48 protein-coding genes (2 of these 48 running past the window's edge) are annotated in these 57,671 nt (G+C 58.5%); 16 read left to right on the forward strand and 32 right to left on the reverse strand.

The features are described from left to right. The 19 genes from IEW17_RS00700 to IEW17_RS00790 form a co-directional block, all read right to left on the reverse strand. Nucleotides 1–764 carry the beginning of a DUF8818 domain-containing protein gene (locus tag IEW17_RS00700; RefSeq protein WP_188560081.1) on the reverse strand. It extends 3,124 nt beyond the left edge of the window, so only the first 764 of its 3,888 coding nucleotides appear in the window; it begins with the start codon at nucleotides 762–764; its stop codon lies off the left edge, out of view. 75 nt (nucleotides 765–839) lie between these two features. Continuing rightward, entirely contained in the window at nucleotides 840–4,739 is a 3,900-nt protein-coding gene (locus IEW17_RS00705) for a sensor histidine kinase (RefSeq protein WP_229748701.1), read from the reverse strand. A gap of 224 nt (nucleotides 4,740–4,963) precedes the next feature. After that, nucleotides 4,964–5,362, reverse strand: coding sequence for a DUF983 domain-containing protein (locus tag IEW17_RS00710; protein WP_229748703.1), 399 nt, complete (start codon nucleotides 5,360–5,362; stop codon nucleotides 4,964–4,966). Further along, the gene (locus tag IEW17_RS00715; RefSeq protein ID WP_188560082.1) at nucleotides 5,362–5,622 is read right to left on the reverse strand and encodes a CAMCR motif-containing small membrane protein; all 261 of its coding nucleotides are present in this window, start codon (nucleotides 5,620–5,622) and stop codon (nucleotides 5,362–5,364) included. Before IEW17_RS00715 ends, IEW17_RS00710 begins: the two co-directional genes overlap by 1 nt. Nucleotides 5,623–5,662: 40 nt before the next feature. Beyond that, nucleotides 5,663–6,238, reverse strand: coding sequence for a DUF420 domain-containing protein (locus tag IEW17_RS00720; RefSeq protein WP_188560083.1), 576 nt, complete (start codon nucleotides 6,236–6,238; stop codon nucleotides 5,663–5,665). After that, nucleotides 6,222–6,896 (reverse strand): SCO family protein, encoded by a 675-nt coding sequence (locus tag IEW17_RS00725; RefSeq protein ID WP_188560084.1) that lies wholly within the window; start codon nucleotides 6,894–6,896, stop codon nucleotides 6,222–6,224. The genes IEW17_RS00720 and IEW17_RS00725 overlap by 17 nt, the downstream gene beginning before the upstream one ends. Nucleotides 6,897–6,899: 3 nt before the next feature. Then, nucleotides 6,900–7,244: a cytochrome C oxidase subunit IV family protein gene (locus IEW17_RS00730; protein WP_188560085.1), complete on the reverse strand. Its 345-nt coding sequence runs from the start codon at nucleotides 7,242–7,244 to the stop codon at nucleotides 6,900–6,902. A 117-nt stretch (nucleotides 7,245–7,361) separates the two neighbouring features. After that, nucleotides 7,362–8,135 (reverse strand): cytochrome c oxidase subunit 3, encoded by a 774-nt coding sequence (locus IEW17_RS00735; protein ID WP_188560086.1) that lies wholly within the window; start codon nucleotides 8,133–8,135, stop codon nucleotides 7,362–7,364. 21 nt (nucleotides 8,136–8,156) lie between these two features. Beyond that, nucleotides 8,157–8,744: a cytochrome c oxidase subunit 3 gene (locus IEW17_RS00740; protein WP_188560087.1), complete on the reverse strand. Its 588-nt coding sequence runs from the start codon at nucleotides 8,742–8,744 to the stop codon at nucleotides 8,157–8,159. A gap of 106 nt (nucleotides 8,745–8,850) precedes the next feature. Continuing rightward, a complete protein-coding gene (gene cyoE / locus IEW17_RS00745) occupies nucleotides 8,851–9,702 on the reverse strand; it encodes a heme o synthase (RefSeq protein WP_188560088.1) in 852 nt (283 codons plus the stop codon). A 66-nt stretch (nucleotides 9,703–9,768) separates the two neighbouring features. Further along, on the reverse strand, nucleotides 9,769–10,908 hold the full coding sequence (locus IEW17_RS00750; protein WP_188560089.1) for a COX15/CtaA family protein: 1,140 nt from the start codon (nucleotides 10,906–10,908) through the stop codon (nucleotides 9,769–9,771). 138 nt (nucleotides 10,909–11,046) lie between these two features. Further along, a complete protein-coding gene (locus IEW17_RS00755) occupies nucleotides 11,047–12,924 on the reverse strand; it encodes a cytochrome c oxidase subunit I (RefSeq protein ID WP_188560090.1) in 1,878 nt (625 codons plus the stop codon). Between the two features lie 31 nt (nucleotides 12,925–12,955). Next, on the reverse strand, nucleotides 12,956–14,029 hold the full coding sequence (locus IEW17_RS00760; RefSeq protein ID WP_188560091.1) for a cytochrome c oxidase subunit II: 1,074 nt from the start codon (nucleotides 14,027–14,029) through the stop codon (nucleotides 12,956–12,958). A gap of 98 nt (nucleotides 14,030–14,127) precedes the next feature. Then, a complete protein-coding gene (locus tag IEW17_RS00765; RefSeq protein WP_229748705.1) occupies nucleotides 14,128–15,438 on the reverse strand; it encodes a quinol:cytochrome C oxidoreductase in 1,311 nt (436 codons plus the stop codon). Nucleotides 15,439–15,444: 6 nt separating this feature from the next. Beyond that, a complete protein-coding gene (locus tag IEW17_RS00770; protein ID WP_188560092.1) occupies nucleotides 15,445–16,188 on the reverse strand; it encodes a c-type cytochrome in 744 nt (247 codons plus the stop codon). Beyond that, nucleotides 16,188–16,715: a DUF3341 domain-containing protein gene (locus tag IEW17_RS00775; RefSeq protein WP_188560093.1), complete on the reverse strand. Its 528-nt coding sequence runs from the start codon at nucleotides 16,713–16,715 to the stop codon at nucleotides 16,188–16,190. The genes IEW17_RS00770 and IEW17_RS00775 overlap by 1 nt, the downstream gene beginning before the upstream one ends. After that, nucleotides 16,708–18,165, reverse strand: a complete 1,458-nt coding sequence (gene nrfD / locus IEW17_RS00780) for an NrfD/PsrC family molybdoenzyme membrane anchor subunit (RefSeq protein WP_229748707.1) — start codon at nucleotides 18,163–18,165, stop codon at nucleotides 16,708–16,710. Before nrfD ends, IEW17_RS00775 begins: the two co-directional genes overlap by 8 nt. 11 nt (nucleotides 18,166–18,176) lie before the next feature. Continuing rightward, nucleotides 18,177–21,203, reverse strand: coding sequence for a TAT-variant-translocated molybdopterin oxidoreductase (locus IEW17_RS00785; RefSeq protein WP_188560094.1), 3,027 nt, complete (start codon nucleotides 21,201–21,203; stop codon nucleotides 18,177–18,179). Between the two features lie 98 nt (nucleotides 21,204–21,301). Then, nucleotides 21,302–22,639: a c-type cytochrome gene (locus tag IEW17_RS00790; protein ID WP_188560095.1), complete on the reverse strand. Its 1,338-nt coding sequence runs from the start codon at nucleotides 22,637–22,639 to the stop codon at nucleotides 21,302–21,304. A gap of 479 nt (nucleotides 22,640–23,118) precedes the next feature. On the opposite strand from IEW17_RS00790, the gene rpsF reads away from it, so the two are divergent. From rpsF to priA, 6 genes are all read left to right on the forward strand, one after another. Continuing rightward, the gene (rpsF, locus tag IEW17_RS00795) at nucleotides 23,119–23,496 is read left to right on the forward strand and encodes a 30S ribosomal protein S6 (RefSeq protein ID WP_188560096.1); all 378 of its coding nucleotides are present in this window, start codon (nucleotides 23,119–23,121) and stop codon (nucleotides 23,494–23,496) included. Between the two features lie 55 nt (nucleotides 23,497–23,551). Further along, nucleotides 23,552–23,785, forward strand: a complete 234-nt coding sequence (rpsR, locus tag IEW17_RS00800; protein ID WP_188560159.1) for a 30S ribosomal protein S18 — start codon at nucleotides 23,552–23,554, stop codon at nucleotides 23,783–23,785. 88 nt (nucleotides 23,786–23,873) lie between these two features. Continuing rightward, a complete protein-coding gene (gene rplI, locus IEW17_RS00805; protein ID WP_188560097.1) occupies nucleotides 23,874–24,317 on the forward strand; it encodes a 50S ribosomal protein L9 in 444 nt (147 codons plus the stop codon). A 201-nt stretch (nucleotides 24,318–24,518) separates the two neighbouring features. Continuing rightward, nucleotides 24,519–27,503 (forward strand): GSCFA domain-containing protein, encoded by a 2,985-nt coding sequence (locus tag IEW17_RS21195; protein WP_188560098.1) that lies wholly within the window; start codon nucleotides 24,519–24,521, stop codon nucleotides 27,501–27,503. Nucleotides 27,504–27,608: 105 nt separating this feature from the next. After that, nucleotides 27,609–29,705, forward strand: a complete 2,097-nt coding sequence (locus IEW17_RS00815) for a thioredoxin domain-containing protein (RefSeq protein ID WP_188560099.1) — start codon at nucleotides 27,609–27,611, stop codon at nucleotides 29,703–29,705. A gap of 166 nt (nucleotides 29,706–29,871) precedes the next feature. Beyond that, entirely contained in the window at nucleotides 29,872–32,415 is a 2,544-nt protein-coding gene (priA, locus tag IEW17_RS00820; protein ID WP_188560100.1) for a replication restart helicase PriA, read from the forward strand. A 75-nt stretch (nucleotides 32,416–32,490) separates the two neighbouring features. Here the strand turns inward: priA and IEW17_RS00825 are convergent, their stop codons facing one another. Further along, the gene (locus IEW17_RS00825) at nucleotides 32,491–33,078 is read right to left on the reverse strand and encodes a hypothetical protein (protein ID WP_188560101.1); all 588 of its coding nucleotides are present in this window, start codon (nucleotides 33,076–33,078) and stop codon (nucleotides 32,491–32,493) included. 315 nt (nucleotides 33,079–33,393) lie between these two features. Between IEW17_RS00825 and IEW17_RS00830 the strand changes: the two genes are divergently transcribed. The 3 genes from IEW17_RS00830 (at nucleotide 33,394) to IEW17_RS00840 (ending at nucleotide 35,907) form a co-directional block, all read left to right on the forward strand. Further along, on the forward strand, nucleotides 33,394–34,200 hold the full coding sequence (locus IEW17_RS00830; protein WP_188560102.1) for a class I SAM-dependent methyltransferase: 807 nt from the start codon (nucleotides 33,394–33,396) through the stop codon (nucleotides 34,198–34,200). Between the two features lie 40 nt (nucleotides 34,201–34,240). Then, nucleotides 34,241–35,482 (forward strand): S-adenosylmethionine:tRNA ribosyltransferase-isomerase, encoded by a 1,242-nt coding sequence (locus IEW17_RS00835; protein ID WP_188560103.1) that lies wholly within the window; start codon nucleotides 34,241–34,243, stop codon nucleotides 35,480–35,482. A 116-nt stretch (nucleotides 35,483–35,598) separates the two neighbouring features. Further along, nucleotides 35,599–35,907, forward strand: coding sequence for a hypothetical protein (locus IEW17_RS00840; protein ID WP_188560104.1), 309 nt, complete (start codon nucleotides 35,599–35,601; stop codon nucleotides 35,905–35,907). Nucleotides 35,908–35,992: 85 nt separating this feature from the next. Here IEW17_RS00840 and IEW17_RS00845 read toward each other — a convergent pair whose 3' ends face one another. Next, the gene (locus tag IEW17_RS00845) at nucleotides 35,993–36,229 is read right to left on the reverse strand and encodes a hypothetical protein (protein WP_188560105.1); all 237 of its coding nucleotides are present in this window, start codon (nucleotides 36,227–36,229) and stop codon (nucleotides 35,993–35,995) included. Between the two features lie 144 nt (nucleotides 36,230–36,373). Here IEW17_RS00845 and IEW17_RS00850 point away from each other — a divergent pair, with 144 nt between their 5' ends. Next, the gene (locus IEW17_RS00850; RefSeq protein ID WP_188560106.1) at nucleotides 36,374–36,838 is read left to right on the forward strand and encodes a hypothetical protein; all 465 of its coding nucleotides are present in this window, start codon (nucleotides 36,374–36,376) and stop codon (nucleotides 36,836–36,838) included. Nucleotides 36,839–36,983: 145 nt separating this feature from the next. After that, nucleotides 36,984–37,895: a prohibitin family protein gene (locus IEW17_RS00855; protein WP_188560107.1), complete on the forward strand. Its 912-nt coding sequence runs from the start codon at nucleotides 36,984–36,986 to the stop codon at nucleotides 37,893–37,895. A gap of 103 nt (nucleotides 37,896–37,998) precedes the next feature. Here the strand turns inward: IEW17_RS00855 and IEW17_RS00860 are convergent, their stop codons facing one another. Further along, nucleotides 37,999–39,378 carry a RagB/SusD family nutrient uptake outer membrane protein gene (locus IEW17_RS00860; RefSeq protein WP_188560108.1) on the reverse strand — a complete coding sequence of 460 codons (1,380 nt, stop codon included), beginning with the start codon at nucleotides 39,376–39,378 and terminating at the stop codon, nucleotides 37,999–38,001. Between the two features lie 50 nt (nucleotides 39,379–39,428). Beyond that, nucleotides 39,429–42,506: a SusC/RagA family TonB-linked outer membrane protein gene (locus tag IEW17_RS00865; RefSeq protein WP_229748709.1), complete on the reverse strand. Its 3,078-nt coding sequence runs from the start codon at nucleotides 42,504–42,506 to the stop codon at nucleotides 39,429–39,431. A gap of 306 nt (nucleotides 42,507–42,812) precedes the next feature. Here IEW17_RS00865 and IEW17_RS00870 point away from each other — a divergent pair, with 306 nt between their 5' ends. Then, nucleotides 42,813–43,979: a ribonuclease D gene (locus IEW17_RS00870; protein ID WP_188560110.1), complete on the forward strand. Its 1,167-nt coding sequence runs from the start codon at nucleotides 42,813–42,815 to the stop codon at nucleotides 43,977–43,979. Between the two features lie 133 nt (nucleotides 43,980–44,112). Here IEW17_RS00870 and aceA read toward each other — a convergent pair whose 3' ends face one another. Continuing rightward, the gene (gene aceA, locus IEW17_RS00875; protein WP_188560111.1) at nucleotides 44,113–45,396 is read right to left on the reverse strand and encodes an isocitrate lyase; all 1,284 of its coding nucleotides are present in this window, start codon (nucleotides 45,394–45,396) and stop codon (nucleotides 44,113–44,115) included. A 72-nt stretch (nucleotides 45,397–45,468) separates the two neighbouring features. Next, nucleotides 45,469–47,094 (reverse strand): malate synthase A, encoded by a 1,626-nt coding sequence (gene aceB, locus IEW17_RS00880; RefSeq protein ID WP_188560112.1) that lies wholly within the window; start codon nucleotides 47,092–47,094, stop codon nucleotides 45,469–45,471. A 286-nt stretch (nucleotides 47,095–47,380) separates the two neighbouring features. Here aceB and IEW17_RS00885 point away from each other — a divergent pair, with 286 nt between their 5' ends. Both IEW17_RS00885 and mltG read left to right on the forward strand, forming a co-directional pair. After that, nucleotides 47,381–48,886 (forward strand): helix-turn-helix domain-containing protein, encoded by a 1,506-nt coding sequence (locus tag IEW17_RS00885; RefSeq protein WP_188560113.1) that lies wholly within the window; start codon nucleotides 47,381–47,383, stop codon nucleotides 48,884–48,886. Between the two features lie 23 nt (nucleotides 48,887–48,909). After that, nucleotides 48,910–49,923 carry an endolytic transglycosylase MltG gene (gene mltG / locus IEW17_RS00890; protein WP_188560114.1) on the forward strand — a complete coding sequence of 338 codons (1,014 nt, stop codon included), beginning with the start codon at nucleotides 48,910–48,912 and terminating at the stop codon, nucleotides 49,921–49,923. Nucleotides 49,924–50,062: 139 nt separating this feature from the next. Here the strand turns inward: mltG and IEW17_RS00895 are convergent, their stop codons facing one another. Then, nucleotides 50,063–51,577, reverse strand: a complete 1,515-nt coding sequence (locus IEW17_RS00895; RefSeq protein ID WP_188560115.1) for a Rossmann-fold NAD(P)-binding domain-containing protein — start codon at nucleotides 51,575–51,577, stop codon at nucleotides 50,063–50,065. Between the two features lie 84 nt (nucleotides 51,578–51,661). Here IEW17_RS00895 and dtd point away from each other — a divergent pair, with 84 nt between their 5' ends. After that, nucleotides 51,662–52,108, forward strand: a complete 447-nt coding sequence (gene dtd / locus IEW17_RS00900) for a D-aminoacyl-tRNA deacylase (protein WP_188560116.1) — start codon at nucleotides 51,662–51,664, stop codon at nucleotides 52,106–52,108. A 34-nt stretch (nucleotides 52,109–52,142) separates the two neighbouring features. Then, entirely contained in the window at nucleotides 52,143–52,469 is a 327-nt protein-coding gene (locus tag IEW17_RS00905) for a nucleotide pyrophosphohydrolase (RefSeq protein ID WP_188560117.1), read from the forward strand. Between the two features lie 122 nt (nucleotides 52,470–52,591). Here IEW17_RS00905 and IEW17_RS00910 read toward each other — a convergent pair whose 3' ends face one another. The 6 genes from IEW17_RS00910 to IEW17_RS00935 all read right to left on the reverse strand — a co-directional run. Beyond that, a complete protein-coding gene (locus IEW17_RS00910) occupies nucleotides 52,592–53,317 on the reverse strand; it encodes a 2-phosphosulfolactate phosphatase (RefSeq protein ID WP_188560118.1) in 726 nt (241 codons plus the stop codon). An 88-nt stretch (nucleotides 53,318–53,405) separates the two neighbouring features. After that, on the reverse strand, nucleotides 53,406–54,509 hold the full coding sequence (gene gcvT, locus IEW17_RS00915; RefSeq protein WP_188560119.1) for a glycine cleavage system aminomethyltransferase GcvT: 1,104 nt from the start codon (nucleotides 54,507–54,509) through the stop codon (nucleotides 53,406–53,408). A gap of 155 nt (nucleotides 54,510–54,664) precedes the next feature. After that, the gene (locus IEW17_RS00920; protein ID WP_188560120.1) at nucleotides 54,665–55,729 is read right to left on the reverse strand and encodes a branched-chain amino acid aminotransferase; all 1,065 of its coding nucleotides are present in this window, start codon (nucleotides 55,727–55,729) and stop codon (nucleotides 54,665–54,667) included. Nucleotides 55,730–55,953: 224 nt separating this feature from the next. Beyond that, a complete protein-coding gene (locus IEW17_RS00925; RefSeq protein WP_188560121.1) occupies nucleotides 55,954–56,502 on the reverse strand; it encodes a cob(I)yrinic acid a,c-diamide adenosyltransferase in 549 nt (182 codons plus the stop codon). Nucleotides 56,503–56,562: 60 nt separating this feature from the next. Next, nucleotides 56,563–57,282 (reverse strand): ABC transporter ATP-binding protein, encoded by a 720-nt coding sequence (locus tag IEW17_RS00930; RefSeq protein ID WP_188560122.1) that lies wholly within the window; start codon nucleotides 57,280–57,282, stop codon nucleotides 56,563–56,565. A gap of 13 nt (nucleotides 57,283–57,295) precedes the next feature. Continuing rightward, a protein-coding gene (locus tag IEW17_RS00935) for a tetratricopeptide repeat protein (protein ID WP_188560123.1) crosses the window boundary here: on the reverse strand, nucleotides 57,296–57,671 show its 3' portion. It continues 2,408 nt past the right edge of the window; 376 of the gene's 2,784 nt are visible here — the last part of the coding sequence; its start codon lies off the right edge, out of view — the gene reads right to left on this strand; the stop codon is at nucleotides 57,296–57,298.

The following is a 57,671-nucleotide window of genomic DNA, read 5'->3' on the forward strand; positions in this document are numbered from 1 at the left end:
TAGCGCAGGAAATAATCGGGCTTGTTGCGTAGCACCACGTCGCCGGCCGTCAGGTTCCAGTTAGGGTTGGTGAGGGTGATGTAGATTCGGTCGAACTGCTGCAGCTGCTGGGTATTGCCCTCGGGCTGAAACGGTACGTTCTGGTCGGAAATGGCCGCCGTCAGGTTGATATTCTCGGTGAGTTGGCCTTCCAGCTGCAGGTTAAGGGCCGAGTTCACAAATACGTTCTGAGTGTTGCCAAAACTTAGGCCCCGCGACAGATTGCCCGTCTTGCTGATGCCCGGCGTGCTCAGAATCTGCTCCTTCACCGAAAAATCCTCGAACCGCACCACCGGTTGCCGGAAACCCAGACTGTCCATTAGCCCGATGGGCCGGCGGTAGCGGGGCGCGGCCAGCCGCAACGGCAGCACCCGGTAGCACACCTGTATTGAATCAGCCCGGGGCAGCCCGCTGCTGTCGCGCGGGGCCGCCCGCACCCAGTGAAAACGGTCGGTGCGCCCATCATAGTCCACGCCGCGCCCCTGCACCAGCACCGAAGACGGCACCACCGTCAGCGTGTCGGTAATCGCAAAATCGGTGGTGTCGCGACCCGGCGCGAGGCGCACCCAGCGGCAGCGCCGGGTGCTGGGCGGCGGACCCTCACTGGTTTTAGCGGGCCCTACCGGGTACGACCGCGCCTGCGCCCACGCCACCTGATTTGCAAACAATAGCACCGCTACGAGCAGGCCCACTAGGGGGAAGCACAGGCGTAAGCGGCGAATCATGCGGTAAAGGTCGGGTTTGGCGGGTAACGACAGCGGCGGGTGGTTTCGTGCCGGAACGCAGGTATTTGACCGGCTTTATCCCGCCAGCGGCAGCTCGATAAAGAAGTCCGTCCCCTGCCCTACTTCGGTTTCAAACCAGATTTTGCCACCGGCACTCTCAATGCCGCGCTTGGCTACGGCCAGCCCAATGCCCGAGCCGCTGGTCTTGGTGGTGAAGTTGGGCACGAAAATCTTCTCCCGCACTTCCTCAGCAATGCCCGCCCCGTTGTCGCGGATAGTCACCCGAACGCTGCCAGTGCCCAGCGCTTCCAGCGATACGTCGATGTGGGGCGCGCGGCCTTCGGGCACGGCCTGCCGGGCGTTTATCAGCAGGTTGTTGAAGGTGCGGACCAGCAGGTTTTCGTCGGCGTACACCAGGTAGAGGCCGGTTTCGGCGTCGGGCGGCAGGTGCAGGGCTAGGGCGCCGTCGTCGATATCGGGCTGGTGCAGAGCCGCGCAGCGGCGCAGCACGGCGGCTACGTCCAGCCGCTCGGGCCGCATGGCGGGCAGGTTGGTGAAGGTGCTAAAACTGGTGGCGATGTCGCTCAGCACGTCGATTTGGGTGATGAGCGTCTGGCTGATGCGGCTGATGAGCTCCTCGGCATTGGGGCGACGCTCGGCAATAGCTTTTTGCAGAAACTGCAGGCTCAGCTTCATCGGCGTGAGCGGATTCTTGATTTCGTGGGCCACCTGCCGGGCCATTTCGCGCCAGGCCGCTTCTTTTTCCTGCGCGGCCAGCTCGCGCTTGCTGGCCTCCAGCTTGGTGAGCATGGCGTTGTACTCGCGCACCAGCAGGCCGATTTCGTCGTCGGAGCTGCGGTAGTCCAGCAGCTCATTCTCGCCCGTCAGGGTGGTCTGGGTCAGCTTTTCGGTGATGAGCTTAAGCGGAGCCGTGAGCTGCCGCGCCGCCACAAACGCCAGCCCCAGAAACAGCAGAAACATCAGCGTGAAGATGTTCAGAATGGTCGTAAACAGCTCCGTAAGCTTGGTATTCAGCTCTTTTTCCGAATCGAAGAACGGAATGCCGACATAGCCCAGAATCGGCCCGGTGGGCATGGCAATGTCGTCGGTCAGGGCCTCGTCGTTCGGACGTTGCTTTGGTATTACAGCTCCAGCCATAGGCTTCAGCTTGCTCCCGCTGCCGTAGCCCAGCGCATGGCCCGCCAGGTCGGCCACCACCACTTCGCCCGCACCTGCCCGCACGGGTAGGTAGAGAGCATTGAACGACAACGAGCCCGCCCGCTCCGTGAGCAGCGCCAGGGGCCGGTTGCGCTCGCGCAGGCTCACCATTGCTTGCGGGTTGAGCAGCGGCCCCAGCAAGCCGGCATCAAAAATGAGGGGCTGGCTGCTAGCCAGCAGCTCGCCGTGGGCGTCGTAGAGATTGAGGTCGGTTTCGGTGAGCGCGGCCACGTTTTTGGCCAAGGCCGCCAGCGTGGACCGTGCCGTGGTGTCGGACAGCAGGTGGCGCTGCCGGCGCAGGCTTTCCAGGGCCAACTGCCCGCGGCGCTCATAGGTCCGGGCCAGGTCGCGCTGATACGAGTCAATCAGCTGGCTGGCCGTAGCCACGCTCACCACCAGCAGCGGCACCACAATGCCCACGTTCAGCAGCAGTTGAATTCGGGTGCTGAAGTTGAGCCGGGGCACCGCCCGGCCGCGGGCCAGCAGCACCAGCCCACTCAGCAGCAGCCAGAGAAACGACGACAGCAAGAACTGGAAGGAGAAATTGGCCAGCCAGTCGCTCAGCGAATACGTGGCCGTGGTCACCACTACCGTCCGGTCGAGGGAGCCGCGCACGGCAAAGTGGTGGTAGCCCTGACGCGGCAGGCCGGTGGTGTAGAGGCGGGGCTCGGCCAGTAAGGCAGTGGGCAAGCGGTTGGCGTAGTCGAAATCGCCCTCGCTGTACACCAGATGGCCGTGGTTGTAGCCCGCGTAGCTCAGCTCGGTAGCCAGACCCGGCTCGAAGAACTTCTGGTCGACCAGCAATTCAGGCAGTACACTATAAGAAGTCAGCTTTTTCAGGGTCAGCTCCACGCGCACCGCACCCAGGGACAGGCCCACCCCGTTCACCCGGTTGCCGGGCACGGTGATGTGTGCCACGTAGCGCCGCGAGCCAAACGGATTATCTGACTGCACCAAAAATACCCCGGCTTGGTCGGTGGGCGTGGCAATGCGCGACGTGGTGGCGCGGGCGGCCCGCAGGTTGGGGGTACCCGGTGTGGTGCCCACGGCATCGCCAGCCGCGTCATACAGCGTAATGTTGCTCTCGTATTTGTCGAAGTAGTGGCTCAGGTACTGCCGGGCAATGCGCTCGCGCACCACTTCGGGCCGCCCAAAGGCCGCCGACAGCGCCCGCCGCACGAAGGGGTCCCCGGCAATCTTCCGCATCTGCTCGCTCAGCAGGATTTCTCCTTGAAAATCATTATCGATGAGCAGATTACCGGCCAGGCGCTGCTTATCAACCAGCAGCTGCTTTTCGAAATGCGCGTAGAGGGCCAGGGCACCCGTGGCCGAGGTTAGGGCCAGCAGCAGCACAATCAGGACCGAAGACTGGTAGGTACTGGCAATTGGCGCAGTCCGCAGGTTCACGGCGCGCACCAGCGAGGTAAACAGGAGCAGCACCGCCAGCAGGAGCACCCACGGCTGCCCAAACGCCAGCCCCACGCCCAGCACCGGCACCGCCACCAGCGCGGGGCCCAGCAGCAGCGCCCGCCGGGGCACGTGCTGCAGCAGCGCGCCCGCCACCTGCGTGAGCCCAAAAAAACCCACCAGCCACGCGGCCGTGTGCAGCAGTACCGCCAGCGCCAGCAATATCCAAGGGCCGGTTACCTGCAGGTTGCGGGTAACATCCAGGCTCAGCTGCGAGCTGCCGAACGCCGTGGTGTAGTAAGCAAACAGCAGCGCCAGCCAGCCACTAAACGCCAGCCCCACGCCTACCGCCGCCAGGGTTTGCCCTGCCGGCGTGCGCGGGGCGGGCAATCGGGCCAGCACGTGGGTGCGACGCCACAGAGCTGCTGCTCCGGCGGCCATCAGCAATAGCAGCAGCGCATCCAGCAATAAATCGCCCAAGGAGGGGGCCCACCACGCAGCCGCGTACACACGGGGGTCGAATAACGGCAGCTCGATAAACGAATACGGCAGGCCCAAATACAGTAGCCCGCCCCGCAATGCGGCCAGCGGCAGCACCAGCGCCGCCACGGCCGCCCAGGCCCGCCCCGCCTGCCACCAGCGCCAAGCCAGCAGCAGCCACCCCAGGGCATAGACCAAGCTGCCCAGCGCCAGCAGCGCCAAGGGCACGTACTGCCCCGTGAGCGGATTAGGCTGCAGCCGCTCGACAGAAAACAGGTAATGTCCATCGGATGCCTCGAACCGGGCCCGGTTGCTGGCGGCACTATCGGCCACCACTTTCAGCTCCATGCCCCGAAACAGCGCCTGCTCGCCCCCTTCCCGCAAATAGCGGTTACTGATGCCGTAGCGCCGCTCCAGGGGTAGATACGTGAGGATGAGATAGGGGCCAACCGTGCGGCGCAGCAGCAAAAAATGCCCCACTGGCGTTTCTATCAGTCGTTCGGCAACGGTGCTGACGGCTTCGGCTTCTGGCCGCAAGGTGGCGTCGGACCAGTAGCGCAGCACGCCATTTTCGAGCACGCAGGTAGGATAGGTGGTCTGGGCCAGCAGCTTCTCAAAGCTGTAGCCACCGCGAGGCAGTTGGGCCGCTACGGAATCGGCCTCGCGACGGGCCGTGGTTTCGGCATCACGCACCAGCTGCTGCAGGCGCATTACGTCGGTGCGCTGCACTACGCCCGGTGCCTGCGCGTAGCGGCTGGCCAAGTAGCCCCCAGCAAAACACAACGTCGCCGCTAATAGCAGCAGCCAAGGCAAGCGCCGCCACGCGGGCGTTTGAATAACGGAGGAACTCGGGTGCTGAATCGGGTGCAAAAAGAAAGGTATCAGGTCGATGAGTCAGCGGAGCTAGACAATACGGCCAAAGTAAGCAGGTAATACGCTCAGTGGCGGTTTTCTACGAAAGCGCCCATGCTAACCGGTAAGTCGAAACCGTCCTGTCGAGCGCAGCCTTTGGAATTCGGCGCACTCGCAAAATCCACGCCTAATAAAAAATGCTGCCCGAGAGCAGCATTTTCAACGTCAGCAAAAACTCGATTCTAGCGGGTTAAAAAACGCGGGTCGAAACGGGCGCCGCCGAATCCGTACAGCATCACGGCCCGGGAGTACCGGAATAAAAGCGGCGTCACAGCCAGCACCGCTACCGCTACTGTAGTGACATATACCCACACCGGCGGGTCATGCGCGAAGAAATAGAGCAGAAACCCAATCATCAGCAAAATTCCCGTCGAAAAGCCCGAGCTGATGTACATAGCCCCGTAGTAAAAGCCCGGCTCGGGCTCGTACGTTTGGCGGCACACTGGGCATTCATCCGGCATTTCCATGAAGCTGAAGCTCAACGCCGGGTGCTTGAACAGCTTACCAGTGTGGCAACGCGGACAGCGCAAATCCAGCAATGCCAGTACTGTGGAAGGAATAGCCGTCGCAGGCTGCTCCATTAAGCCTTAACCTTGGCAGTCTTAGGGTGCGTCCGGCGGTACCAGAAGTAGCCCACCGCACCCATCAGGATGTACGGCACGGTCATCATGTACACAATACCTTTGTTAAGGCCGGCCACATCGTAGTCGTCGCGCTCCTGTCGGGCGGCTTCTATCTGCGACTTACACATTACACATTGCGCACGGGCCGCCAGCGGGGCCAGGCTCAATAACACGCCCAAAAGCAGGGCAAACGAGGCAGCAAAAATGGTCTTTTTCATAACTAAATCAACACGAGGATTGCGGCAAAGTTTCTTGGTATCAGGTATAATACGGCGAAATCATGAAATAAACGATGACACCCGTGACCGACACATACAGCCAGACCGGGAAGGTCCAGCGGGCAATGGCCTTGTGCTTGGTGTATTGCCCGGTCAAAGCGAAATACAGCGTGAACAGCACCAAACCAACGGTGACAACTGCCAGGCTGATATGACTCAGCAGCAAAAGAAAGTATACTGTCCGAACTGTTCCCACGCCGCCGAAATGCGTGCTCTCAACCTGCGAGTGGTAGGCTACATAAGACAATAGAAACAAACCACCCAGCGCGAAAGCAGTGCCCATAGAAGCGCGGTGAGCCAGCACGTTTTTCTGCCGAATAAAGTAGAACCCAACCAAGAGCGCAACCGCTGTCAGCGAGTTCAGCACCGCATTCACCGCGGGCAACGAATGCAGGTACGCATCAGCCCCCGAAATTTTGAAGACCCCTTTATAGTAGAATATCACGGCGACCAGCAGCGGTACCACGGCCCCCAACGTGCCCAGGATGATTTTGAAGCGCGTGTAGTCGCCGGGGGCCATCACCGGCGGGTGCAGTTGGTTAGTGGGGGTGTTCATAATCGTAAAGCTGTACGGTAACTTCCGTAAGTAAGCGGTCTATTTCGCGGCCGTCGGTCCCATCGTAGATGCCCCGTATCCGGCGTTGATTGTCGACTAATAACAGCCGGCCAGCGGGGATGTTGGCCGTATACACGGTCCCAGGCAGTCGCTTAGGGTCGGCAGTGAGGCGAAATTCCTGACGCGCCAGTGAATCAAGCCCGGCACTCGGACCAGTCAGAAAAAACCACTTGCCAGCGATGGTGCCATATTGTTCGGCAAGGCGGGTCAGGGCCGGGGCAGTTTCGGGAGCCGCCGCCAGTACAAAGGTTACCAGCCGCACCCGGGGCTCGTGCCGGAATTTCTCCTGCACCCGCAGTAGCTGACGCGCAACGCGGGCACTAGTCACATCGGGGGTGTAAAACTGGGCAATGTATAGCCCTTTGCCAAGCTCGGCGCTGCTAACGGTGCGGCCCGTGGAGGCCGGTAGTTGAAATGCCGCGATTTGGTGAAAAACAGTATCGCGCTGCCACTTCCCGCCAACCTGCGTGGAATCCACGCGGTCGGGCAGGTAAGTTGGCAGCGCGTAACGGTTGGAACCGAAGCGGAACAGGAATAAAAAAGCCAGTACCGGCACTAATAGCAACAGCCCCAGCAAAATAGTTTGACGGGGCCGCATCCGCTATTTAAACATGTTTTGCATGACTTCGCCGACGAACGAGCCTTCGGTAATCAGGGCTACCAGCAACCATACCAACAGCGACACAGGCACCAAAATAGTCCAAATCAACCCCTTCGTTTCGTGCTTAAGGTGCATGAACTCTGCAACGATGAAGAAAGCCTTCATAATTGTCAGCACAATAAAGATGCTGTTGCGCAGGGTGCTCGGGTGCATCAGGAACACGAAGACGAACTCCACGGCCGTAATGCCCACGAGTACCCCAAAAATTTTCCAAATCCAGCCCGTGTTCGGCTTGGCAATCTCGCCAGGGGCGAGTGTGGGTTCAGTGGTTGCGTTAGCAGACATAATATTTAGTTGTCATTCTGAGCGGAGCGGAGACCCTTATCACGCTCGCGCTGTCCAGAGTTGGTAAGGCAGAGGAGCAAAGCCGTGATAAGATGCTTCGCGCCTCAGCATGACGGATTAAACGAGGTAGAAGAAGGTGAATACGAATACCCACACCAAATCTACAAAGTGCCAGTACAGACCGATTTTTTCAATCATCTCGTAGTGGCCACGCTTCTCAAAAGTGCCGTTGGTGGTGGCAATGAAGCACCAAACCAGCAAGCACACGCCCGAGAGTACGTGGGTGCCGTGGAAACCCGTGATGAAGAAGAACAAGTCTGCAAACAACACCGGACCGTACTGATTCATAGCTAAGTTGGCACCGTGGAACACGGTTCCGTCGGCCATCAGCGTGCCCTCGGTGTGGCCGTGAATGAAGTGGCTCCATTCCCATGCCTGGCTAGCCAAAAACGTAGCGCCGAATAAGATGGTCCAAAGCAGCCATTTCTGCACGTCTTTCTTATCCATGCGGTGGCCGGCTTCTACGGCCAGTACCATTGTCACGGAGCTCAAAATCAGAATCATGGTCATCAAAGCCACGAAACCCAAGGGTACGTTGGCTTCGCCCATGCCGGGGAATGCGTTGAACACGTGGTCCGGAATGGGCCACCAACGGGTGCTGAACACAAAGTCTTCAGCCTCACCCGTAAACACCTCGTGCTTGTGGCGAATCATGCCATAAGTGGTCAGGAATGCGGCAAAGGTGAATGCATCAGACAGCAGGAAGAACCACATCATCAGCTTGCCGTAGCTCGCTTTGAACGGTTCGTTGCCGCCGTCCCAGTTGCCAGTGCGCGGAACGTCGAGGGTATTGGAAGCAGCGGGGGGCTGCAAAGTGGTCGGTTGGGCCATAGCGGACAGCGTAATGTCGTTTTAGTGGTTCAAAAGTAAGAACAAATACAGGTACAGCCAAAGCCCACCCAGGAAGTGCCAGTACAAAGTGGCGTTGCCGATGGAGAGCATGGCGCGCGAATGCACCTGATACTTAAGGACCCGGCGCAACACAACGGCCAGGAAAACAAGACCCGTAACGAGGTGAAAAGCGTGAACTCCCATCAACACGTAGACGAATGAACCCGACGGATTGGCATCAGCCCCGCCAAAGTACGTGTTGCCGGCCACCAAGTCGCCGAAGCTGAAGTACTGACCAACCAGAAAGAAGAGGCCTAGCACCAAGGCGATAATCAGGCCGGTTTTTGCCCGCACAATCTCGTCTTTACGAGCCGATAAAAATGCCCATTGCATGCTGGCGCTACTCAGGGCAATGATGATGGAATTGATGAGCAACGAAGCTGGCAGGTCAAACTCGCGCCAGTTGCCCTCATCGCGCCGCACAATATAGCCACTCGTGAATGCGGCAAACATCATGACAATGCTGAAAATAAGCAGAACCAGCAGCACCCGCTTGGGGTGCCAGCCCAACCCAATTTCCTTTTCAGACAAGGTTTCAGAAGGATTCATAGAGATGTTATTAATTAATAATAGCCAGCTGTTTGCAGCTGATTGCATTTTGGAAACCAGCCCGAGTCATCACTAACCGAGCTAATGTGCTAACAACAATCAAGGGCTACATTTTGTCCAACACCAACGCAATTTGTACGATGGGTAAGTACAGAAACGAGGCAAACATGATTCGCAGCGCAGATTTTCGCGACTGTGTGCGCATGAGCTGCACGGTGAGCAAGAGGAATAGTACGCCCGCTATCACGGCTACCAGGGCCGAAATCCGACCTGAGATATTGAATTCCAATGGGAGTAGGCTCAATGGAATGAGTAACAGCGTGTAAGTCATTATCTGGAATGCCGTGCGGGTGTCGCGGTTGCCCGGCGAAGGCAGCATTTTGAAGCCGGCTCGCTTGTAGTCCTCGTCGGCCACCCAGGCAATGGCCCAAAAGTGCGGAAACTGCCACATGAACTGAATTCCGAAGAGCACCCACGCCTCCACGCCGATGTATCCCGTAGCCGCTACCCAGCCAATGAGCGGCGGCAACCCGCCCGGAATAGCTCCCACCGCCACGCAAATGGGCGAAATGGTTTTGAGCGGTGTATAAATAAACCCGTAGAGGATGAGCGAGAGCAACGACAAGCCCGCCGTGAGCGGATTGAAGCAGTACCAAAGCAAACTGAGACCAGCCACGCCCAGCAACACGCAAAACACCCACGCTTCGGCGGGCGAAAGTATGCCCAGCGGCAATGGCCGCTTAGCAGTGCGTGTCATTAGCTTGTCGAGTTCCCGCTCGTAAACCTGGTTGATAATATTGGCCGAGCCAGTTACGAGCAGGCCACCCAGCATCACGAGTAGCGCCCTGGTCCAGCTGAACCCATGCGTGCCCAACAGGTAGCCAATCGCGCTGGAAAACGCCACGGTGAGCGAAAGCCGGAATTTGAGCAGCTGAAAATAGGCGCGGGCCTTAACCATCAATCCTTGGAATAATTTTGTCGTTTGGCTCATCATCATAAGCCAAAGCCAAACGGGGCCGCAAAGTTACGCAACAACCGACCGGGCGGCATCTGTAGAAACAATTGTTTCCCGGGTTTTTCGAGCCCGGGCCACCGCCAGCACCGCTAGGAACTGCGCCCCGAATAACACGGTAGCCAACATGAGATGTACCGGTTGCACCGAAGCGGGCAGCGCGAAAGAGGCCAGTACAACGCCCGCCAGAATCTCCAGCACAATAATACCAAGTATGGCCACCACCAACTGGCGTAAGCCAGCGTATCCCAACTGCCATAGCTCGTAGCCCACATAGCAGTTCAAGAGCAGTACCAGGGCCGAAACAGTCCGGTGCACACTGAATGTACTTCCGAGCTGGGCAACCCACGTTTCGCGCCCCATGTAACCAGCCGCCGCGGATACCACATCGACCCGCTCCCGGACCTCCGTACCTAGCATAATCTGCCAGAACGTGAGGAGTAGCGCAGCCCAAAGCCACACATACAGCCCTAACCCTGGCTGACTGGTTATCACTGCGACGGTTCCTGATACGTCAGCGGCAACTTGGCTTCGCCGGGCCCTTCCCCATCGCGCCCGGTCTACCGCGTACAGCAGTAGGGCCACAATCACCAGCGCCAGCGCCATGTGAATAGTTACCATCACGGGTAGCAAATTGGTTGACACGACCAATGAGCCCAAATAGCCCTGTACTCCGGTGAGCAGGAACGAAGCCAATGCCAGCCAAAAAACAGCACGGTCACGCGACCAGTACGGCAGAGCAAAGACTACCGTCAGAAACACAAAAATACCAATCAGCGCCCCCAGCAAGCGGTTCACGTATTCAATCCAGGTTTTGACCGCGTTGAAATCAGTTTCGATGTACTGAGTTGGGTGCGCAAAAATGCTACCTGCTACCTGTGCGAAGCCCATCCGCTCGAGTGTGCGCGCCAGTTTTTGGTTTTTAGCCACTCGTTGCGCCGTATAAATCTCCTTATAATTGACTGGCAGCTGGCTCGCTTCCGTGGGCGGAATCCAACGACCAAAGCATTTTGGCCAATCTGGGCAGCCCATGCCGCTACCCGTGCTACGCACTACGCCGCCCACCAGAATGAGTAAATACACCGATACTACCGTCAGAATGCCTACTAAACGGAAACGGCGTATGACGGGGCTAATTTGAAAATTCTCCATGATAAAAATATTTCCTGCGCTATCGGTACCCGATTACGCCGGGTAAATCAATAAGATTTTAGTTTATTGAGCTAAACCCATGACACAAAAACGGGCCGCCGATTGGGCGGCCCGCTTCGGGACTTAGTTAGCGGTCAGCTAATCGACTAGTTCTTGCTCGTAGGGCAGGTTAGACGATTTCGTCTGCGAATACGGCACGTTCTGCGGAATAAAGTCCGACTCTGACCCAGGTTTGCTGTAGTCATAGGGCCAGCGATAGACGGCGGGTATTTCGCCGGGCCAGTTGCCGTGACCAAGCTCAACAGGCGTAGTCCACTCCAGCGTAGTCGAATTCCAGGGATTCTGGGTGGCGCGACGGCCACGGAAAATGCTGTAGAAGAAGTTGAAGAGGAAGATGAACTGACCCAGGAAAGCAATGATGGCTGCAATCGAGATGAACTTGTTCATATCGGCGAATTGCGAGAAGGCATCAAAACCAGTCCAGGCGTAGTAGCGGCGGGGGAAACCAGCAATGCCCACATAGTGCATTGGCAGGAACACGAGGTACACACCGGCAAACGTCAACCAAAAGTGGATGTAGCCCAGCTTCTCGTCCATCATGCGGCCAAACATCTTAGGAAACCAATGGTAAACCCCGGCATACAAGCCGAAGAAAGCAGCGCTACCCATTACCAAGTGAAAGTGAGCTACCACAAAGTAAGTGTTGTGCATCTGAATGTCCAGCGTAGCGTTGCCGAGGATAATACCCGTCAAGCCACCCGAAATAAACAACGACACAAAACCAATGGCGAACAACATGGCGGCGGTGAAGCGGATGTTACCGCGCCACAGGGTTGCCAGCCAGTTAAACACTTTCACGCCCGAAGGCACGGCGATAATGAGTGTCAAGAACATGAAGACCGAGCCGAGGAAGGGGTTCATGCCCGTTACGAACATGTGGTGAGCCCACACAACGAACGACAACATCGAAATACCAATCAGCGAGCCAATCATTGCGCGGTAGCCGAAGATGGGCTTACGAGCATTCGTGGCCAGCACTTCCGACACCATGCCCATGGCCGGCATAATTACGATGTATACCTCAGGGTGCCCCAGGAACCAGAACAAGTGCTGGAACAATACTGGCGAACCGCCTTGATTGCTTAGCGCCTGGCCGGCAATGTAGATGTCTGAGAGAAAGAACGAGGTACCGAACGAACGGTCAAACACCAGCAGCAATGCCGCTGAGAACAATACCGGGAACGACAGAATACCGAGGATAGCCGTTAGGAAGAAAGCCCAGATGGTGAGCGGCAACTTGCTCATGCTCATGCCACGGGTACGCAGGTTGATGACCGTAGTCACGTAATTCACACCGCCCAATAGCTGCGATACGATAAAGAACACCATGCTCACCAGCCACAGCGTCATACCAGCACCGGAACCAGGAATGGCTTGGGGCAGGGCACTCAGCGGCGGGTAGATTGTCCAGCCCGCTGCAGCAGGACCAGTCTCAATGAACAGCGACGAGAACATGATAACGCTCGACAGGAAAAAGAACCAGTACGAGAGCATGTTCATAAAGCCCGAGGCCATATCGCGGGCACCTACTTGCAACGGAATCAGGAAGTTCGAGAACGTACCGCTCAAGCCAGCCGTTAGCACAAAGAATACCATGATGGTACCGTGCATCGTAACTAGTGCCAGGTAGAATTCCGGGTTCAGCTTACCAGCCTGAATCCAGCCTCCGAGAACCGGCTTCAGCCACTCCATGGTGCCTTCGGGCCAGCCCAGCTGCAAGCGGAATAAGCTCGAGAGCGTACCACCAACAATAGCCCATAAGATGCCAGTAATCAGAAACTGCTTGCCAATCTGCTTGTGGTCTTGGCTAAATACGTATTTCCACAGCCAGTGCTGGTCATGGTGCTCGTGCTCATCGTGAAGCGAATGTTCACCATGTTCGATAACCGGCACCGGAGCGGAACCAATACCGCCCTGCGTTTGCACGCCCGGTGAAAGATTTGGTTTGGGTGTCATGTCTGACATAGCGGAATACCGTTATTAGTTATTAATAGGAGGCGGCCAAAGGCACGGGAGCTGCTTCTATTTCCTTGGTTGCTGCAGCTACTGGGATAACCATCGTTTTGGCTTTCTGTTTGAGGGCAGCCATAACTTCTGGGTTCTTTTGCGAGAAAGACTGCTGCGCGGCATACCAGTTCTGATAATCATCAGGCTCGTCTACAATCACGGTGGCTTTCATGGCGAAGTGGCTACCGCCGCACACCTGGTTACAGGCTAGCTCGTAATTGAACTTGGGGTTTCCCAGCTTGGCACGCATCTCGTCGGTGGTCACCGTTGGGGTAAACCAGAAACGGGTTGGCATGCCGGGCACGGCGTACATCTGCACGCGGAAATGCGGCATGTATACGGCGTGCAGTACGTCACGCGAGCGAATCTTAATCAGTACTGGTACACCTTTGGGAACGTGAACCTCACTGGTCGTAAAATCGTCAAGCGCAGATTTATCGCTGAGGTCAAAACCCCATTCGTTTACGGCGTCAATCATGCGGTAATTCACCACGCCCAGCTTCATGTCGCGACCAGGATAGCGCACCAACCAGTTAAATTGCTTGCCCATTACTTCAACTACCACCGAATCCTTTGGAGCAGGCCCCGTAATACGAGTCCAAGCTTTCCAACCAGCAAAAATCAACGCCGCCATCACGATGGCAGGGATAATCGTCCAGATTACTTCAATTTTGTTGTTGTGCGCAAAAAAGTAAGCGCGACGGCCTTCCTTATACTGGTATTTGTAGGAATAAACAAACAGTAAGGTTTGGGTAATGGCGAAGGCCACTCCAATCACCGCCATTGTAATCCAGAACATGCGCTCCATCTGGTGCCCGTGCACCGAAGCAACAGGCGGATTCATCTTGCTGAAGTTCTCAACAAAAGAATAAGCGAACCATGAGCCACCTCCTACCAAGAAGACCAGCATCAGAATAGCATTCACGCTATTGCTCATGCCAATATCCCGGGTGAAAGTGCCCGAAAAAATAGAAGTAAAAATCTGCAAGCGAAACAGCAGGCCGAATACGACCAACAGCAACACTAACACCAGCGAAATGGTCAGAACAGTCATTGAGTTTAGTAGTAGGTACTAAGTAATATGTATCAAAAAGCAGATGCTAACCCGCGCAGGAATTTGCTATCTACTTCTTGATACTGAAATCTAAAGCACTAGGTAGTGTGGTGTATGCTCTCGTCCAGGAACGGATGGTTGACCGGAACGAGTGAGGCCGAAGCTAGGCGGCGCGTGAACAGAATCAGAAAAGCACCAAGGAAAATAGCAGCTACACCAATCTCAATAAGAAACCCATTTTCGCCCTTCAAAGTGCCCGGCATAAGCATTAAATAGAAGTCTGACCAGTGACCGATGAGAATGGCAATGGCGACGATTTTCATAACAATCATCTGACGCTTGGCATCCCGCGTCATCAGCCCGAGGAAGGGGAATACAAAGTTGATGGCAATGTTGAAATAGAACATACCGGTGTAGCGACCGTCGAAGCCACCAAGGCGTTGATTGAAGTAAACCGCTTCTTCAGGTAAGTTAGCATACCAAATCAGCATAAACTGCGAGAACCACACGTAGGTCCAGAAAATGCTGAAGCCAAACATCAGCTTGCCCAAGTCGTGCAGGTGGCTGGATGTTAAAGCGCGGAGATAACCAGCTTGTTTAAGGAAAATAGCAGTAAGCGCAATTGCAGCAATACCGGACACCCACCACGAGGCGAAAACGTACCAGCCAAACAAGGTACTGAACCAATGCGGGTCAACCGACATCACCCAATCCCAAGCCGACATCGACGAAGTCACGGCGTACAACACCAGGAACAGGGCCGATGCCGTGATGCTCTTGTGGAACCAGTAAGTGCCACCGAGCAAGTCTTCCTTCAGCGACAGCTGACGCAGCTTCCAGCTGAAAGCACCCCAGATAACGAGGTAGCTCACCATCCGGATGACGTAGAACGGCAGGTTCAGGAAACCACTTTTACCCGCAATGATGGCGTCGTAATTGGCATTGCCTTTCTCCATGATGCCCTCGTGGGTCCAGTGAAAAATGTCATGGCGACCAACAAGGAAAACAATGAGCATAATCACACCCCCGGGGATAACCCAGGCGCTGAGTGCTTCCGCAATCCGCTTTACCATCACCGACCAGCCAGCGTAAGCCACATAGTTGATGGCCATGAACACGGTCCCAACCGTCGAAACACCCAGGAAAAACAGATTACTGTGCCAGAGGCTTATAATCAGGCGCTTCAGCCAAATGGGGCCGCCTTCATGTGCAGCACCATTGGCGGCAGCGGCGGTGTGGCCAGCAGCTTCAGTGTGCTCAGCCGCACCCCAGCCCAATACTGAGGCCAAAATACCGAGTACCATTATCACCACACCGGTGATGATGATGGCCAAAAAAGTTTTACGGGCGCCATCCGTAACGACGAGGTGTTCAGCCGTGGCGCTTTCTTGATGCGTCAGAGTTGCCATAGTGCGTTAGTTAGAGGTACCGTTAGTTTTAGTATTGCCTTCACCCGGCGTTTCGGAGCCGGTGCCAGCCTGAGCTTGCCCTACGGGAGCCTGGTTGGTAGCATCTGTCATTTCAGTTGAGTCGTTGGCGGTGCTGGTGGGGCCTTTGGCTATCAGCTTGCTTAGTGCATCGGGGCCTTCGCCACGCTGCAGCACGCGGACGTACATGGCGATTTTCCAACGTTCCTCCGGGTTCACAATCGAGCCGTGGGGCATCATGCGGTTGCGGCCCCATTGGATGACATGATAGATGTGCCCATCATTCATGGTTTTGTAAGCACCAGCGGTATAATTGGGCACGCCTTTGTATTTTTCAGCTACTGCGCCGTTACCGGCTCCTTCTTCCCCATGACAATGGGAACAGATGCGGGTATATAGAACCTTACCTTCCTCAAGATTGGCTTTAGTGTAAGGATATGGGTTGCGCAACGTACGCTCAGCAATGCCTACACTATCTTTTGGAATGTGGTCGTAATAATCCATCTTACCGCGGGGCACCGTGCCATTAGCTGGCGTACGCTGGTTGATACCGAAAGAGTTGACCGTATTGAAATGGGTCTGGCTCAAAGGGTCGTACGGAATAGACTCGTACATCTCCGGCGCGTATTCAACGCCCGGGTCGTTTCCATCGTGGGTGCAGGCCGTGGTGGCGAGCCCCAGAGATAGCAGCAGCGCCGAAATGCGCAGGCTCAGGTTCAGCGGATGCATCATTAGTTTTGGGTCATCTCTTTTTGGTTGACTTCTGACGCACCGTTCTCGCGCAGCAGTTGTGTCAGCCGGGGAAGTTGCGAACTGGTTTCATCCAATTCGATGGCCATTACAAACTTGTCGTCAGTGGCACGTACATCCATCACTGGCACTTTGAACCGTGGATACAGCCCTGAGATAATGAAAAACGTAATGGCCATGCCATGACAGGTAAAAAACACCGTCAATTCGAAGGAAACCGGGACAAAGGCAGGCAGTGAGATGTGCGGTTTACCACCGATAATCATCGGCCAGTCGAAACCCAACATGTAAATCTGAAGCCACAACGAGAAAGCTAATCCTGTCATCCCGAAAAAGAACGCAGCGATAGGTAGGCGCGAGCGCTCGATACCCAAGGCATCATCGATGCCGTGTACCGGATATGGCGAAAATACATCGTGAATTTTCACGCCGGCAGCGCGCACGTTCTCAACGGCGTGCAGCAGCACATCCTCGTCTTCGAAGATGCCAAGAGCGAATTGCTTAGTCATGCTTGTTATAATTTACGGGAGCCGAAGCCGGTACTCCGTGAATGACAGGTTGAGCAGCGGGAGTGGCGTGTGCTTTGTCAGGATTATAGGTCGGGCCACTGTCAACGGTATACTTCAGGATGGCCTTTACCTCAGCCATGTTAATCACGGGGAAGAACTTGGCGAAGAGAAGGAACAGCGTGAAGAAAAGGCCCAGCGTACCCACATACAACCCGATATCGATGATAGAGGGCGAGAACATGGCCCAGCTCGATGGCAGGTAGTCGCGGTGCAGCGAAGTCACGATGATTACGAAGCGCTCGAACCACATACCGATGTTCACGATGATGGAAAGAACGAACGTGAGCGGAATGCTGTAACGCACCCGACGGAACCACACCAGCTGCGGCGTGATTACGTTGCAGGTCATCATGGCCGCGTAAGCCCACCAGTAAGGACCGGTAGCGCGGTTGATGAAAGCGTATTGTTCAAACTCAACCTGCGAGTACCAGGCTATGAAGAATTCCGTGATGTAAGCCACACCCACGATGGAGCCAGTTACCATCATGATTTTATTCATCAACGCGATGTGCTCCAACGTAATGTAGTCTTCAAGGCGGAAAACCACGCGGGTAATCAGCATCAGGGTGAGCACCATGGCGAAACCCGAGAAGATAGCACCAGCCACAAAGTAGGGCGGGAAGATGGTGGTGTGCCAGCCTGGTACAATTGACGTAGCAAAGTCCATCGACACAATCGTGTGTACCGAGAGTACCAGCGGGGTCGAGACACCGGCCAGAATCAGCGATACCGTTTCGTAGCGCGACCACGCTTTGGCCGAACCTTTCCAGCCGAAGCTCAGCATCGAGTAGCTGAACTTGGCAATGGTGCCTTTGGCACGGTCCCGAATCGAAGCGAAGTCGGGAATCAGGCCGATGTACCAGAATACCAGCGATACGGTGAAGTAAGTCGAGATGGCAAATACGTCCCAGAGCAGCGGCGAATTGAAGTTAGCCCACAGCGAACCAAGCGTATTCTGGAATGGAAAAACGTAGAATGCCAACCACGGACGGCCCATGTGCAATACCGGGAACATGGCGGCGCAGATTACGGCGAAGATGGTCATGGCCTCGGCGGCCCGGTTGATGGATGAGCGCCACTTCTGACGGAACAACAGCAACACGGCCGAAATCAGCGTACCGGCGTGGCCGATGCCTACCCACCACACGAAGTTGGTGATGTCCCAAGCCCAGTTCACGGTTTTGTTCAGGCCCCATTCCCCGATACCGTACCATACGGTGCGGTAAACCGAGTAAAAGAAGATTCCCAAGAAAAACAGAGCCACGCTCAAAGCCGCCATCCAACGTAAGTTGGGCTTGGCTTCGACCTGATAGCAGATGTCTTGCGTTACGTCGTGTAACGTCTTGCCGCCAGTTACGAGCGGCTCGCGTACGGATGATACGTGCTGCATAATCTTATATATTAAGCGTTTTCTTTAGCAAAAAACTCCGACTCCGCGTTCCGAATCTTGGTCAAATAAGTTACGTTCGGCTGTACGTTAATAGAATCCAAGGAATGGAAGGCGCGCTCACCGTCTTCGCGGCGCAACAACTGGCTGATGCGGCTCTTAGGGTCGCGCATGTCGCCGAAGACGATGGCATCGGTGGGGCACGACTGAGCACAGGCCGTCACAATCTCGCCGTCCTGAGGGCGACGCTTCTGCTTTTTAGCTTCGAGCTTGCCCAGCTGAATGCGCTGAATGCAGAACGTGCACTTCTCCATTACACCGCGTGCCCGTACGGTCACATCCGGGTTTAGCACCATCCGACCGAGGTCGGTGAACATGTGGCCGTTCACGGTTTCAAATTTCTCGTTCGAGTAGTACGAGAACCAGTTGAAGCGACGCACTTTGTACGGACAGTTGTTGGCGCAGTAGCGGGTGCCAATGCAACGGTTGTAGGTCATCTGGTTGATGCCTTCCGAGCTGTGCGTGGTAGCCAGTACGGGGCACACCGTTTCGCAGGGTGCGTGGTTGCACTGCTGGCACATCATCGGCTGGAAAATCACCTGCGGGTTGTCCGATGGGTCTTCCATAGCGGCGTAGGTAGCCACTTTACCTTTGGTTTCGAACTCGTCCTTGTGGTGGTCCGAGCTGTAGTAGCGGTCAATGCGCATCCAGTGCATCTCGCGGCGGTTGATTACCTGCTGCTTGCCCACTACGGCAATGTTGTTCTCAGTCTGGCACCCAATCACGCACGAGCCGCAGCCAATGCACGAGTTTAGGTCCACGGCCATGCCCCAGTGGTGGTTATTGTACTGGTAGTCCTGCCATAACGAAACCTTGCTAGGCTTCTCCATGCCATCGGGGGTAGACACCAGCTCGTACTCAGTTACCTCTTTGGGGTTCTTCTTGTACTGAGCCAGCGTGTTTTCCTGCACCACCGGCTTGCGGTCCATGATGGTGTGGTGCGTCTGGGTCTGGGCGATGGGCGACGTAGCCTCCGTCTTGGCCAGCGTCACCACGTTCATATACATGATGCCATTGGCACCAGTCATTGCTAACGGAGCAGCATTCTCTCCTACCTTGTCGCCGGCTTTACCAGCCAGCGTGCGGCCGTAGCCGAGGGCAATGCTCACCGAGCCATTGGCCTGGCCGGGTTGAATCAGCACGGGCAGCTCGACGCTGCGGCCATTGGCGCTCACTTTAATTACATCACCCTGCTCCCACTTGTTCTCAATAGCCATCTTACGCGGCACAGCGAGATAGTTGCCCCAGGTAGCTTTCGAAATCGGGTCGGGCAATTCCTGCAGGAACGGATTATTAGCTTCGGTACCAGCGGCACTGAGGCCAACTTTTTCATACAGGGCCAACTCAATACCGTTCGGCTTGGCAGCACCGCTGATTTGGCTAGCGGCGGCTGCGAGACTCATTGCGGCAGTCATCATGGCCGGTGCGGCGGGCAGGGCAGTACCCGTTGCTACTCCGTCGTGCACAACCTTGTCCCAGGCGGCATCAGTCGGTGTTACACCGCGCCAGTTAGCTCGTAGGTAGCGGTAGTAAGTTGTGTTGTTGCCAGCCCATTGCAGCAGGCTTTCCTGCGCCTGACGGGTGGCAAACAGCGGCGTGATGACCGGCTGCGAAAGGCTGAGGAAACCGCTCTTCGGCTCAAAGTCATTCCACGATTCCAGCCAGTGGCTGTCGGGAGCAGCGTACTGGCAGAGCGTACCGGTTTCGTCCAAACGGTCGTTGAGCGAAATGGTTAGAGCCACTTTGGCGATGCCCGACTTTACTTTCTCAGCCAACGGGTGATTATACACCGGGTTGGCATTGTAGAAGATAACCGCGCCTACGCTGCCGTTATTCATGTCATTCACCAGCGCGGCCATGCGAGCATCGTCGCCTTGGCGCACGTTGCTCGAAGCAGTTCCAACTGTTGTTCCGGCATTGCCGAGGGATTGGTTGATAGCCGTTACCAGCGTCTGCACAGCGGGGTCATTCGAACCCGAAACCACGAGGCCAGTGCTACCACTAGCTTTCAGCTCGGCGGCGGCCACGGCCAACTGCTTGCTGTAGGTGGCGCTGCCGGCTGCAGCCCCGCCGCCTACAATAGCATTGTACAAGCCCAGCGCAACAGCGCCAATTTCCGACGGTTTCACCGGCACGCGCACATCGGCGTTGGAGCCGGTGAGCGACATATTGGGTTCAAACTGAAAGTGGCGCGACATGGTGCGCTTAGCGCTGCTCACCTTGCGATTCACAACGTACTGCTTGGCGTACTCAACCGGGGAAATCCAGGTACCGAGGAAATCGGCCCCAATGCTGACGATAACGTTAGCCTTGCCGAAGTCGTAACCGGGCACCACGCCACCGTTGGCTTGCAGCAGGCCACTGGCCGACTGCGCGTCATACATAACGTGGGTGGTGTTGGGGTAACGACCAGCGAATTCGGCGATGGCCTTCTTCGTGCTGGGGCTGATGATGGTGGGCGAAACGATGGCAATCCGACCAGTGGTTGCAGCCAGTTTGGTCCGGATTTCCTGGTCCACTTGCTTCACCTCAGCTTTCTGGCCTTTGATGGCGAAGTGCTGCAGGCGGCCACCATCGTACAGACTGAGAACCGCCGCCTGGGCGCGAGCCGAAAGGCCACCGCGCGTGATGGGTGACTCAGGGTTGCCTTCCAGCTTAATCGGCCGCCCGTCGCGGGCCTTCACCAGCACCGCGTTATAGTCGGAGCCGTTGAAATAGGTGGAAGCGTAAAAGTTAGAAATAGCCGGGTCAATCTCCTCGGGCTTATTCAGATAAGGAATAGATTTTTTAACCGGGGTTTCGCACGATGCCAAAGCGGCAGCGGCGACGCCAAAGCCCATTAGTTTGAGGAAGTCACGACGGGGAGCCGAAGTAGCATCGCTGCTCTCATGGCTTTCCTTGACCGGCATGAACTCGGCAAAAGCCGATTGCATGAACTCCGGGGCGTTTTCCAGTTCCTCAATTCCTTTCCAGTACTTCATTTGGGAGGGTAATCAGTAATCAGTATTGGGTAGTCAGTAATCAATAGCGAGTAGTTCAGTTACTGACTACCCAGTACTGTCTACTAAAAATCAAATTATTAGTAGTGGCACTTCGAGCACTCGGTGCCGCCATTCGACGATACGGTGAAGGGTGCGCCGGCATTCTTGGTGTCGTGCAGCTTCACGAGGTTGTCGTAGTACTTGTTGTCTTTGGCGTTGATGGGCATCTCGCGGTGGCAATTGATGCACCAGCCCATAGTGAGGGCCGAATACTGGTACACCACTTCCATATTCTGGATGGGACCATGGCAGGTCTGGCACTGTAGGCCAGCTACTTGCGTGTGCTGCGAGTGGTTGAAGTAAGCCAAATCGGGCAGGTTGTGGATACGCACCCATTGAATGGGTTGCTTGCGCTCGATGGCCCGGTAGATTTTCTTGATTTCAGGCGACTCCGTTTTAATCTGCCCGTGGCAGTTCATGCAGATGTTAGCCGAAGGAATGTTGGCTGACTTGCTTTTGTAAACCGAAGTATGGCAGTAGGCGCAATTAATCTGGTGTGTGCCAGCGTGCAGTTTGTGCGAGAAGGCAATTGGCTGAGTAGGCTGGTAGCCTTGCGTCAGGCCCACAGCCATTACACTTTGCACACCCTCATAAAGTAATACCAAGGCAAATACCGTCCCTACAATACCGCGCAGCATGGGCGAGCGGTAGAACTTGCTCCAATCGAAGCGCTGCTCCAGAATTTCAACGTCGCGGCCATCAAGGTCTTTGCGACCACGCAACACGTCCTTCATCAGGTTACCAATGATGACAAGCGTTACTACCAGCACAATCAGCACTACTACGAGAACGATGAGCAGAACATCAACATACTTACCACCACCGGCCTCAGTACCAGCGCCAGCAGAGTCTTTGCCGTCGACAGCGGCTACGTTGGCAACCGTAGGGCCAGCGGCTACCTTACCTTCTTCAGCCGTGACATAGGCGAAAATCGAGGTAATCTCTTTGTCCGAGAGGGCGAAAGAGGGCATTTGCTGCTTGTTATACTTGTTGTAGATAGCTACGGCGTAGTCATCGCCGCTGGCCACTACCTTGGTGGAATTCTTAATCCACGGGATGAGCCAGGCGATGGTGCGGCGTTTGGTTATACCAGACAAAGCCGGGCCTACAATCTGCTCATTAATGGCATGGCATTGCGTACAGTTGCCCTTAAAAAGGGCATCACCAGCGGCGATGGCGGCGGCATCACCACCGCCAGCAGCGGGCGCGGTGATGGTGGCGGGTGTAGCGGCGGCAGTAGCACCGGGCACTACACCTTCTTTTTTCACGTCGGCGGCACTTGCAGGTGCCTGAGCTGAGGCCTGTTGGGCACCGGCAAACGTGAGGAAGAACGCCAATAACAAATGAGGTATCGAACGGAGATGGATGCTATTCATAAGAAAATAGACGGTAAAACAAAACGCTAGGGCATTTCAAGGCCACAAATGTAAGTCAGGAATCGTAGGCGTCAAAAAGTAGAATACAATTTCTAGGCATGTCTGACTGCCCTTCTCACCACGCTTTACTGCATTGCGGCCTTGCCCAACCTTGCCATAAGACGCATGTACTCAACTACAGGTGTTGGTGTTACCCACCGACTAAAACCAAGCAAGCTGCATCCATCCGGCACGTATGATTAACCTCAAAGTACAGGTTTTTGTTGAGCCAAGCCGGCATAAACTCAGGGTTGACGGCCGCTGTGGTGAAGACATTTACTGCGCTCCGCACAAGCCGCATCTACGACTTGAACCACGAGCTGGCTTCTTTTCGACTATGTATCAAGGAAGAGCAAATCATACCTTGGCAATGTGCCGGAAAGTCAGTACCTTTGCGCCCCAATCAAATTTTTTCACCCCCAAAATTCACCACCATCGTAATGGAAGTAAGAAATTACGAGACGGTCTTCATCGTAACTCCCGTATTGAACGAGAGCCAAGTGCAAGAAACGGTCGAGAAGTTCACCCAGGTGCTTAAGGAAAATAGCGCCGCCATTGTATCCACCGAAGTCTGGGGCCTGCGCAAGCTGGCTTACCCGATTCAAAAGAAAACTACCGGCTACTATTTCTGCCTGTCGTTTACTGGCGAAGGCAACATCGTGGACGTGCTCGAACTGGCGTTCCGCCGCGACGAGCGCATCATCCGGTTCTTGACTACCGTGCTCGATAAGCACGCGGTTGAGTACAACAACCGTCGCCGCAACGGCGAAATGAACCAGCAGAAGGCTGCCAAGGAAACCGAAGCTGTAGCCCAATAACTCCGCAACGAACATGGCAACTCCCTCCTACAACCGGAACAATGACCGGTCGGCAATGAACAAGCCGCAGGACACCCGCAAGAAATACTGCCGCTTCAAGAAGAATGGCATTAAGTACGTGGACTACAAAGACCCGAACTTCCTGCTGAAGTTTGTGAACGAGCAGGGCCGCGTGCTGCCCCGGCGTCTCACCGGCACCAGCCTGAAGTTTCAGCGCAAAGTGACTCAGGCCATTGCTAAGGCCCGTCACCTGTCGCTGATGCCATACGTAGCCGACGCCCTGAAATAAATTATGAGTTATAAGTTATGAATTATGAATTGCTTACGGCGATTCGAGCTCATAACTAATAATTCAAAACTCATAATTCAAACAAGACATGGAAATCATCCTCAAAGACGACGTTAAGGGCCTCGGTTACAAGAACGATATCGTGACCGTGAAATCGGGCTACGGTCGCAACTTCTTGCTGCCGCAGGGCTTGGCCATGCTGGCCGACAAGACGAACAAGAAAATTACGGCTGAGAACGTGCGCCAGGCGGCCCACAAAGCCGACAAAGTGAAAGGCGACGCCCAAGCCATTGCCGACTCAGTTGGCGACATGGTACTGGATATCCCAGCCAAGATTGGTGAAAGCGGCAAGATTTTCGGCCGTGTTACCACGCTGCAACTGGCTGAGGCACTGAAGGCTAAAGGTGTGGACATTGACCGCAAGCGGTTGTCGTTCGACCAAGAGCCTGCTTCTGCCGGCGACTTCACTGCTACCGCTAACCTGCACAAGGAAGTGAAGCACACGGTGAAATTCCGCGTGGTAGCTGAGTAGTCTCGATTTCGATACTAATGAAAAAGCCCTGCCTTCTGGTGGGGCTTTTTTTATTCCTTCGCACGCGCCAGTGCCGGGTTAGGGGCTATTTTTGTTTTTGCGTAGTCAACCAGCGGGTAGTGGGCCATCAGGCCAGCCCCCATGGCAGTGCCAAGTCCTATTGGCTCTGCTACTGACTACCGCTTACTGACTACTTCGTTGATGTTTAGAACTGAACTAACTATTGCCCCGGCCACGAGCCAGCTACCGCGCACGGCGCGGGTACTCACCATGGGCTCCTGCTTCGCCGACAGTATGGGCGTGCGCCTCAATTCCTACAAGGTAGATGCGCTGGTGAATCCATTCGGCACGGTATTTCAGCCGCTGGCACTGGGCCGGCTGCTGCGCGCTGCAGCCGGTGAGGATGTAGACTGGCAGCAGCACTTGGTGCAAGCCCGCGGGCGCTGGCAGAGCTACGACCTGCACGGCAGCATCGGGGCCGACTCGCCGGTGGACCTGCTGCAGATTATTCAGGCGCTGGTGCAGCGCACGGGCGAGTTTCTGCGCGGGGCCGATGCCATTGCCCTGACGCTGGGTACGGCCTGGGCCTACCGCCTGCGCGAAACCGGCGAGCTGGTGAATAATTGCCACAAGCAGTCGGCCGACTTATTCGTGCGGGAACTGCTCACTCCCGATGATATCATCAACGGTTTGGCTGAAACGCACGCTTATTTGCGGCGCATCAACCCCGAACTGCGCTTCATCTTGACCGTGAGCCCGGTGCGTCATCTCAAAGACACGCTGCCGCTGAATACGGTGAGCAAGTCGGTGCTGCGAATAGCAACGCATATCCTGAGCGACCTGCTGCCCGGCGTGGAATATTTCCCAGCCTATGAGCTATTGACAGATGATTTGCGTGATTACCGATTCTATGCCGACGACATGCTGCATCCATCGGCGGTTGCTGAGGACTACATCTGGGACAAATTTGCCCGCACGTATTTTGACGCGGATTTTGGGCGGTTCCGCAAGGAATGGACGGCTGTGCGGCAGTCGCTGGGGCACCGCCCGCTGCACTCCGGCGCGCCGGAGCACCGTGAGTTTCTGGAGAGCACCCGCGAAAAGCTGGAGCAACTGAGCTTGCGGAAGGTGGACGTAGCGACTGAGCTACAGCAGGTGCGCGCTCAGCTGGCGGCGCTGCCGGTGCCCCAGCAGCCCGAACCCGCGCTGGAAATCGAGGATGACGAGGAACGGATTGACATTGGCGAGGGCGCTGCGGCTAAAGCAACAGAACTAACCGCGCCGAGAATTGCCGAAGCCAGGCCATCGGAAAACCGGCCTCCCCGGTTGTCGCCGGAAGAATTCCGGGCGCAGCGGGCAGCCCGGCCAGACCGCCCCGAGCGGGGCCGGCGCGATGGCCGGGGCAAAGGCCAGGTGCCTCAGCCCAGCGAGAACGAGCAGTTTCAAACGACGGCTTTTGAAACAGAAAGCCCGCTTACTTTGTCAACTTCGCCGGTAGAAACGCCACAAGCCGCCGCAATGCTGGCCACCGGGGTGGCTGAAGAAGCGGCTACCCTGCCGGGCCAAGAGGCAGGTACCAAAAAGAAGCGCCGCTCACGCGGCGGGGCAAAACGTACGGCCCGGAAGAATGCGCTGCTTTTAGCAGCTGAAATGGGTACAGATGCTGCTCAGGATGATGATTCCGTAACGAATTCGGATATTCCGGCGGACTTTACTGCTGCCGCCTCAGTGGGGCAAAACACGCGTCGAGAAGACCAAAAGACCAGTGTTATCACTAAATCGCAGCCAGTGAAGCGGGGCGGTCGGCGCGAAGATTCGGGCCGGGTACCACGCGTGGGATTGTTCGCAGCACCAGCACCAGCACCGGCAGATTTTGCGACTACTGAAACGCCGATTACGGATGCCGAATCACCGGTTTTGATTCCGTCGATGATTCCGACAGAATTACCGCAGGAAGGGGAAAATGCTTTGGCTACCCAGCCTGATGCAATAACTGGCCCTTCGCGCAACAGCCGCAACCGCAACAAACGGAAAGCCGCGAACGCACTAGCGAATTCGGTTCAAGAGACGGTTGCTCGGGCGGCGTCGGACACTGGCCTTGTGTCGGCGTTACCGATTGTTGATGCGGAGCAACTATCGAGTGCTGCCGAGCCCATGGCACGCCCAGAAAACCGCCGCGACAACCGCCGCCAGCCGCAGCGGCCAATAGCTGCGCTGCCCGAGACGGCACCTGGCACTACTGCCATTGCAGCCATTGGAGCTGTTTTAGCTCCGGAAGTGCCGAACCCGCCAACGGCTGCGAAGCGCTCGAGCCGCAAAAGCCGCGCTGTGAGCGGAGGACGCGCCGAAAAGCCCGCTTTTGATACTCCGGTCATTCCCGTGCAGGACGCCTCTATTGCACGCCTGCAGGTGGCGGCAGGCCGCATGACCGGTTCATCGGCCACTTTGGTGGAGCCAGTGGCAATGCCAAAACCGGTTTCCGTCAAGGCAGCTATTGCTAAGCCTATCGCTTCCAAAGCAAAATTGGCCAAAGCGCCCGTAGTGCCAAACATGCCAGTTGTAGCAGCATCAGTTGTAGCAGCACCAGTTGTAGCAGCACCAGTTGCAGCAGCACCAGTTGTAGCAGCACCAGTTGCAGCAGCACCAGTTGCAGCAGCACCAGTTGCAGCAGCACCAGTTGCAGCAGCACCAGTTGTAGCAGCACCAGTTGCAGCAGCACCAGTTGTAGCAGCACCAGTTGTAGCAGCACCAGTTGCAGCAGCACCAGTTGTAGCAGCACCAGTTGCAGCAGCACCAGTTGCAGCAGCACCTAAAGCCAAAGCGCCCGCAACCAAAGTTAAAGCTCCGGTTTCAGCCAAACCAACTAAGCCAGCACCAAAGGCTACGGTAGCTGCTGCCCAGATAATTAAACCAGTAGCTGCAGTAAAACCGGCAGCAAAGAAGCCAGCAATAGCTACCAAGAGCTCCAAAACAGCGGCTGCTAAGCCTGTAGCACCAGAAGCAGCTAAACCATCAACAAAGGGTAAGCCAGCAGCGAAGGCAGTTCCTAAACCGACAACTGTCAAGCCAGCTGCCGTGAAACCTGCTCCTGCCAAATCCGTGGAGAGCAAACCAGCACCGACTACAAAAGCAACAGCCAAGCCAGCCGCCGTAAAGCCCAAAACGCCGAAGAAGCCCACCAAGTAACTTCTCACAAACGACCTTAAAATCGGCAACTTACGTTAATTCCTTCCCAAACCCGGCTTTTTTCGCCGGGTTTGGTGTTTCAGTACCTCCCCTATTTTTCTCGTTATGGCCCACCCTGCTTCTCACACCAACCGCCTCGCCCAGGAAACCAGCCCTTACCTGCAACAGCACGCCCACAATCCGGTGGACTGGTACCCGTGGGGACCCGAAGCCCTTGGCCGAGCGCAGGCCGAGCAAAAGCCCATTCTAGTGAGCATTGGCTACGCGGCCTGCCACTGGTGCCACGTGATGGAGCGCGAGTCGTTTGAGAATGAAGCGGTGGCGGCAGTGATGAACACACATTTTGTGTGCATCAAAGTCGACCGCGAGGAGCGGCCCGATGTGGACCAGATTTACATGGATGCCGTGCACGCCATGGGCCTACAGGGCGGCTGGCCGCTGAATGTGTTTCTAACCGCCGATGCAAAGCCTTTTTATGGCGGTACTTATTTCCCGCAGGGCAAGTGGACCCAACTGCTAACCAATATCGGCCAAGCCTACGCGGGCGAGCACCGCACTGAGCTGGAGCAATCGGCCGAGCGATTCATGGAAGTTATTGGCACCAGCGAACTGGCCAAATACGGCGCTCAAAACCATAATGCCACTCAGGAGGCCGACTACGCGGCATTGGAAGCCATTGGCGGAGCCCCCGACACAGGCTTGGCAGGAGTTTCCGAAGAAGAGTTCAAGTTGCTGGTTTACAATCTGAGCACCAGTTTTGACCGCGAACGCGGCGGAACGAATCGCGCCCCGAAGTTTCCGATGCCCAGCATTTGGCGGTTTTTGCTGCGCGCCCACGCCGTTAGTGGTAGCCGGGCAGTGCTGGACCAAGCCGTGCTGACCTTGCGCGAAATGGCTTGGGGCGGGATTTACGACCAGGCCCACGGCGGTTTCGCCCGCTATTCGGTGGATGGCGAGTGGCTGGCTCCGCATTTCGAAAAGATGCTGTATGACAACGGACAGCTGGTGAGTCTCTACAGCGAGGCTTTTCAACTAACTGGCGAAGAGCTGTTTCGGGAAACGGTGTATGATACCATCGAATTTATTCGGCTGGAGCTGACCAATGACGAAGGCGGCTTCTATTCGTCGTTGGATGCCGACAGCGAAGGCGAGGAGGGCAAATTTTACGTGTTCACAAAAGAAGAATTACGCGCGATTCTTGGTGATGAGGAACCGCTTTTTTCCGACTATTACAACTGCACGGCGGCCGGCAACTGGGAGCACGGCCGCAACATTCTGCACCGCCGCGAAACCGACGAAACCTTTTCCGCTACCCACCAGATTGCGCCCGGTGTGCTGCCCAAGCTGGTAGCGGGCTGGAAGCAGAAAATTATGGCCGTGCGCGCCACCCGCGTCCGCCCCGGCCTCGATGACAAAGTCCTCACCGGCTGGAATGCCCTCATGCTGCAAGGCCTGACCGATGCTTACCGTGCCTTCGCCGAGCCCGAATTTCTGGCCATGGCCGAGCACAACGCCCGCTTCATCGAAACCAACCTGCGCGATGGCCCGCGGCTGTACCGCACCTGCAAGGATGGCCGCGCCAGCATCAACGGTTTCCTGGAAGACTACGCCCTGGTCATTCAGGCCTACATCAGCCTCTACGAAGTCACCTTCACCGAAAAGTGGTTGCACGAGGCTGAAATACTGACCGAATACGTCATCAGCAATTTCTTCGACCCCAGCGAAACGCAGTTTTTCTATACCGACAGCAGCGCTGAGCCGCTCATCGTTCGCAAGAAAGAGCTATTCGATAACGTTATTCCCAGCTCCAACTCGGTGATGGCGCACAACCTGCGCCGCCTGGGCCGGCACCTCGAAAACGCCCATTACACCGACTTGGCCACCGCCATGCTGGCCCAAGTGCGCCACCTGGTGGTGAAGGAGCCGCAGCACCTCACCAACTGGGCTTCGCTGTACGCGGCGCTACTCCGGCCGGGGGCTGAGGTAGCCATTCTCGGGCCGGAAGCCGATGTTTTCCGTGAAAAACTTAACCGGCAATTCTTGTTTGATACGGTGCTGGCTGGGGCTGAAAAAGCGTCGAAGCTGCCGCTGCTAAAGCTGCTGAAGGCCGATGCGCAAGGCCGTACCGCCGTGCACGTGTGCCGCAACCAGGCCTGCCTGGCCCCGGTGTACGGCGTGGGCGAGGCGCTGGCGGCGCTGTAGAAACGCAATATTCTGCGTCTCTACATGGAACGGTAACGTAAAAACGGCGCGGTTTGGCGCGGCCCCAATCGTTCAATGACAAGCCGCAAAATATTGCGTCTCTACCCGCATTTTGCGCGCTACCGTCCTGCTATCTTTACTATTCGCCCCTACCCTATCCGCTGTTTTGAGTCTGACACTTGATTTTATTTCCCCCGCTGCCACTCCGGCGGCCGACCGGGTGACGCTATTTGCCGACGTTATTCTGCCTCTGCCGCTGCCTCGGCTCTACACGTACCGGGTACCGTATGAGCTGAATGACAACGTGGTAATCGGCGGCCGCGTCATTGTGCAGTTTGGGGCCAAAAAGACGCTCAGCTGCATTGTGGCGGCCGTGCACGAGCAGGCCCCGAAGGAATACCAGGCCAAGTACATCCTCGAATTCATCGACGATGCGCCCGTGGTGACCCAGCCGCAGCTCAAGCTGTTTCGCTGGATGGCCGACTACTACATGTGCACCATCGGCGAGGTGATAAACGCGGCCCTGCCTTCCGCGCTCAAGCTCAGCTCGGAGTCGCGCATTCAGCTGCACCCCGGCTTCTCGCGGGAGGAAAACGAGTACCCGCTCTCCACGCAGGAAGAGTTGATTGTGGATGCGCTGGGCACTACGGAAGATGGCAAGGCCCTCACGTTTACCGAAGTGGGCGACCTGCTAGGCATCACCTCTTTCCATAAGGTGATAAAGTCGCTGATGCACAAGGACATTATTTTCCTGTTTGAGCATACGGCCGATAAGTACGCGCCCAAAGTGGTGAAGAAGGTGCGGCTAGCGCACCATTTCATCTCGGAAGCATCGCTGGAGCAGCTATTTGAGCAGCTCGCCAGCAAGCCCAAGCAGCTCGATGTGCTGATGAAGTATATGCAGCGCGTACCGGTTTATCAGAACGAGTACGCCAACCAGCACGGCATTGAGAAGGCGGCGCTGGCCAGCAGCCCGCACCTCTCGGCCTCGGCTGTCAATACACTCATCAAAAATGGCGTACTGGAGCAATTTGACGTGATTGTGTCGCGCTTTCCGCTGGAGAATGAGCCTACCGCGCAGCTGCACTTCTCGCTTACCGAGGCCCAGACTACGGCGCGGGACGAAATAATGGCGCACTTCGGGGAGAAGGAAATCGTGCTGCTGCACGGCGTGACCGGCGCGGGCAAAACCGAGATTTACATCGACCTGATTCGCAAGGCCCTGGAAAGCGGCGGACAGGTGCTGTACCTGCTGCCCGAAATTGCCCTCACGGCCCAGATTGTGACGCGCCTCATCCGCGTGTTCGGCTCGCGGCTGGGTGTGTATCACTCCAAATTCTCGGATAACGAGCGGGTGGAAGTATGGAACGGCGTGCTTTCGGGCCGGTTTCAGGTGGTGGTGGGCGTGCGCTCGGCGGTGTTTCTGCCGTTCGATAACCTCTCGCTCATCATAGTGGACGAGGAGCATGAGTCGAGCTACAAACAATACGAGCCTGCTCCGCGCTACAACGCCCGCGAAGTAGCCCTGATGATGGCTAACTTTCAGGGGGCCAAAACCCTGCTCGGCTCGGCTACGCCAGCCGTGGAAACCTATTACCAGGCCAAGCAGGGCCGGTACGGACTGGTTTCGCTCAGCAAGCGTTTTGGTGAGGCTGGCATGCCCGACATCGAGCTGGTGGACACCCGCAAGGCCCGCGACCAGAAAACCATGCACAACCACTTCACCGCCGACCTGCTGGGCGAAGTGGAGCGCACCCTGGGCCGGCAAGAGCAGGTCATTCTGTTCCAGAACCGGCGCGGCTATGCGCCCGTGGTGGCCTGCCAGGACTGCGGCTGGATACCCAAGTGCACCAACTGCGCCGTGAGCCTGAGTTACCACAAGCACAGCCACGAGCTGCGCTGCCACTACTGCGGCTACCACGATTCGATGGTGACCAAGTGCCCCGCCTGCGGCTCCCGAGCCGTAAAAACCCAGGGCTTTGGCACCGAAAAGATTGAGGACGACCTTAAAATCATGCTGCCCCAGGCCAATATCCAGCGCATGGATTTGGACACGACCCGCGCCAAAAACAGCTACCAGCAAATCATCGGCGACTTCGAGAAGCAGACCACTAACGTACTGGTAGGCACCCAGATGGTGACCAAAGGCCTGGACTTTGCCAACGTGAGCCTCGTGGGCATCATCAACGCCGACAGCATCATTCACTACCCCGATTTTCGGGCCCACGAGCGGGCTTATCAGATGTTTGTGCAGGTGAGCGGCCGGGCCGGGCGCAAGGGCAAAAAGGGCAAGGTCATTATCCAGACCGCCGACCCTACGCAGGTGATTTTCGACAAGGTCATTCGCAACGATTACGTGGAGTTTTACAACTACGAAATCATGCAGCGACAAGAACACGGCTACCCGCCCTTCATGCGCGTCATCAAAATGACGGTGAAGCATATGGAGCAGGGTCTGGGCGAGGAAGCCGCTATCCGCCTCACCCAAGAGCTGGTGGACCGACTGGGCCGGGCGGCGGTGCTGGGGCCGGAAGCGCCCTACATCTTCCGTATCCGCAATTTCTACCTGCAGGAAATAACCATCAAGCTCGACCGCGCCCACACCGTGCTTAAGCACGCCAAACAGCTGATTTACGATGCCATGGACGTGGTGAAGGACCAGAAGGAGTTCAAGCAGGCCCGCTTGGTGGCCGACGTGGACCCGATGTAAGTCGAGACACTCAAACACAAAAAACGCCCGCTCATTGATTGAGCGGGCGTTTTTTGTGTGAGTTGAGGGAGTACCCTACATCTGGTCGAGCAGCCACAGGACGATGAAAATCAAGCCGATGATGGCGATGATACCGCCAATCAGGCCGTTTATCAGACCAACCAGCAAGCCGACCAGCAGCAGGATAATGCCGATGCGCAGGTTGCCACTGATGGCCGCCGTTTTGGAGGTCGAAGCCGTGTTATCGTGCTGACGGACCGAACCGGATTTCTGCACCATCTTTTCCATTTTATGAGTCACTTTGCCCAGCGCCATGCGCTGCACCAAGTTCAGCTTGGGGGCCGGGGCGGCAGCAACCGTAGCGGCGGCGGCGGGCGACTCAAGCACAGCGGCCGGCGTTTTGGCGGCGGCCGGGGCCTTGGTTACGGGTGCGACGGCTACGACTGGCGCAGCGGCGGGCCGGGTTTCGGCGGCAGTGGCGGCGGCGGCCGGAGCGGCTACTGTTTCAGCGGTGGCGGGTACGGGGGTTGAGACACGGGTTACACCGTGGTACGAACCGCCCTTGGGCAGCATGGCATACTCGGAGCGGCTGCAGCTGCCCAGCGTGAGGGCACAGGCGGCCACAGCAATGAGTTTAGCAAAGGGGGATACAAGGTTTTTCATGGGTAAGTGGGGTAATAGTGAGCTTAAATGCTCGTTCTACGGTCAAAACTACAAATCAGTGGTCGGGGAAGGCGCTATTTTTTTCACATGTGCCGATATCTGCGGTTAATTCGTTGCTGATATTACGTACCAGATAGGGCTGCTGCCCGAAAAGAGCGTTTCTCGAAGCAAAAAAGTGTTTCAACAGCGTCCCAGGCCAATCAATGCGCAACAGTAGTTCTTTGTTTCGTTTTCTAAAAATGAGCATTCTTCGTTACTGAACGCCGCGCCGGAGAATACTGTTGACGACGCTTAATGTGCTTACTTGCGAGTCGTATGAAGTACTGTTTTTTGGCCCGGCCATGGGCTTCAAGTATTGGGTGGCTGAGTGGTGGAGCCGGATTGCTGCTGGGCTGCACGCAGCTACCCGCCGAAACTCCTCCTTCGGTCGCTTTCGCTCAAAGCCTGACGAGCGCGCCAGCCGCTGACACCAGCGGCTATGAGCTGGCTCCACCGCGCGACCCGAACGGCATCGGCACTTATTATCTGGGCCGGCAGATTTCGCACGTCATGGGCCACGATGGCGCTGGTTGGTTGGAACGCAACGGTCGGCGGCAGGAAGAAGGCACGGATATCCTGCTAAAAGAGCTGAAGCTGAAACCCACCGATGTGGTGGCCGATATTGGCGCGGGCACCGGCTTCTTTTCGTTTCAGCTGGCCAAGAAAGTCCCCAAGGGCCAAGTGCTGGCCGTTGATATCCAGCCGGAAATGATTGCGGTGCTGCAAACCAATAAACGGCGCTTTCGAGCTGCCAACGTGCGCCCCGTACTGGGTACTACCACCAATCCGGCCCTTCCCGCCGACAGCGTGGACTTGGTGCTCATCGTGGATGCGTACCACGAGTTTAACCATCCGCGCGAAATGGGCCGCGCCATTCTGCACGCCCTGCGGCCCGGCACCGGGCGGCTGGCTTTGGTGGAGTACCGGGCCGAGGACCCTGATGTGCCCATCAAGCGCATTCATAAAATGAGTGTGGAGCAGGCCCGAAAAGAGATGGATGCCATCGGCCTGGAGTTTGTGGAAAGTATCGAAACGCTGCCGCAGCAACATTTGCTGCTGTTCCGGCGAAAGATAGGAGATTAGGCGCGTCGTAGCATCGGCTCCCTGCCCGACCTTTGCGGACATGAACTCCGACCCGCGCCAGCTTTCCATCCACGACTTCACTTACCCCCTGCCGCCCGAGCGCATCGCGCCGGAACCCCTCCCCGACCGGTCCGCCAGCCGCCTGCTGGTGAGCCGCGGCGGCATTATCACCGACCAGCATTTTCGCGATTTGGCCGGCGAGCTGCCAGCGGGCTCCTTGCTTGTTTTCAATGATACCCGCGTAGTGCGGGCCCGGCTGCTGGCCCGGCGGCCCACCGGCGGGCAAGTAGAGCTGTTTTGCCTGGAGCCAATGGCCCCGCACCGCAGCCTGGAGCTAGCCTTGCAGCAAACCAGACACTGCACCTGGCGCTGCCTGGTGGGCAACGGCCGCCGTTGGAAGGAAGGCCCCGTCACCCTGGAATTCACCACCGCCGAAGGCCAAGCGGCCACCCTGCACGCCGAGCGCCAAACCCAGGAAGCCGGCACCGCGCTGATTGATTTCCGTTGGGAGCCCGCCACGCTGCCCTTTGCTGAGGTACTGCGGGCCGCGGGCCACCTGCCCCTGCCGCCCTACATAGCCCGCCCCGATACCGCCACCGACGCCGTGCGCTACCAGACCGTGTATGCCGCCGCCGAAGGAGCCGTGGCGGCCCCCACCGCCGGCCTGCATTTCACGCCCGAAATACTGGCTGAGTTGCAAGCGAAAGACTTTTCGGTTGGCCACATCACCCTACACATCGGGGCCGGCACCTTCCAGCCCGTGAAGGCTGACCACATGGCCGGCCACCCCATGCACACGGAGCCGATACTGGTGACCGCGGCGCTGCTGCGCCAGCTGCTGGCTCACCGCCCCCGGCCAGTACTGGCCGTGGGCACCACCAGCCTGCGCACCCTCGAAACTTTGTATTGGCTGGGCGTGAGACTGCTGCAAAACCCGGAACAAAATACCCCCCGTGCGCTACTCGTGACGCAGTGGCAACCGTATGAACAGGCCGACGCAGCGGCCAGCATCAGCCCGGAGGCTGCCTTGGCGGCCCTGTTGCAGCACCTCGAAGTATTGGGTACCGATACGCTGGAGGCCAGCACGCGCCTACTCATCGCGCCCGGCTACCGGTTCCGCCTTGTCGACGGCCTTATCACCAACTTCCATCAGCCCGAAAGCACGCTGCTGCTGTTGGTGGCCGCCCTGCTGGGCCCGGGCTGGCGGGCGGTGTATGACCACGCCCTCGCGCATGACTACCGCTTCCTTAGCTACGGCGACAGCTCCTTGCTGCTGCCCTGACCTGCGTTCTGCCGGTGGTGCCGAAAGTGCGGCCAATTGGCAGCACACTCCTTGCGATAACCTTTGCTATTGGGGCGCGTAAAAGCCCCACACCACCCTTTTCCTTCTGTTGAATCATGAAAAAAGTAACGCTGCTGCTCGCCATTTCTGCTTTTGCCACAACTGCCTTCGCGCAAACCACTCCCTCGACGGAAGTAAAAACGCGTGACAATGGCACCACTAAAGTGGTAACGAAGACTGGCAAAACCAACACTGGCCAAGCCATCGACAACACCAAGGATGCCGCTGGCAACGTGGCCAAAAGAACAGGCAGCGCCATCAAGCGCGGTGCCAGAAAAACCACTCGGGCCGTGAAACGCGGCACTCAGAAAATGGGTAATAAATCCGTAGAAGGCACCCAAAAGATGGAAGTCAAAACCGAATAGTCCTTTCCAGAACTGTTCCTTTCCGCAATTTCCAGGAAGACCCCAGCGCAAGCTGGGGTCTTTTTTTGTGGCCGGATTCAGCGGGTCAGAACCGATGGGGCCGCTCTTGCACTTCGTGCAGCACCTTTTCGACTACCCCGCGCCCAAACAGGCTGAGGCCGGTATTGAGTACGACCAGTGCGGCAGTGCCAGCCACCACCCACTTACGAGTGGGAACTTGCTGGTCTTTAAGGCTGCCGGCCCAGTGCACCATGCTGGCTCCCGCGCCGATGGTGGCCAGACCCAGGGGAGAAAACAGCAGCCATTTTGCTTTGTGTGTCATCTGAAAAATAAAGTGGTGAAACGGATGTAATACCGAACCACGCGCCACGATTCATGCCATTGCCTGTTACCAGCGCGTACCTTTCGGCTTTTCGCTTACGCACCAGCGCGGGCCGTGTTTCGACCCTGGCCGGCCTACTTCCCCATGACACCTTACGAACAGCTGCTCCACCTCGCCTTCACGGCTCCCAATGACGTGAAGTACTACCTCACGCCTGTGGCCCTGCGCGCCTACGACCAGCTGCGCACGGCCCCGCCCGCTCAGTTACCCTTTCGGTTCGAACAAGTGCGCCTGGGCCTGGCGCTAAGCCTGCTCAAGCTGGTGTCGGAGCTGGGCGACCACGACGAGAGCCGCCAGGTCCTGGACGTGCTGCACCGGGCCCTGAACGAGGCCCGCTCGCCCGAAGACATTGACCGCATCATCAGCCGCGAAGCCCGCTTATTCGACCGGCTCTACGAAAACCTCTACGTGAACGAGGAAGGCGAAGAATTGCTCAACCTTTTCGGTCGCACCCTGGATGCCGATGCCCCCGAATTGCTCGAAGAAATTGCCCACGAAGGCGTAATCCTGGCCCGCAACCTCGACTTTAGCGACGAGCAGGAAGACTGATTTGCTAATAGAATTGTTTAGGTAGTCATCAGCACGGCGGGCCGGGCGCAGCGCGGCCAGGACCACCCAACCAATTCCCGAACAACCTGCGTTGCGCAAGCCCGCGCTTCTTCATTTTTAATCCTTAATTCTTAATTCCCTTCTCATGACCCTTACCATCCTTGGCTTTATTATTCTGGTCGTTGGGCTCAACGCCTCCCGTTTTTCGGAGCGGCTGGAGCGCCTGCGCGGCGGCCTCATCTTTCTGGGCGGGGCGTTTTTGATACTTGGACTGGCCCTGAGCACGGTAGTGCAGATTGGGGTGGGCCAGGTGGGCGTGCAAACGCTGTTTGGCCAGGTGCAATCGCGCGTGCTTCAGCCCGGCCTGAGCGTGGTCAACCCGCTGGTCGACGTGACGCGCTTCGACACCCGCACCCAGAACTACACCATGTCGGCGGTGCACGGCGAGGGCCAGCAGACCGGCGACGACGCCATTCGGGTGCTCTCGGCCGATGGCTTGGAAGTGGTGATTGACCTCACCGTACTCTATCACGTAGTGCCCACGCAGGCCCCCAAGATTCTCTCCACCATCGGCGAGGACTACCAGGACAAAATCGTGCGGTCCATCTCGCGTACCCGCATCCGCGACGGCGCGGTGTTTTACGATGCCGTGGCCCTGTACTCCACGCGCCGGGAGGAGTTTCAGACCCGCATCCTGGCCGCCATCGAAAAAGATTTTCGCAACAACGGCCTGCAGCTCGACCAGCTCCTGATTCGTAATATTCAGCTTCCGCAGTCCGTCAAGGCCAGCATCGAGAGCAAAATCTCAGCGGAGCAGGACGCCCAGAAAATGCAGTTTGTGGTGCAAAAGGAACGCCAGGAAGCCGACCGCAAGCGCGTGGAAGCCCAGGGCATTGCCGACTACCAGCGCATCATCAACACGCAGCTGAGCGACAAGCTGCTGCAGTACGAAACCATCAAGGCCAACCAAGCCATCGCCACTTCCCCCAACGCCAAGGTCATCATCATGGGCGGGGCGCGCGGCGCGGCCCCGCAGCTGCTGATTGGGGATAAGTAGGAAGCTCTTATCTGTTGCCAGGCAAGCAAAAAAGGCCGTTCCATGAGTTGGAACGGCCTTTTTTTTAGAAAAATTTTGCCCGCCTGAAGCGGCAGGCCTCGCGCTAGTTATACCCTTCGTTCTGCACCAAATTGGGGTTCACGTTAATTTCGCGCAACGGAATGGGAAACACCAAACGACGCGAGTTCCAAGGCACGGCCACGCCGGCGGGGTCGGCAATTGTCTCTCGGTTACGTTTCACATCGCCGAGCCGAAAGCCTTCGAAAGCCAGCTCCAGCTTGCGTTCGCGTAGAATAGCGGGCAACGTTAGCACGGCGAGCGGGGCCAGGCCGGCGCGTGTCCGCACGCGGTTAATATCAACCAAGGGCGTAGCGCCCAGCAACGTGCCGTTCCGGAAGTTGGCTTCGGCGCGGATGAGGTACATTTCGGCCAGGCGCATGAGCTTGATGTTGCCGTACAGGTCGTCGTACTTGTTGCTGTACGTCTGCCCGCTGCTGGTCGTGAACAAGTCGCCGCGCTCGTCGGTCGGTCCGTATAGGTCGGTGTGCTTGTCCTCAATGCTGATATCGCCCCGGCGGTCAATCGAATAGAAGGTATTCAACTCGTTGCGGCCGCTCTGGGCCGAAATCTGAATGGCGAAAATATCTTCCGGCGAGTTGGGGAGCAGGCCGGCCGCGGAGCCAGAGAAGAACTCATCCGCATAGCTGGGGTTGAGGGTGTACTTATTGACGCTGATGACGCGGTTGGCAGCTGAACCCGCATCGGCAAACCGTCCTTGCTGCAGATAGACCCGGGCGAGCATGGTGGCCGCGGCGTACTTGTTGGCAAAAAAAGATGCTGCTGGCGAGTTGACTGGCATTTTGGCTTCGGCGTCGGTCAGGTCGGCAATGACCTGGGCGTACACTTCGGTCACGGTGTTGCGCCGCACCTGCGAAGCAGCATCGAGGACCCGCGTGGGCGTGAGCACCAACGGCACACCGAGGTTGGATGCGGGACTACCGTCGCCCCAGTCCTTGGCATAGAGGCGTACCAGTTCGAAGTACATCGACGCACGGATGAATTTAGCCTCGCCCTCTACCCGCGCCCGTTTGGCAGGCGTATCGAGCTTGTCGATGTTGGCCAGCACGTTGTTGGTGCGGTTGATGACGTTGTAGGCGTTCACCCAAATGGCTTGCGCAAAGCCGTTGTCCTTGAGCATGGACTTGCGGTTGATTTGGTTGGGCGGGATAAACGTGCCCACAAAAGTTACTTCGCCGTCGTCGGCCAGCAGGTCCGACATCAGCTGAATGTAGCCACCGTAGGCCTCCGCGTTCTGAATACCGGTGTAACAGCCTACCAAGGCCGCCTCCACGTCCGACGACGTGCGCAGGGCCAGTTCGTCCCGCACCGAGTTGACGGGGTCAATGTCGAGCTTTTTATCGCAACTGGTCAGGGAGCCTGCCAGAAACAGGGCCGTTGCCAGCGTATAAACAATTTTTTTCATGTCTTTGAAAAGTCAGGAATGGGGATGGCCGCCGCAAAGCGGCCCAAATGCTAGAAGCCGACGTTGACGCCGAAAGTAATGGTCCGGGGCTGGGGCGCGGTGTAGAAGTCGATGCCCTGGTTGATATTGCCCTGCGTGGTATTGTTGGAGAGGTAGTCAGTATTCACTTCTGGGTCCCAGCCCTTGTACTTCGTGAAGGTGACCAAGTTCAGGGCTTGAGCAAATACCCGCACCGACTGCAAGTAGCCTTTTTTAACAAAATCACCCGGCAGGTTGTAGCCCAGGGTGAGCGTGCGCAAGCGGCCGTAGGAACCGTCTTTGACGAAGCGCGACGACTGGCCCGAACCGTTGCCACTCAGGTAATCGGCCTTCGGGACATCGGTGATATCGCCAGCCTTGCGCCAGCGGTTGAGCTGGTCGCGGGTCTGGTTATCGGGGCCGTTGTTGAAGGCAACCGAATAGTACTGCGCGCCACCGTCGAAGATTTTATTGCCGAACACGCCGATAAACGTGGCGGTCAGGTCGAAGCCTTTGTAGCCAAAGGTGTTGGTCAGGCCGCCCGTCCACCGGGGGTTAGGGTCGCCCACCGGCACCAGCTGTGCCGCGTTAATATCGTTGGTAGTACCCTTGCTGCGGTCGCTGACACCAGTGCCGGTGCCGTCTTCATTGGCGCGGTTGACATAGTACAGTGCATCGCCGTTGGCGGGGTCCACGCCCGCGTATTCGGGGGCGAAAAAGGTGCCAATGGGGAAGCCCTCCTGGGCACGACTCACAAAGGAGCCCAGAATGGGCTGGCCTTGCAGGAAAGTCAGCTTATTGGCATTGCGGGCGGCGTTCACGGTGGTGGTCCAGCTGAAATCGCCCACGAAGTTGCGCGTCGTCAACGACAGCTCCACCCCCTTGTTTTCTAGGGTACCCACGTTCTTGAACTGCGAGGTAAAGCCGGACGTAGCGGGCACGGTGGCGTTCAGGGCCAAGTCGGTGGTAAGCTTCTGGTACACGTCCACTTCGGCGCTGATGCGGTTATCGAAGAAGCCCATCTCCAAGCCGGCATCAGCTTGGGTGGTCGTCTCCCATTTCAGGTCGGGGTTGGCCACCTGCAATGGGCGCTGGCCGGGGATGCCCACGTAGCCCGAGGTGCCGGTGAACAGGCCCAGGGAAGCAAAGTCGGAGAAGCCCTGGTTTCCGGTACGCCCGATGCTGATGCGGGGCTTGAGCAGGCTCAGCACCGTTTGGTTTTTCAGGAAGCTTTCTTCCGTCACGACCCAACCCAGCGAGGCGGCCGGAAAGAAACCGTACTGCTTATTGGTGCCGAAGCGCGACGAGCCGTCGATGCGGGCACTCAGGCCCAGCAAGTACTTGCTGGCAAATGAGTAATTCAAGCGGCCAAAGTACGAGAGCAGGGAGCTGCGCGTAAGCTCCGAATTACCGGCCGAGTACACGGCGGCACTGCCTAGTTTACGGTAGGCATCGCTGGCAAACTGCGAGCCTTCTACGCTGGTGTAGTTCTGCTTGCGCTCCTCGTAGGAGGTACCCAACGTAGCTTCCACGGTGTGCAACTCGGCCAGTACCTTGCGGTAAGACAGGAAGTTGTTGGTGATGTATCGGCCGCTGGTGGTGTGGGCGCTGAAGGCGAAGCCGTTGGTCGGCCCCGAGTTGCGGGAGGTCACGCGAGCCAGGTACTGGTCCTCGTCCTGGTTCAGGATGTCCAGGCCCAACTCGGAGCGAAACGAGAGGCCGGGAATGATTTCATACTGGGCAAATACGTTGCCCAACGTGCGGTACACAAAGGTAGCGTAGGTGGCGGCATTGTTTTGCACCCCCAGCAGCGGGTTGTAGTAGAAGGGGAAGTTGTTGTTTGGGTTGCCGGTGTTCAGGTCCAGCGCGCCGCTGGTGAGGCCGGTGCGGGGGTCGATGACGGGCGTAATCGGGGCCAAGGCTACCGCCTGCAAGGGTGTGCTGAAGGCGTTGTCGTTGGGCAGCCGGTCGTTGCGGGTGCGCGACAAACCAATGTTAATGCCCAGCGTCATTTTATCGGTCGCCTTGTGGTCCACGTTGAGGCGCGAGGCAATGCGCTGCAGCTTATTGCCTACCAAGATGCCTTCCTGCGTGCTGTACTGGCCCGAGAGGTAGTACTTGGTTTTATCAGTGCCTCCGCTCGTATTGAGGTCGTACTGGCTAAAGCTGCCCTTGCGGAATACCTGGTCCTGCCAGTCGGTATCCACCGCGTAGTTGCCGTCCACGGTCACGCCGGCAGCGTAGTTCCGTAAGCGGTTGGCGTTGGAAACATCGGAGCGACCGGCGTTTTTCAGCGCTTCGGTTAATAGCTCCACGTATTCTTTGGAGTTCAGGAACTCCCGACGGCGCGTGGCTTGGCTGGTACCCGTCTGGTAGCCCAGATTGAAGCGCGTCGCGCCGGATTTACCCCGCTTGGTGGTGATGAGGACCACGCCGTTCGAAGCCCGCGAGCCGTAAATGGCCGAAGCAGCCGCATCTTTCAAGATGGTGATACTCTCGATGTCGTTGGGGTTAATGTCGGCAATCGGGTTGGTCGGGGCACCGGTCGAAGACAGGTTATCCGTCACAATCGGAATGTTGTCTACCACGTACAGCGGCTGCGTGTCGCCGCTCACCGAGGCCGTACCGCGCACACGCACCTTGATGCCCTGGCCCAGCTTGCCGCTCCCGCTCTCGATGACCACACCCGCTGCCCGGCCCTGAATGGCCTGCTCGAAGGTTTGCACCGGCGCATTGGCCACGTCCTTGCTGGTGAGCTGCACCACCGAGCCCGTCAAGTCGGCTTTGGTGGAAGTGCCGTAGCCCACCACGATGGCTTCGTTGAGCTGCGTGGCGGCCGCGGCCAGCGTCACGTTGATGACGCTCTGGCTGCCCACCGTGATGGTTTGGGCGGTGTAGCCCACCGAGCTGATAACGAGCGTGGCACCAGGCTGTACACTCAATACGAATGCCCCGTCGGCATTGGTGCTTACGCCGTTGCTGGTGCCCCGTTCCAGTATAGTGGCGCCGGGCAGAGCCCCGCTGTCGGAACCCGTTACCCGACCACTGATGGCATTGGTTTGCGCCCACGCCGATACCGAGTAGAAGCAGACCGCAAAAAGCAGCAGCATTCTGATGTGAGTAAATATTTTTTGTTTCATGAAAAAAAAATGGTTTGTAAACGATTAAAAGTGAAAGATATCAGCAGACTGTAATCTACCGCGCTGTTAAAAACTGGCTAACCACATCAGACTAGCAGTTCTAAGGTAATGCGTTAGCTATCGCCGTGTCATTACAGGCGCAACAAGATATGCAACTGCACAGGTTAATTCCATGAAATTGCGCAATTTTTATAAGAGCCTGCTATCGGTGCCTACCTTTATGGCGTTATTGCTTGCCGCTTTCGGCGCAGCTGCGCTGACTACTTTTCCGCCTCAATGCCAACGATTCATTACCTAACTACGGCCGATGCTGTTGCCACCGCCGCCGCTCATTTTGCCACTTTGCCACGCATCGGCATCGACCTGGAATTTGATGATATGCGCCACCGCTACGGGCGGCACCTGGCCCTTATTCAAGTATTCGACGGTCAGGAAGCATACCTGATTGACCCATTGCCGCTGCCCAATATGGCCGCCGACCTCGAACCACTGTTTGCCGTGCTGCGCGACCCGGCCGTGGCCAAGGTGTTCCACTCCTGCAAGTCGGACATTCTGCTGCTCGACGAGGTATTCAGCGTCAACTGCCTCAACATAGTGGACACCAGCCTGCAGTTTACGCTGCTGGCCGCCGAGGATAATAATATTTCCCTGGGCCGCCTCATTCAGGCCGAGTTGGGCTTTGAAGTCGATAAAGGTGAGCAAAAATCAAACTGGCTGAAGCGCCCCCTCACCGAGGCTCAGCAGGAGTATGCTGCCAACGACGTCCTCTTCCTCTTCGAGCTCACCGACCGCCTCAGCGCCCGCCTCGAGGAGCTGGGCCGCGCCGACTGGGCCGCCCAGGAAAACCTGGCTCTGGAAGCCGTGCGCTACGGTCGCGACGACCCGCGCCCGTGGTCGCGCAACGCCGCCAAGTACAAAATATCCAGCTCAGAAATGCCCGTTTTCCGGGAGCTGTACATGTTGCGCGATGCCGTGGCCCGGCAGCTCGACCGCCCGCCCTATCACGTGCTGAGCAACGACCGGCTGGCCGAGCTCACCCGCCAGCCCATCGAAACGCCGCTGCAGCTGCGCACCGCCAACGGCCTGCACCCCGAGCTGAAACGCTCGCCTTACGCCGAGCAGCTGCTGGCCATCGGCACCACCGACCTAGAGCCGGATGCCCCGCTGGGTCCCGAGCACCGCAAGTTTCCGTTCCGCCGCCGCCTCAACGGCTCCGCCGCCACCCGCGCCGATGCCCGCGAAGCCTTACTCAATACGCTCAAAACACACCTCACCACCGACCAGGGAGCTACCATGGCCAACATGGTACTCAGCAATCGTCTCATCGCCGAAATCATCGAGCAAGGCGCGGTAGGCGCGCTGCGGCCCTGGCAGCAGCAGCTCCTGCGTGAGTCAGCCGAGAAACACGGCGAGGACTACGGGCAGATTGCGGAACCGTTCTAGGTATCCGCGAACAGCAGAACGTCATGCTGAGCGAAGTTGAAGCATCTCTATCGTGATAGTAACTGATTACTTACGCGGTAGAGATGCTTCGACTTCGCTCAGCATGACGTTCTGCTGGTAGGGCAGGCCGGTGTTAGAATTGGGCTTCCTCGGTGCTGCCCACCAGGGCGGCGGTGCTGGTTTGGTTGCTGGTCACCACGTTCTGCACGGCATCAAAGTAGCCGGTGCCCACGAAGGTCTGGTGCTTCACGGCCTGGTAGCCGTCTTTGGCCAGGGCAAATTCACGCTCCTGCAGCTCCGAGTAACCGGCCATGCCGCGCTGGCGGTAGGCCTGGGCCAGCTCGAACATGCTGGTGTTAAGGGCGTGGAAGCCAGCCAGGGTGATAAACTGGAACTTGTAGCCCATGGCAGCCAGGTCCTCGCGGAAGGTTTCCATTTGGGCCACGCTCAGTTTAGAGGCCCAGTTGAACGAGGGCGAGCAGTTGTAGGCCAGCAGCTTACCGGGGAATTTGGCGTGCACGGCTTCGGCAAACTTGCGGGCATCTTCCAAATCCGGGTGCGAGGTTTCCATCCAAATCAGGTCGGCATACGGCGCGTAGGCCAGGCCACGGGCAATGCCGGCCTCCAGGCCGCAGCGGATGCGGTAGAAGCCCTCGTTGGTACGCTCGGCTTCTTGTAGGATGAAGGGCTGGTCGCGCGGGTCCACGTCGGCGGTAAGCAGGTCGGCGGCATCGGCATCGGTGCGGGCCACGATGAGCGTGGGCACACCCATTACGTCGGCGGCCAGGCGGGCGGCCACCAGCTTGTTGATGGCTTCCTGGGTGGGTACCAGCACTTTGCCACCGAGGTGGCCGCATTTTTTAGCCGATGAGAGCTGGTCCTCAAAGTGCACGCCGGCGGCCCCGGCCTCAATCATCATCTTCATCAGCTCAAAGGCATTCAGGTTGCCCCCAAAACCGGCCTCGGCATCGGCCACGATGGGCGCGAGGTAATGCACGTCGCTCCGGCCGTCGAGGTGCTGAATCTGGTCGGCCCGCAACAACGCATTGTTGATGCGGCGCACCACGGCCGGCACGCTATCCACGGGGTACAGGCTTTGGTCGGGGTACATCTGGCCCGCGCCGTTGGCATCGGCCGCCACCTGCCAGCCGCTGAGGTAGATGGCCAACAGGCCGGCCTGCACTTCCTGCACGGCCTGGTTGCCGGTGAGGGCCCCCAGCCCGGCCACGTACTCGCGGGTGTGCATCAACTCCCACAACCGCTCGGCCCCTTGGCGGGCCAATGAATACTCGATGTGCACGGAGCCTTGCAGCTTGTTCACGTCCTCGGCCGAATACGGCCGCTCAATGCCCGCCCAACGGGGGTTGGTGGCCCAGTCCTGGGTCATGGCGGCGATGCGTTCTGCGTGGGTTTGCATGGGAATGGGGGGTTGAATGGTGGAAAATTGAGGTACCGGCCGCTGGCCGCAGTCTAGGCGCAGCGGCCAGCGTTACGCCAATTGCTCGTAGGCTGGCACGGTTAGAAATTCGATGAACGTCTCGCTCATTACCAGCTTGTCGAACAGCCGGGCGGCGGGCAGGAAATGGCCGGTTTCGTAGGCCTCCTCCCCTACTTGGGCTTTTATTTTGTCGAGCTGACCGGGCACCAGCGCACGGTACAACTCCGTGGTCACGGGCCGGCCGTCGGCCAGCGTGGTGCCGGGCGTGTGCAGCCACTGCCACACCTGGGCCCGGCTGATTTCGGCCGTGGCGGCGTCCTCCATCAGGTTGTAAATCGGCACGCAACCGTTGCCGCCCAGCCAGGAGGCCAGGTACTGAATGGCCACGTCGATGTTCAGCTTCAAACCATCTTCCGTGATGTTGCCTTCGGGAGCCTTTACCAAATCGGCGGCAGTTACCTGCACGTCGAGGCGCTTGTTCTCGATTTGGTTGGGGCCGGGCATGAGGCGGTCGAAGACCTCCAGCGCCACCGGCACCAAGCCGGGGTGGGCCACCCAGGTGCCGTCGTGGCCGTTGGTGGCTTCGCGAATTTTGTCCTGGCGTACTTTCTCCAAGGCCGCGTCGTTGGCGGCCGGGTCGTTCTTGATGGGAATCTGGGCGGCCATGCCGCCGATGGCGTGCACGCCCCGACGGTGGCACGTCTGAATAACGAGCTGCGAGTAGGCGGCCATAAAGGGCACGCTCATCGTGACCTCGGCCCGGTTGGGTAGCCGGAACTCGGGGTTCAGGCCCAGGCGCTTGATGTAGCTGAAAATATAGTCCCAGCGCCCGCAGTTGAGGCCGGCGCTGTGGTCGCGCAGCTCGTACAGGATTTCATGCAGCTCGAAGGCGGCCGGCAGCGTTTCGATGAGCACCGTGGCGCGCACCGTGCCGTGGGGCACCCGCAGCACCCGCTGGCAGTCCTTGAACACGTCGTTCCAGAGCCGGGCTTCGAGGTGACCTTCGAGCTTGGGCAGGTAGAAGTAGGGCGCGGTGCCGCGGTTGATGAGCTCGTGGGCGTTGTGAAAAAAGTAAAGGCCAAAATCGAACAGGGCCCCGCTCACCGGCTCGCCGTCCACTTCCACGTGCTTTTCGAGCAGGTGCCAGCCGCGGGGGCGCACCATGAGCACGGCGGTTTCGTCGTTCAGCCGGTATTCCTTAGTGGGCGTGCTCAGCGAAATGGTGCGGCGCACGGCATCGCGCAGGTTAATTTGGCCCTGGATGACGTTGGCCCAGGTGGGGGCGTTGGAATCCTCCAGGTCGGCCATGAACACGCGGGCCCCGGAGTTCAGCGCATTGATAATCATCTTGCGCTCGACCGGACCGGTGATTTCCACGCGGCGGTCGCGCAGGTCGGCGGGCAGCGGGGCCACCGTCCAGTCCTGCTCACGGATGCGCCGGGTTTCGAGCAAAAAACCGGGCAGGATGCCCGCCGCGAACTCCACCTGCCGCTCGGCGCGGCGCACCAGCAGCTGGCGGCGGCGCTCCTCGAAGTGCCGGTGCAGCTCGGCCACGAACGCGAGGGCCGACGGCGTGAGGATGGCGGCAAATTCCGGCGTGTACGGGCCCAGCACTTTCACCCGCTCGGGGGTGAGGTACCTGGGCTTGGGGGCGGGGGCGGTGTCGGTGAAAGGCATGGCTGATTCAATTAACGATGAGCAATGAACAGGGGGCTTACGGGTCTGATTGGCGGCGTCCCAGCCACGGCGGCGGGTTGCCCGGCAGCACAATTGCCATCCGACCTAAGACAAACATACAATGCGAATTTCAGTAATTAGCGAATATTCGCTAAAAGACAAAATTTTGTAAATAGCTGGTAACTTTGCGCTGCTTACTTAGCAACCCCGAAATCATTATTCTTCTAGCACTAAAGCCGCTTTTTCTGGTGCTTTTCTGGCTATCAGTAGACTGAAAAAATTTCCAATGTTGAATCATGGCCAAGTCGTTCGCCTCATTTTTGGCCTGAAGCTGCGCGAGCTGCGGCAGGAGCGCGCCCTGAGCCCGGCCGAGCTGGCGCGGGTCTGCGACGTGTCGGTGAGCTACCTGAACGAGATTGAGAAGGGCAAGAAGTACCCCAAGGCCGACAAGATTCTAAGTTTGAGCAAGGCGCTGGACGTGCGCTACGACCAGCTCACCTCGCTGGAGCTGCCGCGCCGGCTGGAGCCCATCGGCGAGCTGCTCAACTCCAAGATACTGAAGGAGTTTCCTTTGGAGATGTACGGCCTGGAACCGGCCCGCATCATCGAGCTGATTGCCAACGCGCCGGCCAAGATGAATGCCTTCATCAGCACCATTTTCGAGATTGCGCGCAACTACGAGATGCGCCAGGAGCATCTGTTTCTGGCCGCGCTGCGCTCGTTTCAGGAAATGCACGACAACTACTTCGAGGACCTGGAGCAGGACGTGCGCGCCTTTGTGGGCAGCCACCAGCTCAGCACCGCCGCCCCGTTTGCCCTCGGCCAGCTGGAGCGCGTGCTGACCCAGGAATACGGCTACACGCTGGACCGCGAAACGCTGGGCCGGCACGCGGTGGCCACGCAAGCTCGGCTGCGAAGCGTGTTTCAGCCCAAAACCAAGCGGCTGCTGCTGCGGCCGGGCCTGAGCCGGGGCCAGCAAGCTTTCGTGCTGGGCCGGGAGGCGGCCTTCAACTACCTCAAGCTGACGGAGCGGCCCTACGTGAACAGCAGCACCCAAGTCAGCTCGTTTGATGAGGTGCTCAATAATTTTAAGGCGTCCTACTTCGCGGGGGCGCTGCTCATGGAAGAAGAAAGCTTGCTGCGCGACGTGAAAAAGTTTTTTGGGGCCAAAAAGTGGCAGCCGACGCTGCTGCTGGCCCTGATGACGCAGTATGACGTGAGCCCCGAGATGTTTATGCAGCGCCTCACTACGCTGCTGCCGCGCCATTTTGGGCTGCAAAGCCTGTTCTTTCTGCGCTTCGACCAGACCGATGCGACTGCCCCCTTTGAGCTGACCAAGGAGCTGCACCTGGCCCGCCTGCACAACCCCCACGGCAACGAGCTGAACGAGCACTACTGCCGCCGCTGGGTGAGCCTGCGCCTGCTCAACGATGCCCGCGCCCTGCCCGTGCCCGATACGGCCGCCGCGCCCGTTACCGTGGCCGGAGCCCAAAAATCCCGCTATTTCGGCACCGACGACGAATACCTGTGCTTCACACTGGCCCGCGCCGGCACTCCTACCCAAGTGGCCCTGAGCGTGACCGTAGGCCTGCGCTGCGACGATAACCTGAAGGCGCACGTCCGCTTCCTGGACGACCCGGCCCTACCCTTCCGCATCGTGAACGAAACCTGCGAGCGCTGCCCCATTCCGGACTGCGAGTCGCGAGCGGCCGCGCCCACTGAAATCGTGCGGCTGGCCGAAAAAGCGGCGTTTGAGGCAGCGATGGCGGAACTAGTAGCGGGTAATTCCTGATGCGGCGTGGCCTACTAATTGGTGTGGCAATCTTCTTGTTGCTGTTGGCCGCGGCAGGCTACGCCGTGTGGCGCGTGGCCTACCAGCCCAACGTCACGGCCTTTGCCGAAGGCCCGGCCTACCTCTACATCCGCACCGGCACGGGCTACGCGGCAGTACTCGATTCGCTGCAGAAACACCAGCTGCTGCGGGAGCCCGGCACGTTCCGCCGGGTGGCCGAGTACCACGACTACCCGGCCCACGTGCAGCCCGGCCGCTACCGGCTCGACCCGGCGATGGGCAATATCGAGTTGGTCAAGCTGCTGCTATTCGGACGTCAGGACACCGTGCGGTTCGAGCTGAAACCGTTTCATTACCTCGACCGGCTGCCGCGCCAGGTAAGCCGGCAGCTGGAGACCGACTCCTTCAAGCTGGAGCTGCTGCTCGGGGAAAATGCCGGCCTGCAAGCGCGCTACCGGCTCGATACCTGTACCATCCGCACGATGTTTATTCCGGGCCAGTACCGGCTGCTGTGGAACACCAGCGCGCCGGCTTTGCTGGATACGATGGCCGCCCGCTACCGCCGGTTCTGGACGCCGGAGCGCCAAGCCCGAGCCGATTCGCTGAAGATGACCCGTACCCAAGTGAGCGTGCTGGCCAGCATCGTGCAGCGCGAAACTGCCCAACCCACCGACAAGCCGCTCATCGCCGCCGTGTACCTCAACCGCCTGCGCAACGGCCAGCCCCTGCAAGCCGACCCCACCCTGCTCTGGCCCCTGCACGGCTTGGGCACCCGCAAGCGCGTGCTGAACGTGGACAAAAAAGTGGACTCGCCCTACAACACCTACCGCCACAAGGGCCTGCCGCCCGGCCCCATCACTACGCCCCTGCCCGGCTCGCTGCTGGCCGTGCTCAAGCCCGCCCACAACAAAAACCTGTTTTTCTGCGCCCGCCCCGACGGCAGCGGCTTCTCCGACTTTGCCGAAACCTATGCCCAGCACAAGCGTAACGCCCGCCGCTATCAGCACCGGCTCGACAGTCTGGGAATAAAAAAATAGCCGCTTCAATAAGGAGGCAGCTGTATTGTCCCACCTTCAGTTGGTGGGCCGCTATGGCGGCTCTCGCATTGGCAGGCATCAAGCAATAGAAAAACAGGCAACGCGAAACCAGCCGAGGCCGCTGCGAACCGCCAGAACCTCAACGCAGCCGGTATAGGCGCAACGGGAGGCTATCGACCGCCGCAGCCCGGCTGGCGGCCAGTGTGGCCTCATAGCCCAGGCCGGTAAACTCGGAATGCTCCAGAAACAGCAGCGGCTGGTGCAGCTGCGACGCGGGCCAGGCGGCTACCGGCCGCTGCCTCCGTAACGAATCGAACCGAGCTACGCCCGCCACCCGCCAGTAGCCATCCAGCAGCACGTACTGGTAGCCCTGGGCGCGCAAGCCAGCCAGTTGCCGCTCATCGGTGATGACAGCCAGGGTTTGATTTTCGGACAGGTATGGTGCGAGACCCTGCCCTACCGTGCTGGCTACTTTGGCCGCGCCGTGTTGCCGCAGCCAAAGCGCCACTTGCGGGTATCGGGTTGGCAGCGGCGCATAGATAGTTTGCTGAATGCGCAGGATATTCAGCCCGGCCGCAGTCAGCAGCGCTGCCGCCAGCACCCAGCCCGGTAGCAAGCGCCGCCCGCTAAGTACCGCCAGCGCCGCCAGCGGCAAATAGGCAAACAGCAGCCCACGCGGCGCCTTAACAAGCAGCGACATGCCCGCCAGCAGGCAGCCGGCCCAAACCAGCAGGTACCAGGTTAGTGGCAGCTGCTGGGTGCGCGCAATCCGCCAGCCGGGCCACTGCCGCCACCCCAGCCACGCGGCCCCCAACAGCCCCGCCAACAACAGCGGCGATTCGAACTGGGTGAGGTACCGAAAATAATACAGCAAATCGAAGTGCAGCGTACTCTGGCGGCCCGCCACGTTGGCCGCCTTGGGAAACACCGTACGCACATAAAAACCCAGCCAACGGTACCACGGCTGACCCGTGGCCACCCCCACCGCCCCAAACACGATATAGGGCAGCGCCAGCAGCGACAACGCCCGGCCCCACACCCGCCGCCACAGGCCGTCGGCCTGCCACGCTTCCAGCAGTACCAGAATCGGTAGGGTGAACAGGAATTTATAGTCGAAGCACAGCCCCATCGCCAGCCAGCCCACTACCCGCAGCCAGACCCCCGGCGCAGGACGGTGCAGCCGCGCAAAATGGCTCCGCAACAGTCCGGCGTACACCACCAGATTGAGCGAGGCCATCGTGAAATCGCGGCCCGAAAACGTGAGCAGCAACCCGGTGCCGGCCAGCAGCACGAGGCCCGCCGTTTCCAGTCCGGTCAGGGCTGCCCGGCGGGCTGCCCAGGCCGCAAACAGCCCGAGCCCGGCCACTCCCAGCAGGGCATTGATGGTTTGGAAGACCAGAAAGCTCCGGGTGAGCAAGCCAACGGGCGCGTACAGCAAATAAAACCCCGGACTACCGTGGTGAAACAGCTGACTAAATTTACCCCGCGCTAACTCCTGAACTATCTGCCAGTTGTGCGCCGAATCGTAGTCGGGCGCGCCCGCTTCGGCCAAGCGCCACAGCCGCAGCCCGGCCACCACCAGCAACGCCCCCACCAGCCACGGCAATCGGTTCACAGCAGGATATTCGTTCTTTGTGGCGTCAGAAAAAGACATGGGTTGACTGGGAACTGGCAAACGCAAAGTTCGGCACGGCCAGTCTAAGATTTTTCCCTCTTTTCCTTCTTCCATTTCCTCTTTATGCGTCTCGTTATTCAGCGCGTGCGCGAAGCCCAGGTCACCGTCGAAGGCCGGGTTACGGGCCAGATTGGCCCCGGCCTGCTGGCGCTGGCCGGCTTTGCGCCCACCGACACCACCGCTGCCCTCACCTGGATGTGCCGCAAGCTGGTGCAGCTGCGTATTTTTGGCGACGACAACGGCCAGATGAACCGCAGCGTGCAGGACACCGGCGGCCAGATTCTGGTGGTGAGCCAATTCACGCTGTTGGCCGATGCGCGCAAGGGCAACCGCCCTAGCTACATCGGCGCGGCCCCGCCCCCCGTGGCCGAGCCGCTCTACCAGCAATTCGTGGCCATGGTGGCGGCCGAGCTGGGCCAGCCCGTGCCCACTGGCATTTTCGGGGCCGACATGCAGGTCAGTTTAGTTAATGATGGCCCGGTGACCATCGTGCTCGATTCGCCGACCTGAGCCCGGCATTTCCATCCCGTAATTCTCGACCAATATGACCCTCGAAGAAGCTCAAAAGACCGTCGACACCTGGATAACCACCACTGGCGTGCGTTATTTTAACGAATTGACTAATATGGCCATTCTCACCGAAGAGGTAGGCGAAGTGGCCCGGCTCATCTCCCGGCAATACGGCGAGCAGTCATTCAAGGAGTCCGACAAAGACCGCGACCTCGGCGATGAGCTGGCCGACGTGCTGTTCGTCGTCATCTGCCTGGCCAACCAGACCGGGGTCGACCTCACCGCAGCCCTGACCCGCAACCTGGCCAAAAAGACCCAGCGCGACAGCCAGCGGCACCAAGACAATGAGAAGCTGAGATGAGTGGAGCTAAAAAACGTCATGCCGAGCGCAGCCGAGGCATCTCGCCTGTATCGTTGAACGATTGAGTTACCACCCCACGCGAGATGCCTCGGCTACGGCTGCACCTTCGCTCGGCATGACGTTCACATTTCACCCAGTACCAACCGGTCCTCCCGCCACACGGGCAGCACGTCGGCGTAGGCATCAATCTGCAGGCAGAACTCAAAGTCCTGGCTGGCTTCCAGTGAATTGAGCCGGCGCACGTGGGCCGATTGCAGCAGGTAGGCTGGCAAATCGGCCCGGCCCTGCTGCCAGAGGTGCAGCGCCGCCAGCGTAGCATCCGAGCTGCTCACATCAAATTCCGAAGCCAGACGCTCGGCCAGCGCGCCGCCAAATACCGTGTCTTCGAGGCAGAACTGACCTTTCCAACCGGCGCACACCACCAGTACATCGCGCTGCTGCTGCCGGACAAAAGCAGCCACCGCAGCCAGGTTAAGAAACGCCCCAACCACCACGGCCTCAGCCGCCAGCGAGCGGCGCAACGCCGCCGTGCCGTTGGTGGTGCTGATGGTGAGCGCCCGGCCCCGCACCGGCCGGGCGGCATCGAGGAAGCCGAAAGGTGAGTTGCCGAAGTCAAATCCCGGCGCGGGCAGGCCGTCGCGCTCGGCGGCCGTCAGGCAGCCGTGCTCCCGACCATACGCCGTGCATTCTTCCAGTGTAGCCACCGGGAAAACGTGGGTTATGCCCTCCCCCAGCGCCGTGACGATGGTGCTGGAAGCCCGCAGAATATCCACGATGACGGCCACCTTGCCGCGCAGGTCATGAAGGTGCAGCAGCTCGGGCGAGAAGCAAATATCTAGTTTGGGCACTGTTTGAGTTAAAAGTTGAGAGTTAAAATGACCGTTGCTAAAAGTTGAGCCAGCAGTCGTCTTAACTCTCAACTTTTAACTTTTAACGCTACTCTTCCGTGCCCTTCGTAAGGGGCAGCTTGCTCACGGTGGCGGGCAGGTTCTTGCCCCGAATCTGCACGAAAATCTGCGTGCCGGGGGCGGCAAACTCCGTTTTCACGTAGCCCATGCCAATGCCTTTGCTGAGCGAGGGCGACTGCGTGCCGCTGGTGACGTCGCCGATTTTCTGGCCGTCGGCGTCCATCAGCTCGTAGTGGCCGCGCGGAATGCCGGTGCCATCCATCACAAAGCCCACCAGCTTTTTGCTCACGCCAGCTTCTTTCTGCTTCTTAAGGTTAGCAGAGTTGGTGAAATCCTTGGTGAACTTGGTAATCCAGCCCAGGCCGGCTTCCAGCGGCGAAGTAGTGTCGTCAATATCGTTGCCATAGAGGCAGTAGCCCATTTCGAGGCGCAGGGTATCGCGCGCACCCAGGCCAATGGGCTTGATGCCAAAGGCCTGCCCGGCCGTCATCACCTTATCCCAAACCAGGGCAGCGCTTTCGTTGGGGATGTACAGCTCGAAGCCGCCCGCGCCGGTATAGCCGGTGGCCGAGATAATGACGTCGGGGGCACCAGCAAAGCTCCCCTGCACGAAAGAGTAGTACGGGATGCTGCTCAGGTCCACATCCGTCAGCTGCTGGAGGACGGCAATGGCCTTGGGGCCCTGCACGGCAAATAGGCTGGTGAGGTCCGAAATATCCTCCATTTCCACGCCCTGGGTATTGTGGTGCTTAATCCAGTTCCAGTCTTTTTCGATGTTGGAAGCATTCACCACTAGCAGGTAATCATCGTCGGCGAGCTTGTACACCAGCAGGTCATCCACAATGCCGCCGTCGTGGTTGGGCAGGCAGGAATACTGGGCTTTGCCGTCGGCCAGCTTGCTGGCGTCGTTGCTGGTCACGCGCTGAATCAGGTCGAGGGCCTGAGGGCCCCGCAACCGGAACTCGCCCATGTGCGACACGTCGAAAATGCCCACTGCGCGGCGCACGGTGTGGTGCTCGTCGAGGTCGGAAGAGTAGCGCACCGGCATATCGTAGCCCGCGAAAGGCACCATTTTGGCACCCAGCTGGCGGTGCGTGTCGTTGAGGGTAACGGTTTTCAGGGAAACGGACATAGAAGAGTGGCTGAATGAGTGGGAATATGCTTGGCGGTGCAAAGGTGGGGCAAAAAAGAAAAGCCGCTTCAATATGAAGCGGCTTTTCTGTAGCGTGGACTCTGCGAGTCCGCGCTTGAATCGTTCACGCGCAGACTCGCAGAGTCCACGCTACTTTACACGCGCACCATCCAGTTGTGCACGTCGGCGCCTTCGCCGCTCCGAATAGCGTCGAGGGCGGCACCCACGCGCTTCGAGAAGGCGTTGGGGCCGGCCACGGGCAGGTCGTAGTCGTGGCCTTCGTAGCCGATGGTGCAAATGGGCGCGATGGTGGCGGCCGTGCCAGCCCCGAAGGCTTCTTCTAGCTTGCCAGCGGCCAGGGCTTCCATGATTTCCACGCTGCTCACTTTGCGCTCTTCCACGGTCAGGCCCATGTCGCGGGCCAGGGCCAGCACGCTGCGGCGCGTCACGCCATCGAGGATGGACGTGCTGAGCGCTGGCGTTACCACGCGGCCGTCAATCACGAAAATGGCGTTCATCGTGCCCGACTCTTCCACGTAGCGGTGCTCCGAGGCATCGGTCCAGATAAGCTGGTTGTAGCCTTCCTGCTGGGCCAGCTTGGTGGGGTACATGGCGCCGCCGTAGTTGCCGGCGGCCTTGGCAAAGCCCGCACCGCCCTCAGCCGAGCGCACGTACTGCTGCTCGAAGCGCACGCGCAGCGGCTTGTTGTAGTACAGCCCCACGGGGCAGGTGAAAATCACGAGGCGGTACGACTCCGAAGGGCGCACCCCGATGAAGCCATCGGTGGCGAACATGAACGGCCGGATGTAGAGCGCGCCGCCGGTTCCGGTGGGCACCCAGCCCGAGTCGAGACGGATAAGCTCGCTCAGGCCCTGCATGAACAGCTCCTCGGGGATGGTGGGCATGCACATGCGCTCGGCCGAGGTGTTGAGGCGGGCCCAGTTATCGAGCGGCCGAAACAGAGCCACGCCGCCATCAGCCTGCGGGTAGGCCTTCATGCCTTCAAAAATGGACTGCCCGTAGTGCAGCGCCGAGTTGGCGGGGCTCACGGCCATATCGCCGTAAGGCACAATCTGCGCATCCTGCCATTCGCCATCGTGGAAGTCCACGACGAACATATGGTCGGAAAACAGCTTGCCGAATTCGAGGTGGTCGGCCTCGAGCGGGGCCAGCCGGGGGGCCGTGGTGCGCTGGGTGCGAATGGGAAGCAGGTCTATCATAAGTTGTCAGTTTCGGGTACGCGTGGGTGGGATTTTCCGAGTACGGTGGATGAGAGCAGAGTGGCTAAAGGTATTTTTAAGTAATAAAGAACGTCATGCCGAGTGCAGCCCAGGCATCTCGCGGATGGCAGTAATCAATGCCATCGCAACGAAGCGAACGAGATGTCTCGGCTCTGCTCGATATGACATTCTTTTATTTAATGTTTTCGCAAATTTAATCAGGCTTAGAGTCGTGCCTTCCAGGTCACTTCTTCCACGCCCAGCTCGTGGGCCATGGTCCGGCTCAACACAAAAAGAAAGTCGGACAGGCGATTCAGATACACCACCACCAGCTCGGCCACGAAGGATTCTTCGCCCAGATGAATGGCCAGGCGCTCGGCGCGGCGGCACACGCAGCGGGCCACGTGCGCGTGGCTCACGGCGGGGTGGCCGCCCGGCAGAATGAAGGCGCGCAGCTCGGGCAGGTCGACGTTGAGGCGGTCCATCTCGTCTTCGAGCAGGGTCACGTCGGCGGCGTGCAGGTCGGGCAGCTTCATTTTCGACTTTTCCGGGTCGGCCGCCAGCGCCGAGCCAATGGTGAACAACCGGTCCTGAATTTCCTTGAGCAGCGGCCGACGGGTGGCGTTGATGTCCTGGTCGCGGACCAAGCCAATGTGGGAATTCAGCTCATCCACGGTGCCGTAGCACTCTATGCGTAGGCTGCTTTTCGGCACCCGCGTGCCGCCGATTAGCGAGGTAAAGCCTTTGTCGCCGGTTTTGGTGTAAATCTTCATGTTTCAGATTAGTTGAACATCAGTTGCTCTCTTTACCAAACCAGTAGCTGGTTGTTCAAATTAATGGGCCGCGATGGCGTGCGTGGTAACCTGGGGGTTGCGCTCGTCGGATTCCACCAGGCCGTCGCGCAGGCGCACGATGCGGTGGGCGTAGCGGGCAATGTCTTCCTCGTGCGTCACCATGATGATGGTGTTGCCCTTGGAATGCAGCGCCTCAAACAGGTCCATGATTTCGTGACTGGTTTTGGAGTCCAGGGCGCCGGTGGGTTCATCGGCCAGCAGCACGCTGGGATTATTGACGAGGGCCCGGGCAATGGCCACGCGCTGGCGCTGCCCGCCGCTCAGCTCGTTGGGACGGTGATGGGCGCGGTCGGCCAGGCCCACCGAGCGCAGCGACTCCACGGCGCGCTCGGTACGGTCGCGCTTGTTGAGGCCGGCGTAGATGAGCGGCAGGGCCACGTTATCCAAAGCGCTGGCCCGGGGCAGCAGGTTGAAACTCTGGAAAACGAAGCCGATTTCCTTGTTGCGCACTTCGGCCAGCTGGTTGTCGCTCATGCGGCTCACGTCTTGGCCGTTGAGGATGTACTGGCCGCTGCTGGGCGTATCGAGGCAGCCCACAATGTTCATCAACGTGGACTTGCCCGAGCCCGAAGGACCCATGAAGGCCACGTATTCGCCGCGCGCAATCTGGATGCTCACCGAGCGCAGCGCATGAATCACCTCCGCACCCATGACGTAGGTTTTGGCAATGTCGGTGGTTTCAATAACGTTCGAACTCATGGCGCAAGGGGGCTTATTGCAGAGGAGAAGGGGCCGGAGCCTCGGTGAAAGATGCCGATGCGGCCGCCCGGGCTGCCTGATGCGTGGCGTAATCGGCCGCTAAAGTAGCATAAGCCACCGCAGGAAGCTGCCCGCGCAGCTGCGCCAGGGCTTCAACGGCGTACTCGGTGAGGCCCGCATCGGCGGCAGCCAGCACGTAGGCCCTCAACAGACCGGGCGAGCGAGGGTTTTCGTCGAGGCCCGCCCGCAAGGCTTCGTAGGCGGCGGGATAGTTGCGGCGGCGCGTGTGAAAGGCGGCGGCGGCCACAATTGCCGCCTCATTGAACGGGGCCTCGCGCACAATGCGCTGGTAGCTTTTGGAAGCGGCCGCCGCGTTGTTCTGCAACTCA

The organism is Hymenobacter frigidus, assembly GCF_014640435.1.
Taxonomy (GTDB): domain Bacteria; phylum Bacteroidota; class Bacteroidia; order Cytophagales; family Hymenobacteraceae; genus Hymenobacter; species Hymenobacter frigidus.

What these genes read in the sequence shown, in the direction of transcription:
- IEW17_RS00710 (WP_229748703.1), bottom strand. Translation starts at nt 5,362, where the DNA reads ATGGAGCAGCCTGCGACGGCTATTCCTTCCACAGTACTGGCATTGCTG.
- IEW17_RS00715 (WP_188560082.1), bottom strand. Translation starts at nt 5,622, where the DNA reads ATGAAAAAGACCATTTTTGCTGCCTCGTTTGCCCTGCTTTTGGGCGTG.
- IEW17_RS00720 (WP_188560083.1), bottom strand. Translation starts at nt 6,238, where the DNA reads ATGAACACCCCCACTAACCAACTGCACCCGCCGGTGATGGCCCCCGGC.
- IEW17_RS00725 (WP_188560084.1), bottom strand. Translation starts at nt 6,896, where the DNA reads ATGCGGCCCCGTCAAACTATTTTGCTGGGGCTGTTGCTATTAGTGCCG.
- IEW17_RS00730 (WP_188560085.1), bottom strand. Translation starts at nt 7,244, where the DNA reads ATGTCTGCTAACGCAACCACTGAACCCACACTCGCCCCTGGCGAGATT.
- IEW17_RS00735 (WP_188560086.1), bottom strand. Translation starts at nt 8,135, where the DNA reads ATGGCCCAACCGACCACTTTGCAGCCCCCCGCTGCTTCCAATACCCTC.
- IEW17_RS00740 (WP_188560087.1), bottom strand. Translation starts at nt 8,744, where the DNA reads ATGAATCCTTCTGAAACCTTGTCTGAAAAGGAAATTGGGTTGGGCTGG.
- cyoE (WP_188560088.1), bottom strand. Translation starts at nt 9,702, where the DNA reads ATGGTTAAGGCCCGCGCCTATTTTCAGCTGCTCAAATTCCGGCTTTCG.
- IEW17_RS00750 (WP_188560089.1), bottom strand. Translation starts at nt 10,908, where the DNA reads ATGGAGAATTTTCAAATTAGCCCCGTCATACGCCGTTTCCGTTTAGTA.
- IEW17_RS00755 (WP_188560090.1), bottom strand. Translation starts at nt 12,924, where the DNA reads ATGACACCCAAACCAAATCTTTCACCGGGCGTGCAAACGCAGGGCGGT.
- IEW17_RS00760 (WP_188560091.1), bottom strand. Translation starts at nt 14,029, where the DNA reads ATGACTGTTCTGACCATTTCGCTGGTGTTAGTGTTGCTGTTGGTCGTA.
- IEW17_RS00765 (WP_229748705.1), bottom strand. Translation starts at nt 15,438, where the DNA reads ATGGCAACTCTGACGCATCAAGAAAGCGCCACGGCTGAACACCTCGTC.
- IEW17_RS00770 (WP_188560092.1), bottom strand. Translation starts at nt 16,188, where the DNA reads ATGATGCATCCGCTGAACCTGAGCCTGCGCATTTCGGCGCTGCTGCTA.
- IEW17_RS00775 (WP_188560093.1), bottom strand. Translation starts at nt 16,715, where the DNA reads ATGACTAAGCAATTCGCTCTTGGCATCTTCGAAGACGAGGATGTGCTG.
- nrfD (WP_229748707.1), bottom strand. Translation starts at nt 18,165, where the DNA reads ATGCAGCACGTATCATCCGTACGCGAGCCGCTCGTAACTGGCGGCAAG.
- IEW17_RS00785 (WP_188560094.1), bottom strand. Translation starts at nt 21,203, where the DNA reads ATGAAGTACTGGAAAGGAATTGAGGAACTGGAAAACGCCCCGGAGTTC.
- IEW17_RS00790 (WP_188560095.1), bottom strand. Translation starts at nt 22,639, where the DNA reads ATGAATAGCATCCATCTCCGTTCGATACCTCATTTGTTATTGGCGTTC.
- rpsF (WP_188560096.1), top strand. Translation starts at nt 23,119, where the DNA reads ATGGAAGTAAGAAATTACGAGACGGTCTTCATCGTAACTCCCGTATTG.
- rpsR (WP_188560159.1), top strand. Translation starts at nt 23,552, where the DNA reads ATGAACAAGCCGCAGGACACCCGCAAGAAATACTGCCGCTTCAAGAAG.
- rplI (WP_188560097.1), top strand. Translation starts at nt 23,874, where the DNA reads ATGGAAATCATCCTCAAAGACGACGTTAAGGGCCTCGGTTACAAGAAC.
- IEW17_RS21195 (WP_188560098.1), top strand. Translation starts at nt 24,519, where the DNA reads ATGTTTAGAACTGAACTAACTATTGCCCCGGCCACGAGCCAGCTACCG.
- IEW17_RS00815 (WP_188560099.1), top strand. Translation starts at nt 27,609, where the DNA reads ATGGCCCACCCTGCTTCTCACACCAACCGCCTCGCCCAGGAAACCAGC.
- IEW17_RS00825 (WP_188560101.1), bottom strand. Translation starts at nt 33,078, where the DNA reads ATGAAAAACCTTGTATCCCCCTTTGCTAAACTCATTGCTGTGGCCGCC.
- IEW17_RS00830 (WP_188560102.1), top strand. Translation starts at nt 33,394, where the DNA reads ATGAAGTACTGTTTTTTGGCCCGGCCATGGGCTTCAAGTATTGGGTGG.
- IEW17_RS00835 (WP_188560103.1), top strand. Translation starts at nt 34,241, where the DNA reads ATGAACTCCGACCCGCGCCAGCTTTCCATCCACGACTTCACTTACCCC.
- IEW17_RS00840 (WP_188560104.1), top strand. Translation starts at nt 35,599, where the DNA reads ATGAAAAAAGTAACGCTGCTGCTCGCCATTTCTGCTTTTGCCACAACT.
- IEW17_RS00845 (WP_188560105.1), bottom strand. Translation starts at nt 36,229, where the DNA reads ATGACACACAAAGCAAAATGGCTGCTGTTTTCTCCCCTGGGTCTGGCC.
- IEW17_RS00850 (WP_188560106.1), top strand. Translation starts at nt 36,374, where the DNA reads ATGACACCTTACGAACAGCTGCTCCACCTCGCCTTCACGGCTCCCAAT.
- IEW17_RS00855 (WP_188560107.1), top strand. Translation starts at nt 36,984, where the DNA reads ATGACCCTTACCATCCTTGGCTTTATTATTCTGGTCGTTGGGCTCAAC.
- IEW17_RS00860 (WP_188560108.1), bottom strand. Translation starts at nt 39,378, where the DNA reads ATGAAAAAAATTGTTTATACGCTGGCAACGGCCCTGTTTCTGGCAGGC.
- IEW17_RS00865 (WP_229748709.1), bottom strand. Translation starts at nt 42,506, where the DNA reads ATGCTGCTGCTTTTTGCGGTCTGCTTCTACTCGGTATCGGCGTGGGCG.
- IEW17_RS00870 (WP_188560110.1), top strand. Translation starts at nt 42,813, where the DNA reads ATGCCAACGATTCATTACCTAACTACGGCCGATGCTGTTGCCACCGCC.
- aceA (WP_188560111.1), bottom strand. Translation starts at nt 45,396, where the DNA reads ATGCAAACCCACGCAGAACGCATCGCCGCCATGACCCAGGACTGGGCC.
- aceB (WP_188560112.1), bottom strand. Translation starts at nt 47,094, where the DNA reads ATGCCTTTCACCGACACCGCCCCCGCCCCCAAGCCCAGGTACCTCACC.
- IEW17_RS00885 (WP_188560113.1), top strand. Translation starts at nt 47,381, where the DNA reads ATGTTGAATCATGGCCAAGTCGTTCGCCTCATTTTTGGCCTGAAGCTG.
- IEW17_RS00895 (WP_188560115.1), bottom strand. Translation starts at nt 51,577, where the DNA reads ATGTCTTTTTCTGACGCCACAAAGAACGAATATCCTGCTGTGAACCGA.
- dtd (WP_188560116.1), top strand. Translation starts at nt 51,662, where the DNA reads ATGCGTCTCGTTATTCAGCGCGTGCGCGAAGCCCAGGTCACCGTCGAA.
- IEW17_RS00905 (WP_188560117.1), top strand. Translation starts at nt 52,143, where the DNA reads ATGACCCTCGAAGAAGCTCAAAAGACCGTCGACACCTGGATAACCACC.
- gcvT (WP_188560119.1), bottom strand. Translation starts at nt 54,509, where the DNA reads ATGTCCGTTTCCCTGAAAACCGTTACCCTCAACGACACGCACCGCCAG.
- IEW17_RS00920 (WP_188560120.1), bottom strand. Translation starts at nt 55,729, where the DNA reads ATGATAGACCTGCTTCCCATTCGCACCCAGCGCACCACGGCCCCCCGG.
- IEW17_RS00925 (WP_188560121.1), bottom strand. Translation starts at nt 56,502, where the DNA reads ATGAAGATTTACACCAAAACCGGCGACAAAGGCTTTACCTCGCTAATC.
- IEW17_RS00930 (WP_188560122.1), bottom strand. Translation starts at nt 57,282, where the DNA reads ATGAGTTCGAACGTTATTGAAACCACCGACATTGCCAAAACCTACGTC.